This window comes from Methylobacterium sp. J-059 (assembly GCF_022829485.1).
Taxonomy (GTDB): Bacteria; Pseudomonadota; Alphaproteobacteria; order Rhizobiales; family Beijerinckiaceae; genus Methylobacterium.
Map to the genome: position 1 here is coordinate 53681 of NZ_JAKSYA010000135.1, position 40769 is coordinate 94449.

The 40769-nt window shown below is 71.9% G+C and carries 45 protein-coding genes (1 of these 45 cut by a window edge); 28 read left to right on the forward strand and 17 right to left on the reverse strand.

Features of this window, described 5'->3' with window-relative positions:
• From MKK55_RS19910 to MKK55_RS19920, 3 genes are all read right to left on the reverse strand, one after another.
• On the reverse strand, positions 1–1010 hold the 5' portion of the coding sequence (locus MKK55_RS19910) for a phage portal protein (protein WP_243937292.1). It extends 163 nt beyond the left edge of the window; only the first 1010 of its 1173 coding nucleotides appear in the window; the start codon lies at positions 1008–1010; its stop codon lies off the left edge, out of view.
• A gap of 98 nt (positions 1011–1108) precedes the next feature.
• Entirely contained in the window at positions 1109–2386 is a 1278-nt protein-coding gene (locus tag MKK55_RS19915; RefSeq protein ID WP_243937293.1) for a DNA-packaging protein, read from the reverse strand.
• Complete coding sequence (locus MKK55_RS19920) at positions 2331–2912, reverse strand: hypothetical protein (protein WP_243936899.1); 582 nt, start codon at positions 2910–2912, stop codon at positions 2331–2333. The genes MKK55_RS19915 and MKK55_RS19920 overlap by 56 nt, the downstream gene beginning before the upstream one ends.
• Positions 2913–3097: 185 nt before the next feature.
• Between MKK55_RS19920 and MKK55_RS19925 the strand changes: the two genes are divergently transcribed.
• Both MKK55_RS19925 and MKK55_RS19930 read left to right on the forward strand, forming a co-directional pair.
• Entirely contained in the window at positions 3098–4408 is a 1311-nt protein-coding gene (locus MKK55_RS19925) for a leucine-rich repeat-containing protein kinase family protein (RefSeq protein ID WP_243937295.1), read from the forward strand.
• Between the two features lie 320 nt (positions 4409–4728).
• Positions 4729–5118 carry a hypothetical protein gene (locus tag MKK55_RS19930; protein ID WP_147729391.1) on the forward strand — a complete coding sequence of 130 codons (390 nt, stop codon included), beginning with the start codon at positions 4729–4731 and terminating at the stop codon, positions 5116–5118.
• 33 nt (positions 5119–5151) lie between these two features.
• Here the strand turns inward: MKK55_RS19930 and MKK55_RS19935 are convergent, their stop codons facing one another.
• The 3 genes from MKK55_RS19935 to MKK55_RS19945 all read right to left on the reverse strand — a co-directional run bounded on the left by MKK55_RS19935 (position 5152) and on the right by MKK55_RS19945 (position 8991).
• Positions 5152–5511, reverse strand: coding sequence for an STAS/SEC14 domain-containing protein (locus tag MKK55_RS19935; RefSeq protein WP_147729390.1), 360 nt, complete (start codon positions 5509–5511; stop codon positions 5152–5154).
• An 80-nt stretch (positions 5512–5591) separates the two neighbouring features.
• Entirely contained in the window at positions 5592–7760 is a 2169-nt protein-coding gene (locus tag MKK55_RS19940; RefSeq protein ID WP_243937297.1) for a primosomal protein N', read from the reverse strand.
• A gap of 64 nt (positions 7761–7824) precedes the next feature.
• On the reverse strand, positions 7825–8991 hold the full coding sequence (locus tag MKK55_RS19945) for an MFS transporter (protein WP_243937299.1): 1167 nt from the start codon (positions 8989–8991) through the stop codon (positions 7825–7827).
• A gap of 209 nt (positions 8992–9200) precedes the next feature.
• Between MKK55_RS19945 and MKK55_RS19950 the strand changes: the two genes are divergently transcribed.
• Entirely contained in the window at positions 9201–9599 is a 399-nt protein-coding gene (locus MKK55_RS19950) for a DUF3775 domain-containing protein (protein ID WP_243937301.1), read from the forward strand.
• Positions 9600–9691: 92 nt separating this feature from the next.
• Here MKK55_RS19950 and rlmN read toward each other — a convergent pair whose 3' ends face one another.
• Positions 9692–11011 (reverse strand): 23S rRNA (adenine(2503)-C(2))-methyltransferase RlmN, encoded by a 1320-nt coding sequence (gene rlmN / locus MKK55_RS19955; RefSeq protein WP_147725622.1) that lies wholly within the window; start codon positions 11009–11011, stop codon positions 9692–9694.
• 270 nt (positions 11012–11281) lie between these two features.
• Between rlmN and MKK55_RS19960 the strand changes: the two genes are divergently transcribed.
• A complete protein-coding gene (locus tag MKK55_RS19960; RefSeq protein WP_243937303.1) occupies positions 11282–12373 on the forward strand; it encodes an alkene reductase in 1092 nt (363 codons plus the stop codon).
• Here MKK55_RS19960 and MKK55_RS19965 read toward each other — a convergent pair.
• Positions 12340–12825, reverse strand: a complete 486-nt coding sequence (locus tag MKK55_RS19965; protein WP_243937305.1) for a hypothetical protein — start codon at positions 12823–12825, stop codon at positions 12340–12342. The genes MKK55_RS19960 and MKK55_RS19965 overlap by 34 nt on opposite strands.
• 138 nt (positions 12826–12963) lie before the next feature.
• Here MKK55_RS19965 and MKK55_RS19970 point away from each other — a divergent pair, with 138 nt between their 5' ends.
• Both MKK55_RS19970 and MKK55_RS19975 read left to right on the forward strand, forming a co-directional pair.
• Positions 12964–14460 (forward strand): sensor histidine kinase, encoded by a 1497-nt coding sequence (locus tag MKK55_RS19970; protein WP_243937307.1) that lies wholly within the window; start codon positions 12964–12966, stop codon positions 14458–14460.
• On the forward strand, positions 14457–15113 hold the full coding sequence (locus tag MKK55_RS19975; RefSeq protein WP_243937323.1) for an HAD hydrolase-like protein: 657 nt from the start codon (positions 14457–14459) through the stop codon (positions 15111–15113). Before MKK55_RS19970 ends, MKK55_RS19975 begins: the two co-directional genes overlap by 4 nt.
• A 74-nt stretch (positions 15114–15187) precedes the next feature.
• Here MKK55_RS19975 and MKK55_RS19980 read toward each other — a convergent pair whose 3' ends face one another.
• Positions 15188–15685: an outer membrane protein assembly factor BamE gene (locus tag MKK55_RS19980; RefSeq protein WP_147842188.1), complete on the reverse strand. Its 498-nt coding sequence runs from the start codon at positions 15683–15685 to the stop codon at positions 15188–15190.
• A gap of 225 nt (positions 15686–15910) precedes the next feature.
• On the opposite strand from MKK55_RS19980, the gene MKK55_RS19985 reads away from it, so the two are divergent.
• From MKK55_RS19985 to MKK55_RS20035, 11 genes are all read left to right on the forward strand, one after another.
• The gene (locus MKK55_RS19985) at positions 15911–16471 is read left to right on the forward strand and encodes a ubiquinol-cytochrome C chaperone family protein (protein ID WP_147842189.1); all 561 of its coding nucleotides are present in this window, start codon (positions 15911–15913) and stop codon (positions 16469–16471) included.
• Positions 16468–16971: a YceD family protein gene (locus MKK55_RS19990; protein ID WP_243937309.1), complete on the forward strand. Its 504-nt coding sequence runs from the start codon at positions 16468–16470 to the stop codon at positions 16969–16971. Before MKK55_RS19985 ends, MKK55_RS19990 begins: the two co-directional genes overlap by 4 nt.
• A 156-nt stretch (positions 16972–17127) precedes the next feature.
• Positions 17128–18162 carry a phosphate acyltransferase PlsX gene (gene plsX / locus MKK55_RS19995; protein ID WP_147725628.1) on the forward strand — a complete coding sequence of 345 codons (1035 nt, stop codon included), beginning with the start codon at positions 17128–17130 and terminating at the stop codon, positions 18160–18162.
• Positions 18163–18343: 181 nt separating this feature from the next.
• Entirely contained in the window at positions 18344–19321 is a 978-nt protein-coding gene (locus tag MKK55_RS20000) for a beta-ketoacyl-ACP synthase III (RefSeq protein WP_243937311.1), read from the forward strand.
• A gap of 122 nt (positions 19322–19443) precedes the next feature.
• Positions 19444–19761 carry an integration host factor subunit alpha gene (locus tag MKK55_RS20005; protein ID WP_147725630.1) on the forward strand — a complete coding sequence of 106 codons (318 nt, stop codon included), beginning with the start codon at positions 19444–19446 and terminating at the stop codon, positions 19759–19761.
• Positions 19762–19799: 38 nt separating this feature from the next.
• Positions 19800–20321, forward strand: a complete 522-nt coding sequence (locus MKK55_RS20010) for a MerR family transcriptional regulator (protein WP_243937312.1) — start codon at positions 19800–19802, stop codon at positions 20319–20321.
• A gap of 85 nt (positions 20322–20406) precedes the next feature.
• On the forward strand, positions 20407–20826 hold the full coding sequence (locus MKK55_RS20015) for a hypothetical protein (protein WP_187274748.1): 420 nt from the start codon (positions 20407–20409) through the stop codon (positions 20824–20826).
• A gap of 128 nt (positions 20827–20954) precedes the next feature.
• Positions 20955–21410, forward strand: a complete 456-nt coding sequence (locus MKK55_RS20020) for an Ig-like domain-containing protein (RefSeq protein WP_409566094.1) — start codon at positions 20955–20957, stop codon at positions 21408–21410.
• A 229-nt stretch (positions 21411–21639) separates the two neighbouring features.
• Positions 21640–23592 (forward strand): PrkA family serine protein kinase, encoded by a 1953-nt coding sequence (locus tag MKK55_RS20025; RefSeq protein WP_147842192.1) that lies wholly within the window; start codon positions 21640–21642, stop codon positions 23590–23592.
• A 101-nt stretch (positions 23593–23693) separates the two neighbouring features.
• Positions 23694–24995, forward strand: coding sequence for a YeaH/YhbH family protein (locus MKK55_RS20030; RefSeq protein ID WP_243937313.1), 1302 nt, complete (start codon positions 23694–23696; stop codon positions 24993–24995).
• A 163-nt stretch (positions 24996–25158) separates the two neighbouring features.
• Entirely contained in the window at positions 25159–26718 is a 1560-nt protein-coding gene (locus tag MKK55_RS20035; RefSeq protein ID WP_147725634.1) for a SpoVR family protein, read from the forward strand.
• 117 nt (positions 26719–26835) lie between these two features.
• Here the strand turns inward: MKK55_RS20035 and MKK55_RS20040 are convergent, their stop codons facing one another.
• The 7 genes from MKK55_RS20040 to MKK55_RS20070 form a co-directional block, all read right to left on the reverse strand.
• Entirely contained in the window at positions 26836–26991 is a 156-nt protein-coding gene (locus MKK55_RS20040) for a hypothetical protein (RefSeq protein ID WP_187274747.1), read from the reverse strand.
• Positions 26992–27060: 69 nt separating this feature from the next.
• Positions 27061–27336 (reverse strand): adenylosuccinate synthase, encoded by a 276-nt coding sequence (locus MKK55_RS20045; RefSeq protein WP_147725635.1) that lies wholly within the window; start codon positions 27334–27336, stop codon positions 27061–27063.
• Between the two features lie 20 nt (positions 27337–27356).
• Positions 27357–27560, reverse strand: coding sequence for a Trm112 family protein (locus MKK55_RS20050; protein ID WP_147725643.1), 204 nt, complete (start codon positions 27558–27560; stop codon positions 27357–27359).
• Between the two features lie 93 nt (positions 27561–27653).
• A complete protein-coding gene (locus MKK55_RS20055; protein ID WP_147725636.1) occupies positions 27654–28322 on the reverse strand; it encodes an LON peptidase substrate-binding domain-containing protein in 669 nt (222 codons plus the stop codon).
• Between the two features lie 55 nt (positions 28323–28377).
• Positions 28378–29292, reverse strand: a complete 915-nt coding sequence (locus MKK55_RS20060) for a thioredoxin family protein (RefSeq protein ID WP_243937314.1) — start codon at positions 29290–29292, stop codon at positions 28378–28380.
• A 238-nt stretch (positions 29293–29530) separates the two neighbouring features.
• Positions 29531–30019 carry a hypothetical protein gene (locus tag MKK55_RS20065; RefSeq protein WP_147842195.1) on the reverse strand — a complete coding sequence of 163 codons (489 nt, stop codon included), beginning with the start codon at positions 30017–30019 and terminating at the stop codon, positions 29531–29533.
• A gap of 53 nt (positions 30020–30072) precedes the next feature.
• Positions 30073–31050 (reverse strand): glutathione S-transferase family protein, encoded by a 978-nt coding sequence (locus MKK55_RS20070; RefSeq protein WP_147842196.1) that lies wholly within the window; start codon positions 31048–31050, stop codon positions 30073–30075.
• A gap of 286 nt (positions 31051–31336) precedes the next feature.
• Here MKK55_RS20070 and MKK55_RS20075 point away from each other — a divergent pair, with 286 nt between their 5' ends.
• Complete coding sequence (locus MKK55_RS20075) at positions 31337–31564, forward strand: hypothetical protein (protein ID WP_243936939.1); 228 nt, start codon at positions 31337–31339, stop codon at positions 31562–31564.
• Positions 31565–31619: 55 nt separating this feature from the next.
• Here the strand turns inward: MKK55_RS20075 and MKK55_RS20080 are convergent, their stop codons facing one another.
• On the reverse strand, positions 31620–32549 hold the full coding sequence (locus MKK55_RS20080) for an alginate O-acetyltransferase AlgX-related protein (protein ID WP_243937315.1): 930 nt from the start codon (positions 32547–32549) through the stop codon (positions 31620–31622).
• 53 nt (positions 32550–32602) lie between these two features.
• On the opposite strand from MKK55_RS20080, the gene MKK55_RS20085 reads away from it, so the two are divergent.
• From MKK55_RS20085 to purQ, 10 genes are all read left to right on the forward strand, one after another.
• A complete protein-coding gene (locus tag MKK55_RS20085) occupies positions 32603–33772 on the forward strand; it encodes an SPL family radical SAM protein (protein WP_243937316.1) in 1170 nt (389 codons plus the stop codon).
• Between the two features lie 44 nt (positions 33773–33816).
• Positions 33817–34386 (forward strand): 2'-5' RNA ligase family protein, encoded by a 570-nt coding sequence (locus MKK55_RS20090; protein ID WP_243937317.1) that lies wholly within the window; start codon positions 33817–33819, stop codon positions 34384–34386.
• A 52-nt stretch (positions 34387–34438) separates the two neighbouring features.
• Complete coding sequence (locus tag MKK55_RS20095) at positions 34439–35197, forward strand: phosphatase PAP2 family protein (RefSeq protein WP_147858874.1); 759 nt, start codon at positions 34439–34441, stop codon at positions 35195–35197.
• Positions 35198–35312: 115 nt separating this feature from the next.
• The gene (locus MKK55_RS20100; protein ID WP_243936948.1) at positions 35313–35672 is read left to right on the forward strand and encodes a PilZ domain-containing protein; all 360 of its coding nucleotides are present in this window, start codon (positions 35313–35315) and stop codon (positions 35670–35672) included.
• Between the two features lie 75 nt (positions 35673–35747).
• Positions 35748–37052: a Gfo/Idh/MocA family protein gene (locus MKK55_RS20105; RefSeq protein ID WP_147858872.1), complete on the forward strand. Its 1305-nt coding sequence runs from the start codon at positions 35748–35750 to the stop codon at positions 37050–37052.
• Between the two features lie 67 nt (positions 37053–37119).
• Positions 37120–38514, forward strand: a complete 1395-nt coding sequence (locus MKK55_RS20110; RefSeq protein ID WP_147728651.1) for an ActS/PrrB/RegB family redox-sensitive histidine kinase — start codon at positions 37120–37122, stop codon at positions 38512–38514.
• A 39-nt stretch (positions 38515–38553) separates the two neighbouring features.
• Positions 38554–39153, forward strand: a complete 600-nt coding sequence (locus MKK55_RS20115; protein ID WP_147728650.1) for an ActR/PrrA/RegA family redox response regulator transcription factor — start codon at positions 38554–38556, stop codon at positions 39151–39153.
• A 112-nt stretch (positions 39154–39265) separates the two neighbouring features.
• A complete protein-coding gene (locus MKK55_RS20120) occupies positions 39266–39505 on the forward strand; it encodes a hypothetical protein (protein ID WP_147843713.1) in 240 nt (79 codons plus the stop codon).
• A gap of 103 nt (positions 39506–39608) precedes the next feature.
• The gene (gene purS / locus MKK55_RS20125) at positions 39609–39848 is read left to right on the forward strand and encodes a phosphoribosylformylglycinamidine synthase subunit PurS (protein ID WP_147728648.1); all 240 of its coding nucleotides are present in this window, start codon (positions 39609–39611) and stop codon (positions 39846–39848) included.
• Positions 39848–40528, forward strand: coding sequence for a phosphoribosylformylglycinamidine synthase subunit PurQ (purQ, locus tag MKK55_RS20130; protein ID WP_147843714.1), 681 nt, complete (start codon positions 39848–39850; stop codon positions 40526–40528). Before purS ends, purQ begins: the two co-directional genes overlap by 1 nt.
• Positions 40529–40769 lie beyond the last annotated feature (241 nt).

Sequence of the window (40769 nt, forward strand, 5' to 3'; positions counted from 1 at the left end):
GCCGGCGCGAGCCAGTGCGCGAGCGCCTCCGCCGTGCGGCGGGCGAGCGGCACCAGGGTCTGGCGGTAGAAGGCGCGGTTGGCCTCGGCGTAGTTGGCATGGGTGTTGTCGCCCGGAAGCCCGAGGAGCAGCGGCGGCACGCCGAAGGCCAGGGCGATCTCGCGCGCGGCCGCGGCCTTCGCCTCGACGAAGTCCATCTCCTTGGGCGACAGCGCCAGCGGCTTCCAGTCGAGCCCGCCTTCGAGCAGCAGCGGCCGCCCGGCATTGCCGGCGCCCTGGTAGTTCGACTCCAGCTCGGCCTTCAGCCGCACGAACTGCGCCTCGCTCAAGCTCGCCCCGGCACCGGCGAAGACCAGCGCGCCGGAGGGGCGCGCCGCGTTGTCGAGCAGCGCCTTGTTCCAGGCCCCGGCCGCGTTGTGGATGTCGAGGGAGATCGCGGCCGCCTCCATCGGCGACAGGCCGTAATGGTCGTCGGTGGGGTGGAACAGGGCGAGATGCAGGATCGGCGGCACGGCGCCGGCCTCGTCGTAGGCGACGCGGCGGCCGCCGACCTCGTAGACGTAGCCGGCCGGCCAGCCGTCGGGCCCCGGCACCACCCGCATCCGGTCGGGGCGCAGCGCGAACAGGGCGCGCGGGATCCCGTCGAGCGACACCGCCTCGAGATAGGCGTTCCCGGACACCATCAGGTGCCCGTACAGGGTCTCCAGCAGGCGGGTGCCGCCCTCGCGCGGGTTCGGCCGCGCCAGCAGCGCGGCGATCGGGTGGTCGGCCGCCTCCGCGCCGGTGACGACCAGCGGAATCGACGCGGCGCCTTCGGCGATGAGGCGCACGGCGCGGTGGACCACGGCGTTGCGCTGGTAGCCCTCGCGGGCGAGCGCGGTGCCGTCGCGCGCGGTCCAGACGGCGCGGGCGTCGCCGTAGAGGGCGACGCTCGGCCCGGAGAGCGGGGCCGCCTTCACGGCCGGCACGTAGCCGGCGGCCCGCGCCAGCCTCGTCAGCAGGGTCGGCATCGGGCGCCTCCTCGAGATGCGTGTTTTCCGACGCCTCATGGGTCGAAACCCATGAGGCCCGGCGGATGGCCGCCGCCCCGCAGTCGCGCGGGCCGGCATCAGAAGCTGCGGATGCGCGGCTCGGCGCGGGGCGCGAGCAGCAGGTGCGTCACCGCCCAGACCAGGGCGTCGAGGCGGTCGGGCGAGGCGCCGGACGAGAGCCCGTCCGGCCCGAAATCGCACAGCTCGTCCTCGAGCGCCGGCAGCGCCCCGACGTGGCGGACGCGCGCTTGCGCGTAGAGCAGCGAGACCGGCTCGGCCCGCAGGTATTTTCCCCGTGTGGCGCGCACCGGGGTCACCGGCACCGCCGGATCGCACTGGGCGAGCACGGCGGTGACCATCTCGCCGCCCTGGTTGACCTCGACCACGAGCCCGTCGGCGCCGAGTCGGTGGTAGAGCGCGAGCGCGGCGTTGGCCCAGGCCTGCGGGCTGGCGCGCGCCACCGTCGCGTCGGCGAGCACGTAGGCGGTCTCGCCCAACGCCCCGACCGCGACGATCCCGCAGGCATCGGCCGAGCGGCCCGAGCTCGCCGGCGGGTCGACCGCGACGACGATGCGGGGCAGATCGGGTGCCGCGGCGACGCGGGCCGCCTCGATCGTCTCGCGCGTCCACAGGGCGTCGGCCCGGTCGTCGATCAGCTCGCCGTCGAGTTCCTGCCGCCCGAGGCGGGTGCCGGCGTAGCGCCCGACCACCGCCTCCAGGAAGGCGGGGGCGAGGTTTTGGGCGTTGTCGGCGGTGCGGGCCTTCGTGACCACGCAGCGCGGGTCGGCGATCAGCCGGCGGATCAGCGGGATCGGCCGCGGGGTGGTGGTGACGAGGTTGCGCGGGCGGGCGCCCAGCCGCAGCCCGAATTGCAGCATGTCGAAGGCAGCGTCCGGCCGGCGCCACTTGGCGATCTCGTCCGACCACGCCGCGCCGAATTGCGGGCCGCGCAGGGAATCCGGCTCCTCGGCCGAGAACGCTGACGCCACCGCCCCGTTCGCCCACTCGACCCGGCGCCGGCTCGGCGACCAGCGCGGGCGGCTGCCGCGCTCGGGCAGCCCGAGCAGGCCCGACGGGCCCTCGATCATCACGTCGCGCACGTCGGCGAAGGTCTCGCCGACGAGCGCGATCCGGCCGATCGCCCTGTCGGTGAAGGCCGGGTCGCCGCGGGCGAGCGCGTCGACCCACTCCGCCCCCGTCCGCGTCTTGCCGCAGCCGCGGCCGCCGATCACCGCCCAGGTGGTCCAGTCGTCCTCCCAGGGCGGCGGAAGCTGGTCGGGCCGCGCCTGATGCAGCCAGTCAAGCGCCAGCGCCCGGAGGAGCGGCGGCGGCAGGCTCGCCAGGAAGGCGGCCATCCGGCCGGTCGCCGCGGCATCCTCCATAGCGGCGCGCGATCTCCGCGCGGAGGCCCGGAAGGTCGAGGGCGGAAGGGGTTCGGCCGTCGCCATCGCCCTCCCCTTCGCTGGCGGGATCGTCGGCGGCGAGGTCGTCGAGCAGGCGCTTGAGGCCCCCGAGATCGCGCAGGGTCCGCGCGGAATCGATCACCGCCGCCCCCTCGCCGCGCAGAGCCGCATCGAACGTCGCGATCTGCCGGCCGATATGCGCACGCAGCCGCCGCCGCAGCACCGGGAGGTCGGCGGGCGCGCGCACCGGATCGCCGCACCGTTCGAGGGCGGCGAGATCGGCCAGGATGTCGTCGGTCCCGCGCGGGCGGACCGGGCGCGTCCGCGCCCATCCACGATCGCGCATCCAGCCCGTCACGGTCGTCTGCGGGAGCCCGGCGGCGGCGGCGATCCGCGCGAGGCTGGCCTCGCCGTGCCGCACCAGCCGTTCCACGGCGGCGACGACCTCCGGCGGGACGGCCCCGGCTGCGCTGCCCATCCGCCGCCTCCCGAGACCGTCTCGTCACACTTCTGGAGCGTGCGGTTCTTATGCCGGAGGAGCGTGCCGATGTCAAGCCCATAATCCTGAGAACGATATTTTTTCCTTTTTTAAGGGGTTTGCTGCAGGATCCCGGTTCGTGCGACGAGGCCGGCTTCCCAGGCGGGCCGGAGCGCCGACCGACGATGCAGGACGCGACGCACGACACCCTCGACGCCCTCCGCCGGGGCGACCTTGCCGGGGCGCGCACCTTGCGCCTGCCGGCCGCCGGCCTGACCGTGCTCCCGCCCGAGATCTTCGGGCTGGCCGACACGCTGGAAGTGCTCGACCTCTCGGGCAACGCGCTCACCGCCCTCCCCGACGATCTCGGCCGCCTGACGCGGCTGCAGGTGCTGTTCTGCTCGGGCAACCCGTTCGCGACGTTGCCGCCGGTCCTGGGGGATTGCAGAGCGCTGAGCCAGGTCGGGTTTCGCGGCTGCGGCCTCGCGGAGGTGCCGGGCGAGGCGCTGCCGCCGCGCCTGCGCTGGCTGACGCTCACCGACAACCGGATCGCGCACCTGCCCGACGCGCTCGGGCACCGGCCGCGGCTGCGGAAGCTGATGCTCTCGGGCAATCGCCTGCGCAGCCTTCCGGACAGCCTGGCGGGCTGCGACGACCTCGAGCTGATCCGTCTCGCGGCCAACCGCCTCGACGCGCTGCCCGCCTGGCTTCCGGCCCTCCCCGCCCTCGCCTGGACCTCCTGGGCCGGCAACGCGTTCGAGGGCGATGCGCCGCGAGCCTCGGCCGCCCTGGTCCCGTTCGCCGACCTCGACGCGGGCGCGCTCCTCGGCGAGGGCACGTCGGGCCGGGTCCACCGCGCGCTGTGGCGCCCCGGCGGCACCGCGCCGCCGCGGCCGGTCGCGCTCAAGCTGTTCAAGGGGACGATGACCAGCGACGGCCTGCCCGAGCGGGAGATGGAGGCCTGCCTCGCGGCCGGGGCGCACCCGAACCTCACCGGCGCGCTCGGGCGGATCACCGGCCACCCGGACGGGACCGACGGGATGCTGATGCCGCTCCTGCCGCCGGACCGGCGCGTGCTCGCCGGGCCGCCGAGCCTCGCGAGCTGCAGCCGCGACGTCTACGACCCGGCCCTGCGCCTCGCCCCGGCGGCGTTGCTGCGCCTCGTCCGCGGCCTCGCCGCGGGCCTCGCCCATCTCCACGCGCGCGGCCTGCTGCACGGCGACGTCTACGGCCACAACATCCTGTGGGACGCCGCCACCGGCGAGGCGGTGCTCAGCGATTTCGGCGCGGCCTCGGTGCTGCCCGACGGGCCGCCCGGCGCCGCCCTGCAGCGGGTCGAGGTCCGCGCCTTCGGGCTGCTGATCGGCGAGGTGCTGGACCGTGCGCCCGCCGATTTCCCGGAGGCGGCGGCCCTGCGCGATCTCGAGCGCGCCTGCGTGCAGGCGGAGGTCGGCGCGCGCCCGGCGATGGCGGATGTGGTGCGCGCCGTCGGGTGATGACCGTGCGGCGCGCGACCGCGCGGTCGGCCACGCTCTCGATCACGCGGAAGAGCGTCTCAAGAGCGGTCCAGCGCAGGCCATCCCGTTCAGCGAACCGGCTTGCGAAAGCGTGGCAAGGATCCGACGGGGCGCGTCCAGTCATCGCCGGCTTGCGTCAACGGTCCAGCTTGTATCCGGCGCTCGCGCGCGTCGTCATACTCTTGCCGTTTCCGTCGTTCATCTGCGCGTCACCGCACAAGATGTAGAGTCGAGGTTTGATTCCCCGGCACCCCGACGGTCCGTCCGCCGGCCGCTCCCGCTCAACAGCAAGGTCCTGAATGTCGAAGCTCACCCCGATCGCCCTCGTCGGCCTCCTCTCGGGCGCGATCCTCACGCCGGCCGCCGCCGGCGAGCCGGGGGCCTTCAACGGGACCTGGGCCGTCGATCTCGTGACCGAGAGCGGCCTGTGCGACGCGCGCTACAGCACCTCGGTCGCGATCCGCGACGGGCAGGTGCGCGCCGCGTCGGCGGCGACGGCCGCCCGGGTCAGCGGGCAGGTCGGGGCTGACGGGACGGTGGGCCTGAGCGTCTCGAACGGCGCCGCGAGCGGCGCGGCCTCGGGTCGGCTGCAGGCGCAGGGCGGGGCCGGGACCTGGAAGGTCTCGGCTTTGTGCTCCGGCCGCTGGACGGCGCGACGCAACACCACGCGCACCGCCCAGGCCGAGTAGGCGGCAGGCCGCCTCAGGACGGTTTCTCGCCGCTCAGGCGGCGGCGAGCCAGGTGCGGGCCTCGTCGAGGCGGGCGCGCTCGAACACCTTGATCTGGGCCGGCGAGACGAAGCCGAAGGTCTCGGCGACGACCTTGAGCCACTGCGCGTCGGTGACGAGCGCCACGTGGCTGATGCCCTTCATCATCGACAGGCCGAAGCGCGGGTCCTTGAAGAAGGCGGCCGGCTCCATGCCCTCGAAGGCGCGGATGTCCTCCAGCAGCTTGAGCTTGCCGCCCTTGTCGAGGTCGGCCTTCATCGCGGTCATCACCGCGTTCATCTCCTCGTCCGTGATCTTCCCGTCGACCACGATCTCGGCGACGCTGGACTCGGGCTTCTTGGTGTAGCTCAGCACGATGCGCGCTCCTGAAATGGACGCCGCCGGTCGGGACTTCGGCGGCGCCGCACCTTCCTACAAAACGCGATCCCGGTCGCCTACAAAAAGCTCTGCGGGTCGACGTCGATCGCGACGCGCACGTTGCCGCGCACCTTCGGCCCGCGCGCCAGCCAGTCGCGCAGGTAGCTCTGCAGGTCGATGTTGCGCTCGGTCTTGACCAGGAGGCGGAAGCGGTAGCGCCCACGCACCAGCGCCAGCGGCGCCTCGGCGGGCCCGAGCACCATCACGCCGTCCGGCGGCTCGGCGGCCCGGGCCAGCGCCTGCCCGTGGGCCTCGGCCGCCGCGCGGTCGTTGGCGGAGACGATCAGCGCCGCGAGCCGCCCGAACGGCGGCAGGCCGGCCGCCTCGCGGGCAGCGATCTCCTCCTCGTAGAAGCGCTCCGAATCGCCCGACAGCAGGGCCGCGATCACGGGGTGCTCGGGCTGGTAGGTCTGCACCAGCGCGCGGCCCGGCCGTTCGCCGCGGCCGGCGCGGCCGGTCACCTGCTGCAGCAGCTGGAAGGTGCGTTCGGCCGCCCGCGGATCGCCCGAGGTCAGGCCGATATCGGCGTCGAGCACGCCGACGAGCGTCAGGTGCGGAAAGTTGTGGCCCTTGGCCACGAGCTGGGTGCCGATGACGATGTCGCATTCGCCCGCCGCCACCGCCTCGAGCTCCATCCGAAGCCGCTCGGCGCCGCCGGGAAAGTCGCTCGACAGCACGATGATCCGGCGATCCGGGAAAAGCTCGGCGGCCTCCTCCGCGATGCGCTCGACCCCGGGGCCGCAGGGGGTGAGGTTGTCGAAGGTGCCGCATTCCGTGCAGGCGTCCGGCCGGCGCTCGCTGTAGCCGCACTGGTGGCAGACCAGGGCCTTGCGGAAGCGGTGCTCGACCAGCCAGGTCGAGCAGTTCCGGCACTGGTAGCGGTGGCCGCAGGCGCGGCACAGCGTCAACGGCGCGTAGCCGCGGCGGTTGAGGAACAGCAGCGCCTGCTCGCCGGCGGCGAGGTTGGCCTTCACCGCGTTGATCATCGGCGGCGACAGGAAGCGCCCGCGCTCCGGCTTGTCGAGGCGCATGTCGATCGCCTGGATGTCGGGGAGGCGGCGGCCGCCGAAGCGCTCGGGCAGCCGCACGCGCCGGTAGCGCCCGCGCTCGACGTTGACCCGCGTCTCGATCGAGGGCGTCGCCGAGGCCAGCACCACCGGGCAGCCCTCGAGCTTGGCCCGCACCACGGCCATGTCGCGGGCGTGGTAGTGCACGCCGTCCTCCTGCTTGTAGGCGCTCTCGTGCTCCTCATCGACCACGATCAGGCCGAGCTTCCGGAACGGCAGGAACAGGGCCGAGCGGGCGCCGACCACCACCCGGACCTCGCCGGCCGCGACCCCGGCGCGCAGCCGCTCGCGCCGCCGCCCGCCGATGCCGGAATGCCAGGCCGCCGGACGCACGCCGAAGCGCTGGGCGAAGCGGTCGAGAAACTGCGCCGTCAGCGCGATCTCGGGCATCAGGATCAGCGCCTGCCCGCCTGAGCGGACGCACTCCGCCACCGCCTCGAAGTAGACCTCGGTCTTGCCCGAGCCGGTGACGCCCTCGAGCAGGACGGCGCCGCTCCCGCCCGCCTCCGCGGGGGCGGCGACCAGGTCCGCGACCGCCGCGGCTTGCGCCTCCGACAACGGCACCCGCGGGAACTCCGGATCGGGGGGGAGCGCCACCGGCTCGGGCGCGAGCGCCACCGTCTCCAGCGCGCCGTCGTCGATCAGCCCGTCGACCACCGAGAGCGAGACCTCGGCCGTCTTGGCGAGCACGCTCTTGCCCCGGATCTCGCCGTCGGCGGCGACCGCCAGAACCTTGTCCCGGGCCTTGGTCGGGCGGGCCGGGAGCTTGCCGGTGGTGCGGACGCCGACGCGGACCACCTCGGCGGCGGCCGCCTCGTCGGGCAGGCGCAGCACCATGGCGAGGGCCGAGCCCTTCGGGGCCAGGGTGTAGCGCGCGATCCAGTCCACCAGCCTGCGCAGCGGCTCGGAGAGCGGAGCCACGCCGAGATGGCCTGTGACCGGCCGCAGGTTCGAGCCGCCCGCCGTCTCCGCCACGCCCCAGACCACGCCGACCGTCTCGCGCGGCCCGAGCGGCACCTGCACCACGTCGCCCGCCGCCAGCGCCAGGCCCGCGGGCACCGCGTAGCTGTAGGCGGTGTCGATCGCGAGCGGGATCAGGATCTCGGCGACGTGCGGCATGGACCTGGGCGTTGGGTTGCGGGGACCGACGGCATGTTCCGGTTTTGTACCATGAAACGCGCCGTCACGCAGAGGTCGTGCCTTCCGACGGCGGGCGCAAGCGCGGAACGAGCGGCAGCGCGGCAAGGCTCAGCACCGCCATCGCCCAGAAGCCGCGGCCGTGGAAGGCCGAATATAGCGGGCCGGACGCGAGCGTCGCCGCCGCGCCGGCGAGCCCGAGGCCGACGGTGCCGTAGAGCGTCAGCGCCGTGGCGCGGGCGGCCGGCGGCACGGTCCGCTCGATCAGCCCGAGGCAGGCGAGATGCAGGAGCGCGAAGCTCAGGCCGTGCAGGGACTGGATCGCGGCGAGCCAGGGCAGCGCCACCGTCTCGGCCTGCACCGCCCAGCGCAGCGCGCCGGCGCCGGCGGCGACCGCGAGGCCGCCCGGCAACCCGATCCGCGCCAGCAGCGGCGGGCCGGCGATCAGGAACACGAACACCTCCGCCGCCACCGCCTCGGCCCAGAGCAGGCCGGCGGCGCCCGCCCCGATGCCGGCCTCGCGCCACAGGATCATCGCGAAGGCGTCGTGCATCGCGTGCGCGCCGATCACCAGGGCGGCGACCAGCACCGTGCGGCGGAAGGCGGGAAGGCGGAGGACGTCGGCGAAGCCGATCCCGGGCGCGGCGACGGGCCCGTCGCGCGCGACGTCGGCGTCCCGCCCGGCGAGCGCCGCCGCGCCGGCGGCCGCGAACAGCACCGCTCCGGCGACGAGGCCGGCCGCGAGCCCGAACCCCTGCACCAGCCAGCCGGCGGCACCGACGCCGGCGATGAAGGCGGCCGAGCCGGCGCCCCGCACCCAGCCGTAGGGAAACGCGGCGCCGCCCCGTGCCGCGGCGAGCCCGAGCACGTCGGCGAGCGGGGCCAGCGGGGCGGTCGTCACCGCGTAGGCGAGGCCGACCGCGAGGAACGGCCAGAACCCGCGCGCGGGGAGATGCCCGAGGACCGCGAGCGCGGTGAGGCCGCAGGCTGCGGCGAGGATCGGGCGGGTCGCCGCGTGCCGGTCGGCGGAGCGCCCGGCGAGCGGGCCCGCCACGAGCCGCACCAGGGTCGCGGCGGCGAGCAGGATCGCGATCCGCTCCGGGGGCAGGCCGCCCGCGGCGAGCACGTTCGGCAGGATCGGCGAGATGCAGCCGTAGGCGCCGTAGAGCGCGGCGTAGAACGCGAGGCAGCCGACGAGCCCGTCCCGCTTCATCCCCCGCCTCCGCGCGTGCCCGCCCCGGCGACAGCGTAGCACCGCGTGGCGCCGCGACGTGCGCGCATCTTCACGGGCGCCGCGGAGCGAACGGGCGGCGAAATCCGACCGCGCGGGCGCACGACGGCGCCGGGCCGGGCGAACCGGCATCGCTCTCGCCAGTTGTCGCAGCTTCAGGCCCCCGACGGGACCGCCAACCGGAGCTCGACATGGACATCGCCCCCGATACGGTCACCGAGATCATCCTGCGCCTGCGCGCGGTCGAGGTGAAGGAGGGCGCGACCGATCCGGATTCCGGCTCCAACGCCATCGACGACCGCGCCACCGACGTGCTCACCTCCGGCACCGACGACGCCACCGAATCGGAGCTGCGCGGCATGATTGCCGGCCTCAACGACGACGAGCGCGCCGACCTGCTGGCGCTGCTCTATGTCGGCCGCGGCGACATGGAGCCGGAGGAATGGGCCGACGCGGTCCGCTTCGCCCGCGAGCGCGAAGGCGCCGGCGACGGCGCGGTGAAGACGCTGCTCGGCACGCCGGATGCCGGCGACCTCCTGGAGGAGGGCATGGACGCCCTCGGCATCACGCCGGACCTGCCGCAGGGCTGAGCGAGGCCGGCTCCCCCTCCCCCCCTCTGCGGGGGAGGGAAGAGACGGTTACCTCTGCCAGAAGGCCCACACCGGAGGGGTGCCGGGCCCCCTCATTCCTCGCCGTCGTGAAGGGCGTAGAAGCCCTGGGCCGAGACCGCGCCGGCCGCGTCGCCGCCCGCGTCGAGCAGCATGCGCTCGCGGGCGCGCAGCTTTTCGGTCTCGCTCTTGAGCTGGCCGCAGGCGGCGAGGATGTCGCGGCCGCGCGGGGTCCGCACCGGCGAGGCGTAGCCGGCGTCGAACACGATCTCGGAGAAGCGCTCGATCCGCTCCCAGTCCGAGCATTCGTACCGGCTGCCGGGCCAGGGGTTGAACGGGATCAGGTTGATCTTGGCCGGGATGCCCTTGAGCAGCCGCACCAGCTCGCGCGCGTCGCCGTCGGTGTCGTTGACGCCCTTCAGCATCACGTACTCGAAGGTGATGCGGCGGGCGTTGTTGAGGCCGGGATATTCGCGGCAGGCGCGCATCAGCTCGGCGATCGGGTATTTGCGGTTCAGCGGCACCAGCTCGTCGCGGAGCTCGTCGCGCACGGCGTGGAGCGAGATCGCCAGCATCGCGTGCGCCTCCTCGCCGAGCCGCCGGATCTGCGGCACGACGCCGGAGGTCGACACCGTGATGCGCCGGCGCGACAGCGCGAGCCCCTCCGGGTCCGACATCGTCGCCACCGCGTCGACGACGTTCTCCAGATTGTAGAGCGGCTCGCCCATGCCCATGAACACGATGTTGGTGACGAGCCGCCCGACCTCGCCGCTGCCCGAGGCGTCGCGCGACGGGATCAGGCCGGGCCAGTCGCCGAGCGCGTCGCGGGCGACGACGAGCTGGGCGGTGATCTCGGCCGCCGACAGGTTGCGCACCAGGCGCTGCGTGCCGGTGTGGCAGAACGAGCAGGTCAGCGTGCAGCCGACCTGGGACGAGACGCAGAGCGTGCCGCGGTCGGGCCCCGGAATGTAGACGCACTCGATCTCGGCGCCGCGGTTGTGGTCGTGCCGGCCGGTCGGGGCCATGCGCAGCAGCCACTTGCGGGTGCCGTCGCGCGAGACCTGCTGGCTGACCACCTCGGGCCGGTCGAGGGTGTAGGCGGCGGCGAGCTGCGCCCGCAGCGCCTTGCCGACGTTGGTCATCTGGTCGAAGTCCTGCGCGCCGCGGACGTTGAGCCAGTTCCAGAGCTGGCCCGAGCGCATCTTGCTCTCGCGCTCGCCGACGCCGACGGCGAGCAGGCGCTCCTTCAGCGCCGCCCGCGGCAGGCCGACGAGCGAGCTGCGCTGCCCGGGCACCGCCGCGGGTGCCGGCTCGGGCCGGAACTCGGGCGCCTTCTCGATGCCGGAGAAATCGCTGCCCGCGCGCCGGGCGGTGTCGAACGACGCCGTCGCCATGTTCTTGCAAAGACCTTGGAAATGAGGCGTCGAGCTATACGCGATCCGCGGCGCGAACGCGAATGCGCGCCCGTCATGCCCGCTCCCTGCATGCCCGAATCCTGTGATCCGGGGAGTGGAGGGAAGGCCGCCCGCGACACCATGTGCGCCCGCGCACCCCGGCAGGGTCGCCCATGCGTCCAGTGCCTTGCGGGCGGCATCGTTCCCGCCACCTATGCGTCACACGGGGTGCGGCGTGCCGCCCCCACCCCATCCAAACACGGGAAGCCCATGCCTTCACTGCTCGATCCGATCCGCGTCGGTGCCATCGACGCGAAGAACCGCATCTGGATGGCGCCGCTGACGCGGGGACGCGCCACCCGCGAGCACGTGCCCACCCCCTTGATGATCGAATACTACGCCCAGCGCGCGAGCGCCGGCGTGATCCTCACCGAGGCGACCGGCATCAGCCAGGAGGGGCTCGGCTGGCCCTACGCCCCGGGGATCTGGAACGCGGCGCAGGTCGAGGCCTGGAAGCCGATCGTCAAGGCGGTGCACGACAAGGGCGGCCGCATCGTCTGCCAGATCTGGCACATGGGCCGCCTCGTCCACCCGGACTTCCTCGACGGCGCCGCGCCGATCTCGTCCTCCGCCACGACCGCGCCCGACGACGCGCACACCTACGCCGGCAAGAAGCCCTATGCCGAGGCGCGCGCCCTGCCGGTCGAGGAGATCCCGCGGCTGCTCGAGGATTACCGCAACGCCACCCGCAACGCGCTGGCCGCCGGCTTCGACGGCGTGCAGATCCACGCCGCCAACGGCTACCTGATCGACGAATTCCTGCGCGACGGCACCAACCACCGCACCGACGCCTACGGCGGCTCGATCGAGAACCGCGTGCGCCTGCTGCGCGAGGTGACGCAGGCCGTGGCCGAGGTCGCCGGCAAGGACCGCACCGGCGTGCGCCTGTCGCCCAACGGCGCGATCCAGGGCGCCAACGATTCCGATCCCGAGCCGCTGTTCGTGGCCGCGGCGAAGGCCCTGTCGGAACTCGGCATCGCCTTCCTGGAGATGCGCGAGCCCGGCCCGAACGGCACCTTCGGCAAGGCCGACCATCCGCCGATCGCCCCGGCGATGAAGCGGGTGTTCGGCGGCGCGCTGATCCTCAACGCCGACTACGACGGCCGCAGCGGCCAGGCGGCGCTCCATGCCGGCGAGGCCGACGCGATCGCCTACGGCCGGACGTTCATCGCCAACCCGGACCTGCCCGCGCGCATCGCCGCCGACGCCCCGCTCCAGAAGGACGTGGCCGCGACCTGGTACAGCCAGGGCCCGGAGGGCTACGTGGACTACCCGACGCTCGACGCCGCGAAGGCGGCCTGAGGCGACTCCCGCGGCCCGCTCCCGTCCCTCGTCGGGGTGCGGGCCGCGAACGCGCCCACGAACGGGCGCTCGCGACCCGCTTCGAACGAAACCGGCGCTTCGTCCGTTCCCGAACCTAGGCGCGGCGGCGCAAGCCGCCTATCTCTGGCTCGGGAATTCGGGAGCTGCCGATTACGATCGCGAGCCAGACGCGTGCGACCGAACGAGAGCGCTGGAACGAGGCCGAGCGGCTCGCGGAGCTTCGCGCGCTGCGGATCCTCGATACCGAGCCGGACCCGGCCTATGACGACCTCGCGCGGATCGCCGCCCTGGTCTGCGCCGTTCCGGTCTCGCTGATCGGCTTCGTCGATGCGCATCGGCAGTGGTTCAAGGCCGAGATCGGCTACGGCGAGCGCGAGACCGGCATCGACCGCTCGGTCTGCGTCCACGCCCTCCAGGCCGACGATTCGCACGCCGACGGGCTGTTCGTCATCACCGACCTGACCGTCGATCCCCGCACCCGCGACAACCCGGCGATCCGGGCCGAGAACGGGTTCCGCTTCTACGCCGCGGCGGTGATCCGCAGCCGGATCGGCGCCCCGATCGGCACGATGTGCGTCCTCGACCGCACCGCGCGGCCCGAGGGGCTCACCAGGGCCCAGGGCGACACCCTGGCCGCGCTCGCCCGCCAGATCTCGACCCTGGTCGAGCATCGCCGCACCCTCGCCGACGTCGATGCACGGGAGCGCGAGCTGGCCGCGAGCGAGCGCCGCTTCCGGGTGATGACCTCTGCGATGCCGCAGATGGTCTGGACCACGCAGCCCGACGGCTTCCACGACTTCTACAACGACCGCTGGTACGAATTCACCGGCGTGCCCTACGGCTCCACCGACGGCGCCGGCTGGACCGACATGTTCCATCCCGACGACCAGGCGGAGGCCTGGAGCCGCTGGCGCCACAGCCTCGCGACCGGTGCGCCCTACGAGGTCGAGTACCGCCTGCGCCACCACAGCGGCGCCTATCGCTGGACCCTCGGGCGCGCGATGCCGATCCGCGGCGCCGACGGGCGGATCGAGCGCTGGTTCGGGACCTGCACCGACATCCACGACCTGAGGCAAGCGGTCGCCGACGCGCGCAAGCTCGCCGCCGTCGTCGAGACCTCGAAGGACTTCATCGGGCTGGCCACCGAGGACGGGCGGATCGCGCACCTGAACGAGGCCGCGCTGGCGCTGGTCGGGCTGCCCGACCTCGACGCCGCGCTGCGGACCACGATCGCTGACTACGTGACCCCCGAGAGCCGCGAAGCCCTCGAGGGCGTGGCAATGCCGGCGCTCGAGCGCGACGGCTGGTGGGAGGGCGAGCTCGCGTTCCGGCACTTCGCCACCGGCGAGGCCATCGCCGTGCTGTTCACGGTGTTCGCCGTGCGGGATGCGGCCGGCCGCCATGCCGGCTACGGCACGGTCACCCGCGACCTGCGCGAGCGCAAGCGCGCCGAGGAGGCGCGCGACCTGCTGATCAAGGAGCTGTCGCACCGGATCAAGAACATCTTCGCCGTGGTCGGCGGCATCGCCGCGCTCAGCGCCCGCAGCGATCCCGGCGCGCGCCCGTTCGCGAAGGCGTTCCGCGAGCGGCTCGGGGCGCTGGCCCAGGCCCACGAATACGTCCGCCCGCATTCCGCCGGCAGCGCGCCGCGGGTCGGCGGCCAGACCGTCCTCGGGCTGATGCGCCTGATCCTGTCGGCCTACGCCGAGGACGGGCGCTGCCGCATCGCCGTCGACGGCGACGATGCGGTCGTCGGCGAGCGCGCGGCGACCGCGCTGGCGCTGATCATGCACGAGCAGGCGACGAACGCGGTGAAGTACGGCGCGCTCTCCAACGAGGCCGGCACCGTCACGCTGACCGGGCGGCGGACCGATTCGCGCTACCGCCTGACCTGGGCCGAGCGCGGCGGGCCGCCCGTTCCCTCGGCCCCCACGCGCAAGGGCTTCGGCACGGAACTCGCCGAGCGCAGCGTCACGGGCCAGCTCGACGGCATCCTGGAGCACGATTGGGCGCCGAGCGGCCTCGTGCTGCGCCTCGACGTCCCGGCGGAGACCCTGCGGTTCTGATCCGTCCCGCCCCGGCTCGCGGATATCGCCTCGTCGTCCTCGATTTCGACGGGACGCTCGCCGACACCTTTCCCTGGTTCTGCGGCGTGCTCGACGCGGTGGCCGACCGCTACCGCTTCCGCCGGGTCGCGGCGCACGAGACCGACGAGCTCCGCAGGCTCTCGGCGCGGGCGATCATGGCGCGCCTCGGCGTGCCGCGCTGGAAGCTGCCGGTGATCGCCCGCCACATGCACGGGCTCGCCGCGCGCGACGCCGCGCTGCTGCATCCGTTTCCCGGAACTTCGGAGATGCTGGCGGGGCTCGGCGAAGCGGGCGTCGCGACGGCCGTGCTCAGCTCGAACACCGAGGCGAACGTCCGGCGCGTGCTCGGGCCGGACGCCGTCCGGATCGGCCGCTACGCCTGCGGCGCGTCGGTGTTCGGCAAGGCACGGCGTCTCGCAAGCCTGCTGCGCCATGCGCGGATCGAGCCGCGTGCGGTGCTCTGCGTCGGCGACGAGCTGCGCGATCTCGACGCGGCGCGCGCGGTGGGCTGCGCCTTCGGCGCCGTCGCGTGGGGCTACACCGACGGGGCGACCCTGTCGGCGGCCCGTCCCGACCTGATGTTCGCCGAACCCGCGCAGATCGTGGAGGCCGTCCTGTCAGCACGACGATGAGCCCTCGCGGGGCCGCCTCCCTCCCCCCGCAGAGGGGGGAAGGACGGTTCGGGGTCGGGCCTTCGCCCGACGCCTCACATGCCGCGCTGGGCGCCCGGGACCACGCTGGCGCCGTTGCCGCTGCCGAAGGGCTCGTACTTGGTCAGGCCCTTGAACAGCTGGCTCAGGAAGGCGCGGTCGGCGCCGCTGGTCGGCGTGGTGCGCTCGATGAAGTCGAACACCTTGCCGTCCTGCAGGCCGTACAGGGCGACGCGCTCCACCTTGAAGGCGGGGGTGAAGTACACCGCCGTGACCTTCTGGTCCTCGACCTGCTCGCCGAGGAACAGGACCGTGCGCGAGGTGTTCTGGGAGATGTAGTACCAGGACTTGTTGCCGACGGTGGAGACCGTGGACGGGGTGCCCAGCGTCTGCAGCACCTGCTCCGGGCTCATGCCGGGCTTGACGGTGGCGAGCGCCGCCTGGTCGATCTGGTAGCCGTGGCGAAGCTCCTCGCCGATGCAGCCCGACAGGCCGAGGCCGAGCAGGCCGACGAGGCCGAGGCGCGCGAGAGACGGAACGAGACGGCGCGACATCGGCCACCCTATGTTGCTGATGGGACGGGACGCCGCTAGGCACGCCGGAGCGCGACACCAGGGGCGGTCTGATGAATGCTTGCACCTTGACCGTGGGTTGCCGTACCGCGGGGTTATGGCTTTGACAAGGCAAGCTCGGCCACAGGCCACAACGCTGCGCGACCGGGCATGGCCGTTCCGCCGGGCACGGTCCGGGCGCCGGCCTCCGGGCCGAGGGCGGACCCCATGATCACCCGGTTCTTCCGGCGCAACGATGCGCGGCGGCGGTCCATCGAGACCCTGCACATGCGCCTCAACGCGGCCTCGCGGCAGCCGGGCCTCTACACCGCGCTCGGCGTGCCCGACGGCGTGGAGGGCCGCTTTGAATCGCTCATTCTCCACGTCATCCTGGCTTTGCGCCGCCTGAACCGCCTGCCGGCGCCGGCGGCGGACGTGGCGCAGGACCTCGTGAACTCGGTCTTCCTCCAGCTCGACGCGTCCCTGCGCGAGCTCGGCGTCGGCGATTTCGGCGTGCCCAAGCGCATGAAGAAGCTCGGCGCCGCGTTCTACGGCCGCGCCGCCAACTACGACGCGGCGCTCGACGCGGGCGATGCCGCCGCGCTCCGCATTGCGCTCGCCCGCAACGTGCTCGGCAGCGAGGATCCCGAAGCCGCCGCCGGCCTCGCCGACTACGTCCTCGCCGCCGACCGCGCGCTGGCCGAGGCCGACCTCGACGGCCTGCTCGGCGCCGGCCCGTCCTTCCCGCATGCGGGCGATGCCCCGACACTCGACCTGGAAGCCCGATGAGCGTGAGCGAGACCCCCCTGTCCCGATGGGCGAGCGTGGCGCGGCTGCCGCAGGGCCGCGGCGCCGTCACCGTCGAGGCGACGCCGGCCGAGTGCACGGCGCTCGCCGCCGACTTCAAGATTCCGGCGATCCGCGACCTCGCCGGGCAGTTCTCGGTGTCCGGCCCGACGAGCCGCCTCGTCGTCACCGGCACCGTCGAGGGCACCGTGACGCTGGTCTGCACCGTCAGCCTGGAGCCGTTCGAGACCAGGGTCTCCGAGCCGGTGGAGGTGGTCTTCACCGACACCGACCGCCTCGCCGGCACCGACGCGGAGGATGCCGACATCCCCGACCCGATCGTCGGCGGGCGGATCGACTTCGGCCTTCTGACCGCCGAGTTCCTGGCGCTCGGGATCGACCCCTATCCGCGCAAGCCCGGGGTGGTGTTCGAGGCGGTCCAGCTCAGCGAGGACGTGAAACCCTTCGACGTCCTGCGGACGCTCCGCCCCGAGGAGCCGTAGCGGGCTCCCGGGTCCGCGGGCCGCCAAATCGGGCCGCACCCTGCCCCTGCGCGAGAATTCGTTTGCCCGCCGGGGCTGGATCGCTATTTTCCGCCGCGCCGATCCCGGCCGTCGCCCCCGCGACGGCGTTCCGTCAAAGGCCGCGACAACCCCTTCATGTCCCAACGCGTGTGCATCTCGCTCGACGCCATGGGCGGCGACCATGGCCCCTCGACCGTCGTGCCCGGTGCCGCGCTCGCGCGCGAGCGCCATCCCGAGACGACCTTCCTGATCTTCGGCGACGAGGCGGTGGTCGCCCCCCTCGTGGCGGCCGAGCCGCGCCTCAAGGGCGGCGTCGAGATCCGCCACACCACCTACGCCGTCGCCATGGACGACAAGCCGAGCCAGGCGGTGCGCCAGGGCCGCGGCAAGTCGTCGATGTGGAAGGCGATCCAGGCGGTGAAGGACGGCGAGGCCGATGCCGCGGTCTCCGCCGGCAACACCGGCGCGCTGATGGCGATGTCGAAGATCTGTCTGAAGACTATGGCCGGCATCGAGCGCCCGGCCATCGCCTGCCTGTGGCCGACGGTGCGCGGCGAGAGCGTGGTGCTCGACGTCGGCGCCACCATCGGCACCGATGCCGAGCACCTGATCGAGATGGCGGTGATGGGCTCCGCCATGGCCCGCATCGTGTTCGACCTCGAGCGCCCGACGGTGGGGCTGCTCAACGTCGGCACCGAGGAGATGAAGGGCAACGAGGCGGTGAAGGAGGCGGCGCGCCTGCTGCGCGAGATCGACCTGCCGAATTTCGCCTATCACGGCTTCGTCGAGGGCAACGACCTCGGCCGCGGCACCGTCGACGTGGTCGTCACCGAAGGTTTCACGGGAAACATCGCGCTGAAGACCGCGGAAGGCACCGCCAAGCAGATCGGCACGTACCTGCGCTCCGCGATGACGCGGACGCTGTCCGCCAAGATCGGCGCGCTGTTCGCCCGCCAGGCGTTCCGCGCGCTGCGCGAGAAGATGAACCCGAGCCGGGCCAACGGCGGCGTGTTCCTTGGGCTCGAGGGCATCGTCATCAAGAGCCACGGCTCGGAGAACGCGCAAGGCTTCGCGGCCGCCGTCGACCTTGCCCACGACATGGCCCGCCACGACCTGATGCGCACGATCCGCGAGATGCTCGACCAGACGCCGACGCTCGCGCCGGCCTGACTTCGCCCCGGCCCGGATGGGTGCCCGGCCGGACCTTCGCCGGCGCGGGACGCCCGCACCGGCACGAGACGCCTGCACCGGCCCGGGATCGGGGTCGGTGAACGAATGCGATGGAGATCGGAGCGATGCAGGTCTAACAACCGATGGTTGTTGCGCCGGCGTCGCGACGGGAAGGAATCCGATGACAACCCTGCGTTCCGTCGTCGTCGGCACCGGCTCAGGGCTTCCTGCGCGGGTGGTGACCAACGCCGAGCTCGCCGAGCGGGTCGACACCTCGGACGAATGGATCGTCCAGCGCACCGGCATCCGGCAGCGCTACCTCGCGGACGCCACCGAGACCACGTCGGTGCTCGGCATCCGCGCGGCCCGCGCTGCGCTCGACGATGCCGGCCTCACCGGCGAGGACATCGACCTCGTGATCTGCGCCACCTCGACGCCCGACCACACCTTTCCCTCGACCGCGACGCAGATCCAGGCGGCGCTCGGCATCACGGCGGGTGCCGCCTTCGACCTGCAGGCGGTCTGCGCCGGCTTCGTCTTCGCCGTCTCCACCGCCGACAAGTTCCTGTCGACCGGCGCGGCCCGGCGCGCGCTCGTCGTCGGCGCCGAGACCTTCTCGCGCATCGTCGACTGGGAGGACCGCACCACCTGCGTGCTGTTCGGCGACGGGGCCGGCGCGATCGTGCTGGAGGCGCAGGAGGCCGCGGGGGCGAGCGGCGACCGGGGCGTGATCAGCGCGAGCCTGCGCTCGGACGGGCGCCACCGCGAGAAGCTCTACGTCGACGGCGGCCCGGGCTCGACCGGCACCACCGGCCATCTCCGGATGGAGGGGAAGGACGTGTTCCGCTTCGCCGTCGGCTCGGTGATGGACGTGATCGTCGACGCGCTCGAGAAGGGCGGCGCGACGGCGGCCGAACTCGACTGGTTCGTGCCGCACCAGGCCAACCGCCGCATCATCGAGGCGTCCGCCGACAAGCTCGGCATCCCGCGCGACAAGGTGGTGCTGACGGTCGACCGCCACGGCAACACCTCGGCCGCATCGATCCCGCTGGCTCTGGACGTGGCCCGCCGGGACGGCCGCATCCGCCGCGGCGACCTCGTGATGATCGAGGCGATCGGCGGCGGCTTCAGCTGGGGCGCGGCGCTGATCCGCTGGTAGCCGAAAACAATTTCCGGAGCCGCCCCGGTTGACCCGGGCCCGACCGGGGATTAGCGTGGCAGATCATAGGGATACGTCGGAAACGACCGCTCCCGGCAAGAAGAACCGCGAGGGGTCGAGGCATGACAGGCAAGACGGTGACGCGCGCCGATTTGAGCGAGGCCGTCTACCAGCAGGTCGGCCTCTCCCGCACCGAATCCGCCGCCCTCGTCGAGACGGTCCTGTCCGAGATCTGCGCCTGCCTCTCCGAGGGCGAGACCGTGAAGCTGTCCTCGTTCGGCTCCTTCGTCGTGCGGTCGAAGGGCAAGCGCGTCGGCCGCAACCCGAAGACCGGCGTCGAGGTGGCGATCGAGCCGCGCCAGGTGATGGTGTTCAAGCCCTCGAACGTGCTCAAGGCCCGGATCAACGGCCTGAACGGCGCCGCCCACGCCGACGACTGACCGCTCGCCCATCGCCGCCCTCGTAGCCGGATCGATCCATGGCGCTCGCTGCCCTCACCGAGGCGTCCGGACCCGTCGACAAGGATCCGGGCGCGTTCCGCACGATCACCGAGGTGGCCGAAGCCCTCGACGTGCCGCAGCACGTCCTGCGGTTCTGGGAAACCCGGTTCGGCCAGATCCGGCCGGTGAAGCGGGCCGGCGGGCGGCGCTACTACCGTCCCGGCGACGTCGCGCTCGTCGCGGGCATCCGCCACCTGCTCCACGTCCAGCGCTACACGATCGAGGGGGCGCAGCGCGTCCTCAAGGAGAACGGCGTCCGCTTCGTCCAGGCGGTCGGCCGCGGCGAGGCGGTGGCGGCCGCGCCGGTGATGCAGGAGACGAGCGGCCCGGCCACGTCGTCCCCCGACGGCGCCGAGCCCGAGACCCTGGATCGCGAGGGGTCGAATCGCGAAACCTCGGATCATGAGGCCCTGGACCGCGAGGCGCTGGCCGGCGCGCTGCAGGACCTCTACGCCTGCCGCGAGGTGCTGGCGGCCTTCCGCGCCCCGCCCGAGGCCTGAGCGGCGCCCAGGCTGCGTCGCGACGACGCCGCGCGATGCGTCACGGCGCGGCGAACTTTGCGAGCCGATCCGCGTTGATCGCCGCATGAGCGCACCCCGCCGTTCGATGACGCCGACGCAGGAACTCATCAGCCGCGTGATGCGGATCGTGCGCGCGTGCCCCGACGCGGCCTCCGAGGTCCTGGAGCTGATGTTCCTCGTCAGCCAGATCGAGGCCGCGACTCACGTCGACCGAGATTATCGCGACGCGCGGCGCGTCGTCAGCCGCCTGCGCAACCCGCTCTGGGAGATGGGGCCGACCGATCGCGGCGCGCTGCTGGCCGCAGCCGAGACGATCCGCCGGGTCTGCGGCCTCGACGAGACTGATATCCCCGTCACCCCGACTTCGGATGCGGGCGAGCGCGCACGGGTCGAGCGCAGCCTCGCGGCGGCCCTGGAAGGCGAGCTCGACGCCGCGCAGATCGCCCGCGTCACCGGCGTGGTCGCGGCCGCGCTTCAGCAATAATCGCGGTCCCAGCTGCCGGCACGGGCCTGCGGCCTCGACGCGCGTCGTGGGCATCCCCACATCGGCTCGGCCGGCACGTGGCCCCATGGCTCCGGATGCCGCGCCAAGAGATGTTCGGAGACACGCCCGTGAGCGCCACCCTGTCCGCCCTTCGCCCCGTCCGCGCGCTCGCCGCCGGCGCTCTCCTGCTGGCCGCGCCCGCCTTCGCGCAGACGACGATCACCAAGAGCGAGACCGTCGCCTCCGGCAAGACGGTTCGGATCGCCATCGTCCCGAACCTGAAGAAGGATTGCTCGCCCGGCCCGATGCCGGAGTTCAAGGTCTCGGGCGCGCCGAAGAACGGCGCGCTGATCACCAAGGTCGGCAAGCAGAAGACGCCCGCTTCCTATCGCTGCCCGAACAAGGACACCGCGGTCCAGGGTCTCTTCTACCAGCCGAAGGCCGGCTACACCGGCGTCGACGAGGTGACGTTCGAAATCAAGAACGCGGACGGTCAAGTCCAGACGCAGAATATCAAAATCACCGTCGAGGCTGCGTCGGCCAAGAAGGACACCGATGCCAAGAAAGACAGCAGCGATCTCTGATCGGAGGCAACCGAAAGCTCGAAGTGCACGTTTTTTCGGCCGGATCGTTCTTTCGATCCGGCCGGACGACCATGGGGAAGCTTGACGGATGCCGCATTTCAGCCCGACGGGTGTTGCATCCAGCACACGCAGCGTCACCGTGTTCGCCGCACTGCGACAAATGCGGGCCTGTCGGTTGCGTTCGCGGCAGGACAGGATGAAGCTGTTGACGGTCTGAGAGGGTTATCGAATGCCGATGCATGCGACCAACGACCTTTTCCAGAGCTTCGCCCGCGGGTACGAAGCGCGCCGCGACACGGAGATGACGCTCTCCGAATTCCTCGAGGCGTGCCGCGACGAGCCGCTGATGTACGCGAGCGCCGCCGAGCGCATCCTCGACGCGATCGGCAAGCCGGAATTCGTCGACACCTCGAAGGACGCCCGCCTCGGCCGCGTCTTCATGAACCGGACGATCCGGACCTACCCGGCCTTCCACGAGTTCTTCGGCATGGAGGAGACGATCGAGCGGATCGTCTCGTTCTTCCGCCATGCGGCGCAGGGCCTGGAGGAGCGCAAGCAGATCCTCTACCTGCTCGGGCCCGTCGGCGGCGGCAAGTCCTCCCTGGCCGAGCGTCTCAAGGCCCTGATGGAGGTCCATCCGGTCTACGTGCTCAAGGCCGGCAACGAGGTCTCGCCGGTCTTCGAGAGCCCGCTCGGGCTGTTCGACCCCGAGACCATGGGCGCCGAGATCCAGAGCCGCTACGGCATCCCGCGCCGGCGCCTGACCGGCCTGATGAGCCCGTGGGCGCTGAAGCGTCTCGACGAGTTCGAGGGCGACATCTCGCAGTTCAAGGTGATCAAGGTCCGGCCCTCGCGCCTGCGCCAGATCGCCATCGCCAAGACCGAGCCCGGCGACGAGAACAACCAGGACATCTCCTCGCTGGTCGGCAAGGTCGACATCCGCCGGCTGGAGACGCTGTCGCAGGCGGACCCGGACGCGTACTCGTACTCGGGCGGCCTGAACCGCGCCAACCAGGGCGTCCTCGAGTTCGTCGAGATGTTCAAGGCGCCGATCAAGATGCTGCACCCGCTGCTCACGGCGACGCAGGAGGGCAACTACGTCGGCACCGAGAACATCGGCGCGATCCCCTTCACCGGCATCATCCTGGCGCACTCGAACGAGTCCGAGTGGCAGACCTTCAAGACCAACAAGAACAACGAAGCCTTCATCGACCGCATCTACGTGATCAAGGTGCCCTACTGCCTGCGCGTGCAGGAGGAGCAGCACATCTACGAGAAGCTGATCTCGGGCTCCGAGCTCTCGGATGCGGCCTGCGCGCCGGGCACCCTGGAGATGCTGTCGCGGTTCTCGGTGCTGTCGCGCCTGCGCGAGCACGCCAACTCCAACGCGTTCTCGAAGATGCGCGTCTACGACGGCGAGTCCCTGCGCGAGGTCGACCCCCGCGCCCGCTCGATGCAGGAGTACAAGGATTCGGCCGGCGTCGACGAGGGCATGGACGGGATCTCGACCCGCTTCGCCTTCAAGGTGCTGGCCGCGACCTTCAACCACGACACCACCGAGGTCTCGGCCGACCCGGTGCACCTGATGTACGTGCTCGAGCAGTCGCTGCGCCGCGAGCAGCTCCCGCCCGAGACCGAGAAGCGCTACCTCGAGTTCATCAAGGGCGAGCTGGCGCCGCGCTACGCCGAGTTCATCGGCCACGAGATCCAGAAGGCCTACCTCGAATCCTACCACGATTACGGCCAGAACCTGTTCGACCGCTACATCGACTACGCCGACGCCTGGATCGAGGACCAGGACTTCAAGGATTCCGAGACCGGGCAATTGCTCAACCGCGAGCTTCTCAACCAGGAGCTGACGAAGATCGAGAAGCCGGCCGGGATCGCCAACCCGAAGGACTTCCGCAACGAGGTGGTGAAGTTCGCCCTGCGCTCGCGGGCCCAGCACGGCGGCCGCAACCCCTCGTGGACGTCCTACGAGAAGCTGCGCGAGGTCATCGAGCGGCGGATGTTCAGCCAGGTTGAGGAATTGCTGCCGGTGATCTCGTTCGGCTCGAAGAAGGACGGCGAGACCGAGAAGAAGCACGGCGAGTTCGTCGACCGGATGGTCTCGCGCGGCTACACCGAGCGGCAGGTGCGCCGCCTGGTCGAGTGGTACATGCGGGTGAAGCAGGCGGGATGATTCGGTCCCCTCGGGGACCTGATCGAGATCCGCCATGATTTCGGACGACCGGCCGGCGCGTTATCCCGGTCGGATCTTGCGGGCGGGGATTTGATCACCGAATGCACATCGTCGACCGTCGATTGAATCCAGGAGGCAAGAGCCTCGCCAACCGGCAGCGCTTCCTTAGGCGGGTCAAGGACGTGGCCCAGCGGGCCGTGCGCGAGTCGGCCCGCGAGAAGGACATCAGGGACCTCGGCAAGGACGGCCGCGTCACGGTGCCGGCCGACGGGGTGCGCGAGCCGCGTTTCTCCCGCCAGCCGGGCACCGGCCTCCAGGACCACATCCTGCCCGGCAACAAGACCTACGTGGAAGGCGACCGCATCGAGCGGCCGCAGGGCGGCGGGGGCGGCCGCGGCTCCGGCGAGGGCGGGGACGGCGGCGAGAACAACGAGGACGCGTTCCGCTTCGTCCTGACCCGGGAGGAGTTCCTCGAGCTGTTCCTCGAGGACCTAGAGCTGCCCGACCTCGCCAAGCGCCGCCTGGCGGTGGTGGAGACGGAGGGGCTGCGCCGGGCCGGCTACACCGTGACCGGCTCGCCGGCCAACCTCGCCCTCACCCGGACGCTGCGCAACTCGATGTCGCGGCGCATCGCCCTGAAGCGGCCGAAGCCCGAGGAGGTGGCGGCGCTCGAAGCCCGCATCGCCGGCCTGGACGAGGGCGACCCGGCGCTGCCAGACCTCGCCGAGGCGCTGGCGGGCTTGCGCGAGCGGACGCGGCGCATCCCCTACGTCGACCCGATCGACCTGCGCTACCGCCGCTTCGAGCCGTATCCGCGCCCGATCGCGCAGGCGGTGATGTTCTGCCTGATGGACGTGTCCGGCTCGATGACCGAGCACATGAAGGACCTCGCCAAGCGGTTCTACATCCTGCTGCACATCTTCCTCACGCGCCGCTACCGACACGTGGAGATCGTGTTCATCCGCCACACCGACCGGGCGACCGAGGTCGACGAGGAGACCTTCTTCGGCTCCCGCGAGACCGGCGGCACGCTGGTCTCCTCGGCGCTGGTGGAGATGAAGCGCATCATCGCCGAGCGCTACGACCCCAACGACTGGAACATCTACGCGGCGCAGGCGTCGGACGGCGACAACGTCTCCTCCGACGGCCCGACCTCGACCGAGCTGCTGCGCGCCCACATCCTGCCGGCCTGCCAGCACTTCGCCTATCTCGAGGTCGGCGACGAGAACGGCCCGCGCGCCGGCTTCGTCGAGCACCGCACCACCCTGTGGCGGACCTACGAGGCTATCGCCAAGGCCGGCGGCCCGATCGCCATGCGCAAGGTCAACCACCGCCGCGAGATCTACGCCGTCTTCCGCGACCTGTTCGGGCGCAAGGACGCGCGGGCGGAGGCGGAGTCTTGAGCTTCGCAGGTCGTCATGTCGGGGCGCGGGTCCTCTCTCCCGGTTGGGAGAGGGACAGGGTGAGGGGGGCGACCTCTCCGGACGGACCTGCTCCCTCACCCCAACCCTCTCCCGCACGGGAGAGGGGGTACGTCGCGCTTCGGCCGGCCGATCGGGAGGCGATATGACTGCTCTCAAGACACGCGCGACGTCCGGCGCCCCAAAACCGCTGTTCACCGGCAACGACTGGGACTTCGACACCATCCGGCGCATCCACGACGCCTGCGAGGTCGAGGCGCGGGCGCTCGGGCTGTCGTGGTATCCGAACCAGATCGAGATCATCACCGCCGAGCAGATGCTCGACGCCTACGCGTCGATCGGCATGCCGCTGTTCTACAAGCACTGGTCGTTCGGCAAGCACTTCGCCCAGCACGAATCCGGCTATCGCCGCGGCATGATGGGGCTCGCCTACGAGATCGTCATCAACTCCGACCCATGCATCTCCTACATCATGGAGGAGAACACGGCGACGATGCAGACGCTGGTGATCGCCCACGCCGCGTTCGGCCACAACCACTTCTTCAAGAACAACTACCTGTTCCGGCAGTGGACCGACGCCGAGGGCATCCTCGACTATCTCGACTTCGCCAAGACCTACATCTCCCGCTGCGAGGAGCGCTACGGCCATCAGGCCGTCGAGCAGGTGCTCGACGCCGCCCACGCGCTGATGAGCCAGGGCGTGCACCGCTACCCGCGCAAGAAGCGGCCGGACCTCGCCTCCGAGCAGCGGCGCGAGCGCGAGCGCGTCGAGCACGGCGAGCAGATCTACAACGACCTGTGGCGCACCCTGCCGGCGAAGGCGGGGGCGACGCGCGCCGACCAGGCGATCGAGCGGCGCAAGGCGCTGCTCGAGCTGCCGCAGGAGAACATCCTCTACTTCCTGGAGAAGGTCGCCCCGCGCCTGCAGCGCTGGCAGCGCGAGATCCTGCGCATCGTCCGGCTGGTGGCGCAGTACTTCTACCCGCAGCGCCAGACCAAGGTGATGAACGAGGGCTGCGCCACCTACTGCCACTACCGGATCATGAACGCGCTCTCCGAGAAGGGCCTGATCGGCGAGGCGGCCTATCTCGAGTTCCTGCAGTCGCACACCAACGTCATCCGCCAGCCGAACTACGACGACCGCAGCTACAGCGGCCACAACCCCTACGCGATCGGCTTCGCGATGATGCAGGACATCGCCCGCATCGTCGAGCAGCCGACGGCGGAGGACCGGCAGTGGTTCCCCGACATCGCCGGCACCGGCGACGGCATGGCGGTGCTGCGCGATTGCTGGGAGAACTACCGCGACGAGAGCTTCATCGCCCAGTTCCTGTCGCCGAAGCTGATGCGCGACATGCGGCTGTTCCACGTCGCCGACGATCCGGAGCAGCCCGAGCTGCACGTCGCCGCGATCCACGACGAGCGCGGCTACCGCAAGATGCGCCGCTCGTTCGGCCGCCAGTACGACGTGGCCTGGCTCGATCCCGACATCGAGGTGGTGGACGTCGACCTCGAGGGCGACCGCCGCCTGATCCTGCACCACAAGGCGCTGAACAAGATCACCCTGCAGAAGGACGACGCCCGGCGCGTGCTGCAGCACCTCGCCGACCTCTGGGGCTACGACGTGGTGCTCAAGGAGATCGAGCCCGCCACCGGCACCGTGCTCGGCGAGCACCACGCGAGCGCGCGGCCGATCTTCTTCTGAGGCGTTTCGCGACGGTGCCGCATCGTGCAGGCCTCCCCGCCCGCGGCGGCGAGGGAGGCCCCGCGGCTCGTCCGAGGCCCGTGCGGAAATGGCCGGCGAAGGCCGCTCGGCCGGGGCTCACGCCGTCGGCGCGGTCCCCGGGCAGGGCATCGGTGCGCAGGACAGGCTCGCGGCCGGCGGCTTGGACGGCGGGGCGCGCAGGACGATGATGGCGCTGCCGAGCACGGCCAGCGCCACGGCGGCGACGAAGGTGAGGAAAAGCCAGCGGGGCATCGCCTCCCCTACCACGGGCGGGCGATGGCCGGTACCGCGGCACGTTCGACGCCCCGGCCGGGTCCCGTGTCAGGCGGGGTCGATCTCGAACTCCATGCCGCGGCCGGGGCCCTGGTCGGCATAGCCGACGAGGGTGTAGCCGCGCTCGGCGAGGGCGGCGTCGAGGTGGTCGCGATGCTTGCGGTAGAGCTGGCCGATCGCCAGCGGCGTCAGCCGCGGGTTGCCCTGGCGCAGCCGGTCGACGCCGATCTGCAGCGGCGCGCCGTCCCGGTCGGCGATGCGCACGATCGCGGATGCGAGCTCGGCCGCCTTCGTCTCGGAGGCGGATTTCGCCTTGAACGCCATGCCCTCGTCCTCGCCCCGGCTCAGTCCGTCAGCTGGCGCGCCTCTTCCGGCAGCATGATCGGGATGCCGTCGCGGATCGGGTAGGCGAGCTTGGCCGAGCGGCTGATCAGCTCCTGGCGGCCGGCATCGTAATCGAGGGTGCCCTTGGTCAGCGGGCAGACCAGCAGCTCGAGGAGCTTCGGGTCGACGCGGGTCGCCTCGACGGCGGTGCTCTGCGTGGTCATGTCCTGCGTCATGCTCTGGTTCTCCATGGGAAGCCGTGCCGGTCGGTCGCGAAGGCGCAGGCGCTCGTCGCCGCCGGGCCGTCCTTCGAGCCGTCACTGCATCGTCGGCTCGGGCCCGGTGCTGCGCACCATCTCCATCTCGGTGACCGCGACTAGGATCTCGGCGCGGGTCTTCAGGTCGGCGGCCTCGAGCATCGCCTGCTTCTCGCGGACGCCGAACGGGCTCATCATGCACAGCGCGTTGACCAGGGCCTCGTTCGGCGCCTCCTCGATCCCGGCCCAGTCGACCTTGAGGTCGTTGGAATCGACGAAGTCGCGCAGCGCCCGCAGCACGCCTTCGCGGTCCACCGCGTCCTCGCCGGCACGCGCGGTGAAATCGATGGCGAAGTCGTCGTAGCTGACCTGGCAGCGGCGATAGGCGCCGGTGGTGGCCAGCTCGCTCATCACCCGGAAGCGGCCGATGCCGGTCAGCGAGAGCAGGTAGCGCCCGTCGCCGGTCTCGGCGAACTGGGTGATCCGCCCGGCGCAGCCGACGCGGTACAGCTTCGGGTTCAACGGCGAGGCGCCGCCCTCGGCGTCGGGCTGGATCATGCCGATGACCCGGTCGGTCCGCAGGGCGTCGTCCACCATCGCGAGGTAGCGCGGCTCGAAGATGTTGAGCGGCATCTGCCCGCGCGGCAGCAGCAGGGCGCCGGGCAGGGGGAAGACCGGGATGACGGGCGGGCAATCGCCCGGCCCCTTGTAGCCCGCATGCGTGCTCATGATGCCTCCAGCAAGACAGAACCTTCGGCTTCCCTCTGCACCCGCAGATCCGCCCTCACGCGAACAGCAGCGTCGAGAGCTTGCGCCGTCCGCGAATCGCGGCCGGATCCATCGGGCCCCAGGCCTCGAAGAACTGGAGCAGCTGCTTGCGCGCGCCGTCCTCGTTCCAGGTCCGGTCGCGGCGGATGATCTCGATCAGGTGATCGACCGCCTTCTCGCGCTCGTTCCCGGCATTGAGGCCGAGGGCGAGGTCGAACCGGGCCTGGTGCGCGTCCGGGTTCGCGGCGACCTCCGCCTCCAGGCCGGCGAGGTCGCCGAGCGCCGCGGCCTGCTCGGCCAGGACGATCGCGGCGCGGATGCCGGCGAGCCCCGGGTCGGCGGCCTTGGCCTCCGGCACCATCGCCAGCACCTGCTTGGCGTTCTCCAGCTCGCCGGCGTCGAGCTGGATCTTGGCCAGGCCGGCCAGGGCCGCGACGTTGTCGGGCTGCTGCCCGAGCACCGCCGCGTAGAGCTCGGAGGCGCCGGCGAGGTCGCCCTCCGCCAGCGCCTGCGCGGCTTCCGCCATCACCTGATCGATCTCGCTCGGGCCGGCGAGACGGTCGAAGAAGGTCTTGATCTGCGCTTCCGGCAGGGCGCCCTCGAACATGTCGACCGGGCGGCCCTGGTCGATGGCGACCACGGCGGGCACGCCCTGCAGGCCGAGCTGCTGGCCGATCTGGTCCCAGACCGCCGGATGCTCGTCGACGTTCATCTTGACCAGCACGACCTTGCTCGCGGCGGCGCGGACGAGCTTCTCCAGCACGGCGAGCAGCGTCTTGCTCGACGGTGCGCGCGGCGACCAGAACGCGACCAGCACGGGACGGTTCGCCGATTCGGCGATGACGTCCTGCCGGAAACCGGCCGTGGTGGTCTCCCGGACCAGGTCGGACGCACCCGGGTGCGCGTCCGTCGCGAGCGTGTCGTTCAGCATGCGGTGTCGGGCCTTGGAACCAAATGTCGCCAGACCGGGTACATGGGACTCGGGCACGCGGCTGACCAGTGCGGTGCGCGCGCTCTCGCGCGGCGGAATCGGGCAAATCCGCGGGTTTCGTCGCGTTTTCGCCGGCCCCCGAGGGCCGTCCCGCGCGCGGTGCCGGGCCGAGACCGGATCGCTGCATCCCAGGGTGGAGCGCGTCGCGCGGTGCGCCCCGACCCTCGAAACGCCGGGCCTACTGCGCGGGGGCGCCGGCGGCGGCCTTGGCCTGCGTCACGAAGGTCCCGGCGAAGGTGCGGCCGTCCGGCGCCGAGGCCTCGCAGGCGATGGTGGTCTTGCCCGGTGCCGGCGTCGAGAAGGTGCAGGCGCCGACCGCCGGGGTCGGGTTGCGCACGATGCCCTTGTCGCTCGACGTGCCGGTGGTGACGAGGTTGATCGGCTGCAGCGGGTCGGTCTCCTCGGTACGCTCCTGCTGCGCGCCGGTGCCGCTGAAGCTGAGCGTGCGCCCGTCCGTGGTGGTGAAGTCGAAGGTCGTGCGCCGACGCTCGGCGCTGTTCCCGAGAGTCGGCCTGCAGGCCGAGGTGGCGTCCTTCCCTTCGATCGTCAGTTTCTCGCAGGTGCCGTCGAGCTGCACCGCGGCCTGGGACCGGGCGGGGCCCGACAGCGCCAAGGGCGCGGCGAGCAGGGCGAGGGCGAGGCGGCGAGAGGTCTGTGCGAGCGTCATGCCGTCCGATCTAACGCGCCGCGCGCATCCGTCGAGCCCGGCGCGCGTTCGCCTCACCCGCCGAAGCGCAGGGCCCGGTCGTTGGGCGCGGCGAAGTCCAGCGCCGGCCCCACCGGGACGATGCCCGTCGGGTTGATGGTCGGATGGCTCTCGTAATAGTGCCGCTTGATGTGGACGAGGTCCACCGTCCCGGCGACGCCCGGCAGGGCGTAGAGGTCGCGCAGGTAGTTCGACAGGTTCGGGTAGTCGGCGATGCGCTGCCGGTTGCACTTGAAGTGCCCGACATAGACCGCGTCGAACCGCACCAGCGTCGTGAACAGCCGGATGTCGGCCTCGGTGAGCCGTGCGCCGCACAGGTAGCGCGACCGGTCGAGGCGGGCGTCCAGCGCGTCGAGCTCGGCGAACAGCGCGGCGAAGGCCTCCGCGTAGACGGATTGCGCGGTGGCGAAGCCGGCCTTGTAGACGCCGTTGTTGACCCGGTCGTAGACCCGGGCGTTCACCGCATCGATTTCCCCGCGCAGGTCGTCCGGGCAGAGGTCCGGCCCGCCGCCGTGGAAGGCCCCGTCGAGCATGCGGATGATCTCGGCCGATTCGTTCGAGACGATCGTCTTCCGCTCGCGGTCCCACAGCACCGGCACGGTGACGCGGCCGGTATAGCGCGGGTCGGCGGCGCGGTAGACCTCGTAGAGCCGCGTCGCATGGTGGATCGGATCGGGGGTGGCGCCGGGGCTGTCGCCGAACACCCAGCCCTCGGCGCCCATGTGTGGGTCGACGACGGAGACGGAGATCGCGTCCTCGAGGCCCTTCAGCGCCCGCACGATCAGGGTGCGGTGCGCCCACGGGCAGGCGAGCGAGACGTAGAGGTGGTAGCGCCCGGGCTCGGCCTTGAACCCGCCCTCGCCCGAGGGGCCGGGCGACCCGTCGGCGGTGACCCAGCTGCGGAAGGCGGAGGCCTTGCGCTCGAAGCGGCCGCCGGTCGACGCCGTGTCGTACCACTGATCCTGCCAGACGCCGTCGACGAGCAATCCCATGGGTGCGATCCGTTGTTTCGCGCGTCGCGCCGTCCGTCGGGAGGGCGACGCGGCGAGGGGGAAAGGTTGTGGCAGGCTTGGTGCCTCTCACAAAACCCCCGTCGTGGCGTCGCCGACATAGTGAACGGCCGCGGAGGTCGGGGGTTTGGTGAGGTGCACTTAGCCCATTTCCTGCTTGGATGTCTTCCTCGGTCGTCGCCCCGCGCAGGCCTCGGCATCTCGCATTCGATGCCGGACCGTGAGACGGGTGGCACGATCCCGCCGAAACGTCCGGAGAGAAGGCCCGATGTCGCTTGCCCTCGCGATCCCCGCCGCCGAGGCGGCCGTGTTCACCGCCGGATGCGCCGCGATCCACGCGCTGCGGCGGCAGGCCGACGGGGTGACGCTGGGCCTGGCCGGCCTCCTCGCGATCGTCGTCCTTCTCCTCGGCATCGCGTGGACGCCGGACCTCTACCTCGCGGCCCAGACCGACGACGTCCTCGTCGAAACCACCCTGAGCCAGCCGATCCCCTGACGCGATCTTGCAACGGGAGAGCATTCCACGTGATCCGGGGATCGCGGAGAATGCTCTAGCCGGCCGCGCCGGCCCGGCGCCCGGCGGCCACGTCGAAGTCGTCGGCGGGCAGGCGGGCGAGGAAGCGCTCGGCGAGCTCGAACAGCAGGATGTCGGGGCGCACCCGCTCGACGTAAGCCCAGTCGAAGCTCGACGACCACACGAAGTGCACCTCGGCGAAGCTCTCGGCCAGCAGCCCGGTGAGCAGCATCGGCGCGAAATGCGCGTAGGAATCGCCGAACAGCACCACGCGCCGCGGGTCGGCGGCGGGGTTGGCGTTGCGGTAGACCACGTGCGCGCCGACATGCAGGTCGACCTCGGTTCCCGCTTCCTCGGAGGCCGCGAGCAGCGCCCCGGTCTCGACGCGCACCGCGTCGCGGTGGATCTGCGGGCGCACCAGGCGCTCGGCCGGCCGGCCCGGCAGCTTTGCGCCGAGATCCATCACCCGCTCCGTCACGAGGACGGGCCGGGTGCCGATGTCGGCCGGCGGGACCGCGGCGAGCGCCCGCATCAATTCGCGATAGGCGAGCAGGCATCCCTCGGCCGACCAGTGCGTGTCGGTCTTGAGGTAGAGCGGCACCGGCCCGTCGCGGGCCGCGCGAAACGGGCCGAGCAGGTCGAGATAGGTGGCCTGCCCCGCGAGCTTGCGGGCGAGGCGACGGGTCGAGGCCCGGGCCGGGTCGTAGCGCAGGTCGATGGTCTTGTGATCGTAGACCGAGAGCTTTTCCGGCACGATGAGCTGGACGCAGCGGATGCCGAGCCCGGCCGCGCGGGCGGCGCGCGCCGTGATCAGCCGGGTCCAGCCGCGCAGGGTCCACCACTGCCGCAGGGTCCCGCGGTAGCGCTGCATGACGTCGTTGCTGCCGCCGATGAGGAACAGCCAGCCGTCGCGCCCCTCGTGGATGGTTTCCCGGACGGGGGGGACGGGCGAACGCTTCGGGGCCATGGCCGGTGCTTTAGCCGCAGGCCGCGCCCGGCGGAAGTGAGGAGCCGGCACGGGTGCCGGGGCGTTCGGCCCTCATGGAGCCCGCCCAGACCCTCGCGCCACCGGTGCTTTCGCCGCCCGTCCTTTCGCCGCCGCCCGCGCCGGCCGTCTCGTCGACGGCGCGGCCGGCACGCTTGTGGCGTCCGCGGCGCGTCCTGGCGACGCCGGCCGCCCTGGAGCACGCGCACGGCCGGGCGATGCTCGCCCGCGCGGAAGCGCTCGGGCTCCCGGTCGAGCGCCTGACGGCCAACCGCCTCACCGGCCTGCGCCAGGCCGACCCGCGCCGGGCCTACATCGAGGCGAAGGCGACGCTCGCCCTCGTCGTGGCACCGCCGACCAAGCTCCGGCTCCAGCCGATCCCGCCCTCGGCCGACTGGCGCTTCGACCTCGCCGAGGGCTGCCCGGCCCATTGCCAGTACTGCTACCTCGCCGGCTCCCTGTCGGGGCCGCCGGTGACGCGGGCCTACGCCAACCTCGACGCGATCCTGGCCAATCTCGGCGCCTATCTCGGCCAGGGCGCGGTGACCTCGGCGCAGGCCGAGCGGGCGCAGGAAGGGACCACCTTCGAGGCCTCGTGCTACACCGATCCGCTGGGCATCGAGCACCTCACCGGCTCGCTCTCGGCGGCGATCCGGCATTTCGGTGCCTGGGAGGCGCCGGTGCAGCTGCGCTTCACCACCAAGTTCGCCGCGGTCGAGCCGCTGCTCGACCTGCCGCACAACCGCCGCACCCGCATCCGGTTCTCGGTCAACGCCCGCACCGCGACGCGCTACGAGGGCGGCACCGCGAGCCTCGACGCGCGGCTCCAGGCGATGCGGGCCGTGGCGCTGGCGGGCTATCCCGTCGGGCTCACGATCGCGCCGATCCTGCCGGTGCCGGATTGGGAGGCCGGCTATGCCGGGCTGATCCGTGAGGCCGCCGCGGCGCTCGCCGACGTGCCCGACCTCGACCTCACCGCCGAGCTGATCACCCACCGCTTCACCCCGGGCTCGAAGCAGGTGCTCCAGGGCTGGTACCCGGGCTCCGACCTGCCGCTCGACGAGGCCGAGCGCGCGAAGAAGCTCACCAAGTTCGGCTCGGTGAAGTACGTCTTCCCCAAGGAGCTGATGCGGTCGATGCGCGACACGCTGTTTGCCGCGCTCGCCCGCGACCTGCCCGCGGCGCGGATCCTCTACTGGACCTGATCGCGCGCCGCGCCATCTCCGTCCGGCCGCGACAGGAAGCCCGCATGCCAGAGACGCCGACGCAAGATGCGCTGAAGCAAGAGGAGCCGGGACAGGACGCCCGGCAGGCGCCCCTGATCCTGACGCTCGAGTTCGACGCGGACACGTTCGCGCGGTTCGACGGCCTGCGGCGGCGGCACTTCCCGAAGGCGCTCAACCGCATCCCGGCCCACGCCACGCTGTTCCACAACCTGCCCGGCGCCGCCGAGGCGGGCGTGCGCGAGACGATCGCGCTGCTCGCGCGCACCGTGCCGGCGCCCGAGGTCGCGGTGACGGGGCTGCGCTTCACCGGCCGCGGCGTGGCCTACGTCCTCGATTCCGAGCCGCTCTCGGCCTTCCGCGCGCGCCTCGCCAAGACCTTCGACGCCCACCTCACCGCCCAGGACAAGCAGGGCTGGCGCCCGCACGTCACCGTGCAGAACAAGGTCGACCCCGACACCGCCCGCGCGCTCCACGCCGCCCTCGCCGACGACTTCGCGCCGTTCCGCTTCACCGCGCCGGCCACCCGCCTGTGGCGCTACCTCGGCGGTCCCTGGGCCGAGCGGGCGCGCTTCGCCTTCGGCGAGAACGCGTGATGGTCTCGATGAATCCTCCCCACGGCGCTCGCGATCGATCGGGCACGGCGCGATGAGCCCCCCCGCCCCGCTGCGGCGCATCCCGTTCCTGTCCCACGCCACCTCCGTCTGGCTCCGGCTGCGCCTCAACGAGGTCGGGCCGTTGCTGGCGCTGATCTGCGTCAGCGGGCTCGGCTACGCCTTCTTCGCCCTGGCGCACGAGGTCGGCGAGGGCTCGACCGAGGCTCTCGACCGCAAGATCCTGCTCGCCCTGCGCAACCCGGCCGACCTGTCCGATCCGATCGGGCCGCGCTGGCTCGAGGAGACGATGCGCGACATCACCGGGCTCGGCAGCGTCTTCACCATCGTGTTCCTGACGGCGTCGGTCGCGGCCTACCTCGCCCTGTCCGGCAAGCGCCGGGTCGGTCTGTTCGTGATCGGCGCGGTCGGCGGCGGCGAGCTGGTCTCGACGGTGCTGAAGCTGTTCTACCATCGCCCGCGGCCGGACCTGGTGCCGCACGGCATGGACGTGTTCACGGCGAGCTTCCCGAGCGGCCACGCGATGATGTCGGCGATCGCTTACCTGACCCTGGCGACGCTGCTCGCGCGGATCGACCGCTACCGCCGCGTCAAGGCGCTGGTGCTGGCGCTCGGCGTCACCATGACCCTCCTCGTCGGGATCAGCCGGATCTACCTCGGCGTCCACTGGCCGAGCGACGTGCTGGCCGGCTGGTGCATCGGCGCCGCCTGGGCGGCCCTGTGCTGGTTCGTCGCGCTCCAGCTCCAGCGCAGCGGCGGCGTCGAGGCGCCGGACCCGCCGCCGGCCCGGTGACGGCCGCATGCCTGCCCGGCGCCGTTAGGGTTAACCATCACTTATACCTGACGAGACGAAGCTTTTCGTGCTCCTTTGCATTGATGAAATGCCAACAAGAGCCGGGATGACTTTCGTGACCTTGACGACGCCCAAGATCGAGCGCCGCCACAGCGACCGCCGCCGGGCCTGCCTCGGCGGCACCCTGCGCCTCGCGGCGTTCCTGCCGGAGGCTCCGTGCCGCCTGCGGGACCATTCGCTGACCGGCGCCCGCATCGTCGTCGCGGAGGACGTGGTCCTGCCGCGCGTCGTCGACCTCACGGTGACCGGCCGCAACGTGACCGGCCGCAACGAGACCCGCCGCGCCGAGGTCGTCTGGCGCGACGGCACCCAGGCCGGCCTCGCCTTCCTCGATCAACCGGCGCGCGAGGACGGCGCGGCGGCCGAGGCCCGGGCCGCCTGGAATGCGGCCGCCCCGCCCGACCGGCTGCACTGAGCGCGCCGGCGCCCGGCGGAACCCTGCGATCAGGCCCCGGGTTTCCCCGCCTCTCACCGACCGAGACGGGGATGCATGGCAGACGATCACGGGCTCTCGCGACGGACCCTGCTGCGGGCCGGCGGCGTCACCCTCACCGGCGCGGCGCTCGCGGCTGCGGACGCGGCCCGCGCCGCGACGACGCCCGGCCCGACGGTGCCGGCCGACACCGGCGCGGTTCAGGGCGGCCGCGTGCAGTTCCCGAACTGGCGCGGCCAGGGGGACCGGCCTCCGGCGCCGACGCCCGCGCCGCAGCCGCCGGGCCAGCGGGTCGGCTACTGCGTCGTCGGCCTCGGGCGCCTCAGCCTCGACGAGATTCTCCCGGCGCTCGGAGAGGCCAAGCGCTCGCGGCTCGTGGCGCTCATGTCGGGCACGCCGGACAAGGCCAAGCTCGTGGCCAAGCAGTACGGCGTCGCCGAGAGCGCGGTCTACGGCTACGGCGACTGGGACAAGCTCAAGGCCAATCCCGAGATCCAGGCGGTCTACATCGTCACCCCGAACGCGGTGCACCGCGACGACGTCGTCGCCGCGGCGGGGGCCGGCAAGCACGTGCTGTGCGAGAAGCCGATGGCGGCCTCCTCCGCGGAAGCCCGCGCGATGATCGCGGCGTGCGAGCAGGCCAAGGTCAAGCTGATGATCGCCTATCGCTGCCAGTACGAGCCCTACAACCGCGAGGTCGTGCGCCTCGTCCGCTCGGGCGAGTTCGGCAAGCCGCGGATGATCCAGGCCTTCAACGGCCAGACCTCGGGCCTGCCGGAGCAGTGGCGCCTGAAGAAGGCGCTGTCCGGCGGCGGGGCGTTGCCGGATATCGGGCTCTACTGCCTCAACGGCGTGCGGGCGCTGCTGGGCGAGGAGCCCGACCTGATCCAGGCGCACACCTATTCGCCGCCCGACGACCCGAAGTTCCGCGAGGTCGAGGAGAGCGTGAGCTTCACCCTGCGCTTCCCCTCCGGCGTGCTGGCGCAGTGCATGACCAGCTACGGCGTCCACGAATCGCGCCGCCTGACGGTGCATACCGGCGGCGCCGACATCGATCTGCAGAACGCCTTCGCCTATGTCGGCCAGCGCCTCGTCATCACCCATCGCGACGGCAAGGCGGTGTCGCAGGACACCAAGGTGCTCGGCGCGAAGAACCAGTTCGCCCTGGAGATGGATCACTTCTCGCGCTGCATCCAGGAGAACCGCCGGCCGCGCACCCCCGGCGAGGAGGGCCTGCAGGACCAGGTGCTGATGGAGGCGATCTACGAGGCGGCCCGCACCGGCGCGCCGGTGCCGATCGCGCCGATCCCGGGCGCCGGCCTCGACGCCACCCGCGGCCCCGAGCTGGACGAGGCGGGTTGACGCGGCGGCCGCCGGAGCGTCGCGGGCCCTGGATGGGAGGGGCCGCGGCCCTATCGTAGAACACATCATGCTCGACACCGATCCGAGCGGCTTCGTCCGCGACGCGCGCCACCTGCGGCTCGACACGTTCGTGCGCCTGCGCTGGCTCGCGATCACCGGGCAGAGCGCCGCCGTGGTCGGGGCGCAGTTCGGGCTCGGGCTCGGGCTGCCGTTCGGCTGGTGCTTCCTGGCGATCGCCGCCTCGTCGTGGCTCAACCTCGGCCTGCGCATCCGCTTCCCGGCGAGCTACCGGCTGAGCGCCGATTCGGCGGCGCTGCTGCTGGCCTTCGACATCGTGCAGCTCGCCGTGCTGCTGTTCCTCACCGGCGGGTTGCAGAACCCGTTCTCGCTGCTGTTCCTCGCCCCGGTGCTGATCTCGGCGACCGCGCTGCCGCCGGAGCGGACGCTGGCGCTCGGCCTGCTGGCGATCGGGCTGGCGACGCTGCTGGCCCTCGTCCACCGCCCGCTGCCGTGGTTCGCCGACGGCCGGATCGAGCTGCCGTTCCTCTACGTCTCCGGGGTGTGGACGGCGATCCTGCTCGGCACGGCCTTCACCGGCGTCTACGCCTGGCGGGTCTCGGAGGAGACGCGACAGCTCGCCCAGGCGCTGGCCGCGACGGAGCTGGTGCTCGCCCGCGAGCAGCACCTGTCTCAGCTCGACGGGCTGGCGGCGGCGGCGGCGCACGAGCTCGGCACGCCGCTCGGCACGATCATGGTGGTGACCAAGGAGCTGGTGCGCCAGCTCGGCCCCGACGCGCCGCCGGCCGTCGCCGAGGACCTGCAATTGCTGCGCGAGCAGGTCGACCGCTGCCGCGGCATCCTCTCGAAGCTCACCTCGCTCGACGGCGACGGGGCCGGCTTCCTCGAGACCTTGAGCTTCAGCCATCTCATCGAGGAGCTGGTGGCGCCGCACCGCGCGATGGGCATCGCCCTCGACATATCGAGCGCGGGCGACGCCCCGGAGCCGGATTGCCGCCGCAACGCCGGCGTGATGTTCGGGCTCGGCAACATCCTCGACAACGCGGTCGACTTCGCCGACGCCCGGGTGGTGATCGAGGGGCGCTGGACCCTGGACCGGGTCACCCTGGAGATCCGCGACGACGGCCCCGGCTTCTCCGCCGAGGTGCTGCTGCGGGCGGGCGAACCCTACGTCACCACCCGCAGCCCGGACCGCACGGCGGGCCAGAACCAGGGCGGCACGGTCGGCGCCGGCCTCGGCCTCGGGCTTTTCATCGCCAAGACGCTGATCGAGCGCTCGGGCGCGCAGATCACCCTGGCCAACGCCTCGAAGCCGGGAACGCACGGGGCGCAGGTCCGGATCTCCTGGGCGCGCCACATCTTCGAGCGGGGTGCGGCGCTCCGTCATGCCCCCGAATTCGGTACCCGGCCACCCCTGCCCGCGGGCGATGTCGCGCCTATATAAACTTTCAACGAATACAACGAAATGTTTGAGGAGCTTCTCATGCTGACGCAATCGAGCTCGTCGGGCGCCCCGGATGCTGTGGCGCTCAACGACGCCGACCCGCTCGCCGCGTTTTCCGACCGCAGCCTTCTGATCGTCGACGACGACAAGCCGTTCTCGACCCGCCTCGCCCGCGCGATGGAAGCGCGCGGCTATCACGTCCAGGTCGCCGAGAGCGTGGCCGAGGGCGTCTCCGTGGTCGAGGCGCGGGCCCCCGCCTTCGCGGTGATCGACATGCGGCTCGGCGACGGCAACGGGCTCGACGTGATCGCCCGCCTGAAGGAGCGCCGGCCCGAGGCCCGCGGCGTGATCCTCACCGGCTACGGCAACATCGCCACCGCCGTCACCGCCGTGAAGCTCGGCGCGTTCGACTACCTCGCCAAGCCGGCCGATGCCGACGAGATCCACGGGACGCTGATGGCGCAGCCCGGCGAGCGGGCCGACCCGCCCGAGAACCCGATGTCGGCCGACCGGGTGCGCTGGGAGCACATCCAGCGGGTCTACGAGCTGTGCGGACGGAACGTCAGCGAGACCGCGCGGCGGCTGAACATGCACCGCCGCACCCTCCAGCGCATCCTCGCCAAGCGGGCGCCGCGCTGAGGCGGGGGGCCTCCCGGCCCTCCGCTTATCGGTTGCACAGGATGCGACAATCGGGGTACTGCCGCCTTCGCAAGCGGGACGCACATCCGTGCCGCCGGAGGAAGGGGTCCTCGTGAACACCCGCAACCTGATCACGATCCTCAGCATGATGGTGCTGGTGGGAACGGAAGTCTTCGCGGTGGCGATCGCCGCGGGCTGGGCGATCGCCGGCCTGTTCGAGCTCGGCGATACCGTCGGCCACGTGCTGATGGGGCTGTTCAGCGTGGTCGCGGCTTGGATCATGCTCCAGCTCTGGCAGCGCGCGACCAGCATCGAGCCCCTGCGCACGGCACCTCGGGCCGCGCGCCGGTGATGCCCGGTCTCGGCACGTCCCGTGTCGATCCCCGCGCCCGGCTCGGCCGCCCCGACGTTCGTCACCGCCTTCTTCCGATCCAGACCCTGCTGAGTGGCCCATCATGAAAGCCCGCATCGTCGTCACCCTGAAGACCGGCGTCCTCGATCCGCAGGGCAAGGCGATCGAGGCCGCGCTCAAGTCCTTCGGCATCGCGTCGATCGAGGGCGTGCGCCAGGGCAAGGTGTTCGACATCGAGGTCGCGGCCGCGGACCGGGCCGGCGCCGAGGCGACGCTGAAGACCGCCTGCGAGAAGCTCCTAGCCAACACCGTGGTCGAGAACTACGCGATCGAGATCGCGTGATGCGCGCCGCGATCGTCGTCTTCCCCGGCTCGAACCGCGACGCCGACGTCGCCCGCGCGCTCCGGCTTGCCGGGGCCGAGGTCACGACGATGTGGCACGCCGACACCGCGCTTCCCGCCGGCACCGACCTCGCCGTCCTGCCCGGCGGCTTCTCCTACGGCGACTACCTGCGCTGCGGCGCCATCGCCGGCCGCGCCGCCGCGATGGATGCGGTCCGCGCGCACGCCGCCCGCGGCGGGCTGGTGCTCGGCATCTGCAACGGCTTCCAGATCCTGTGCGAATCCGGCCTGCTGCCGGGCGTGCTGATGCGCAACGTCGACCGCCGCTTCATCTGCCACCGGCAGACGCTGCGCGTCGAGCGCACCGACACGCGCTTCGCCGGCGCCTACGCGAAGGGCGAGGTCATCGACGTCTGCGTCGCGCACGGCGAGGGCAACTACTTCGCCGACCCCGAGACGCTGGCCCGGATCGAGGGCGAAGGCCGGGTCGCGTTCCGGTACTGCGACGCCGACGGGCAGGTGACGATCGCCGCCAACCGCAACGGCTCGCTCAACGCCATCGCCGGGATCTACTCGGAGGGCGGCAACGTCCTCGGGATGATGCCGCACCCGGAGAACTTCGTCGAAGGCCTGGTCGGCGGCACCGACGGGCGTGGTCTCTTCACCAGCCTCGCCGCCTGAGCGGCCACCGATACTGATGTCGGCCCGGTCGAACCGAGCGATGATTTGAGGAACGCCGGATCCTTAACCGTGCGTTAACTTTTTCGATTGAATGTCGGGGCATTCCAGATGTCTGGATGTCGAGTGAGACCTCCGTCCCGCTCTGTTTGATGCCTCCCTGAGACTTCAAAGCCGCCCGTCAGGGGCGGCTTTTTTTGTTCCGCATCGGAACTACGTCCCTCTCCCCTGGAGCGGGGGAGGG

What these genes read in the sequence shown, in the direction of transcription:
- MKK55_RS19915 (WP_243937293.1), bottom strand. Translation starts at nt 2,386, where the DNA reads ATGGCCGCCTTCCTGGCGAGCCTGCCGCCGCCGCTCCTCCGGGCGCTG.
- MKK55_RS19920 (WP_243936899.1), bottom strand. Translation starts at nt 2,912, where the DNA reads ATGGGCAGCGCAGCCGGGGCCGTCCCGCCGGAGGTCGTCGCCGCCGTG.
- MKK55_RS19925 (WP_243937295.1), top strand. Translation starts at nt 3,098, where the DNA reads ATGCAGGACGCGACGCACGACACCCTCGACGCCCTCCGCCGGGGCGAC.
- MKK55_RS19930 (WP_147729391.1), top strand. Translation starts at nt 4,729, where the DNA reads ATGTCGAAGCTCACCCCGATCGCCCTCGTCGGCCTCCTCTCGGGCGCG.
- MKK55_RS19940 (WP_243937297.1), bottom strand. Translation starts at nt 7,760, where the DNA reads ATGCCGCACGTCGCCGAGATCCTGATCCCGCTCGCGATCGACACCGCC.
- MKK55_RS19945 (WP_243937299.1), bottom strand. Translation starts at nt 8,991, where the DNA reads ATGAAGCGGGACGGGCTCGTCGGCTGCCTCGCGTTCTACGCCGCGCTC.
- MKK55_RS19950 (WP_243937301.1), top strand. Translation starts at nt 9,201, where the DNA reads ATGGACATCGCCCCCGATACGGTCACCGAGATCATCCTGCGCCTGCGC.
- rlmN (WP_147725622.1), bottom strand. Translation starts at nt 11,011, where the DNA reads ATGGCGACGGCGTCGTTCGACACCGCCCGGCGCGCGGGCAGCGATTTC.
- MKK55_RS19960 (WP_243937303.1), top strand. Translation starts at nt 11,282, where the DNA reads ATGCCTTCACTGCTCGATCCGATCCGCGTCGGTGCCATCGACGCGAAG.
- MKK55_RS19970 (WP_243937307.1), top strand. Translation starts at nt 12,964, where the DNA reads ATGTGCGTCCTCGACCGCACCGCGCGGCCCGAGGGGCTCACCAGGGCC.
- MKK55_RS19980 (WP_147842188.1), bottom strand. Translation starts at nt 15,685, where the DNA reads ATGTCGCGCCGTCTCGTTCCGTCTCTCGCGCGCCTCGGCCTCGTCGGC.
- MKK55_RS19985 (WP_147842189.1), top strand. Translation starts at nt 15,911, where the DNA reads ATGATCACCCGGTTCTTCCGGCGCAACGATGCGCGGCGGCGGTCCATC.
- MKK55_RS19990 (WP_243937309.1), top strand. Translation starts at nt 16,468, where the DNA reads ATGAGCGTGAGCGAGACCCCCCTGTCCCGATGGGCGAGCGTGGCGCGG.
- plsX (WP_147725628.1), top strand. Translation starts at nt 17,128, where the DNA reads ATGTCCCAACGCGTGTGCATCTCGCTCGACGCCATGGGCGGCGACCAT.
- MKK55_RS20000 (WP_243937311.1), top strand. Translation starts at nt 18,344, where the DNA reads ATGACAACCCTGCGTTCCGTCGTCGTCGGCACCGGCTCAGGGCTTCCT.
- MKK55_RS20005 (WP_147725630.1), top strand. Translation starts at nt 19,444, where the DNA reads ATGACAGGCAAGACGGTGACGCGCGCCGATTTGAGCGAGGCCGTCTAC.
- MKK55_RS20010 (WP_243937312.1), top strand. Translation starts at nt 19,800, where the DNA reads ATGGCGCTCGCTGCCCTCACCGAGGCGTCCGGACCCGTCGACAAGGAT.
- MKK55_RS20015 (WP_187274748.1), top strand. Translation starts at nt 20,407, where the DNA reads ATGAGCGCACCCCGCCGTTCGATGACGCCGACGCAGGAACTCATCAGC.
- MKK55_RS20025 (WP_147842192.1), top strand. Translation starts at nt 21,640, where the DNA reads ATGCCGATGCATGCGACCAACGACCTTTTCCAGAGCTTCGCCCGCGGG.
- MKK55_RS20030 (WP_243937313.1), top strand. Translation starts at nt 23,694, where the DNA reads ATGCACATCGTCGACCGTCGATTGAATCCAGGAGGCAAGAGCCTCGCC.
- MKK55_RS20035 (WP_147725634.1), top strand. Translation starts at nt 25,159, where the DNA reads ATGACTGCTCTCAAGACACGCGCGACGTCCGGCGCCCCAAAACCGCTG.
- MKK55_RS20040 (WP_187274747.1), bottom strand. Translation starts at nt 26,991, where the DNA reads ATGCCCCGCTGGCTTTTCCTCACCTTCGTCGCCGCCGTGGCGCTGGCC.
- MKK55_RS20045 (WP_147725635.1), bottom strand. Translation starts at nt 27,336, where the DNA reads ATGGCGTTCAAGGCGAAATCCGCCTCCGAGACGAAGGCGGCCGAGCTC.
- MKK55_RS20050 (WP_147725643.1), bottom strand. Translation starts at nt 27,560, where the DNA reads ATGACCACGCAGAGCACCGCCGTCGAGGCGACCCGCGTCGACCCGAAG.
- MKK55_RS20055 (WP_147725636.1), bottom strand. Translation starts at nt 28,322, where the DNA reads ATGAGCACGCATGCGGGCTACAAGGGGCCGGGCGATTGCCCGCCCGTC.
- MKK55_RS20060 (WP_243937314.1), bottom strand. Translation starts at nt 29,292, where the DNA reads ATGCTGAACGACACGCTCGCGACGGACGCGCACCCGGGTGCGTCCGAC.
- MKK55_RS20065 (WP_147842195.1), bottom strand. Translation starts at nt 30,019, where the DNA reads ATGACGCTCGCACAGACCTCTCGCCGCCTCGCCCTCGCCCTGCTCGCC.
- MKK55_RS20070 (WP_147842196.1), bottom strand. Translation starts at nt 31,050, where the DNA reads ATGGGATTGCTCGTCGACGGCGTCTGGCAGGATCAGTGGTACGACACG.
- MKK55_RS20075 (WP_243936939.1), top strand. Translation starts at nt 31,337, where the DNA reads ATGTCGCTTGCCCTCGCGATCCCCGCCGCCGAGGCGGCCGTGTTCACC.
- MKK55_RS20080 (WP_243937315.1), bottom strand. Translation starts at nt 32,549, where the DNA reads ATGGCCCCGAAGCGTTCGCCCGTCCCCCCCGTCCGGGAAACCATCCAC.
- MKK55_RS20090 (WP_243937317.1), top strand. Translation starts at nt 33,817, where the DNA reads ATGCCAGAGACGCCGACGCAAGATGCGCTGAAGCAAGAGGAGCCGGGA.
- MKK55_RS20095 (WP_147858874.1), top strand. Translation starts at nt 34,439, where the DNA reads ATGAGCCCCCCCGCCCCGCTGCGGCGCATCCCGTTCCTGTCCCACGCC.
- MKK55_RS20105 (WP_147858872.1), top strand. Translation starts at nt 35,748, where the DNA reads ATGGCAGACGATCACGGGCTCTCGCGACGGACCCTGCTGCGGGCCGGC.
- MKK55_RS20110 (WP_147728651.1), top strand. Translation starts at nt 37,120, where the DNA reads ATGCTCGACACCGATCCGAGCGGCTTCGTCCGCGACGCGCGCCACCTG.
- MKK55_RS20115 (WP_147728650.1), top strand. Translation starts at nt 38,554, where the DNA reads ATGCTGACGCAATCGAGCTCGTCGGGCGCCCCGGATGCTGTGGCGCTC.
- purS (WP_147728648.1), top strand. Translation starts at nt 39,609, where the DNA reads ATGAAAGCCCGCATCGTCGTCACCCTGAAGACCGGCGTCCTCGATCCG.
- purQ (WP_147843714.1), top strand. Translation starts at nt 39,848, where the DNA reads ATGCGCGCCGCGATCGTCGTCTTCCCCGGCTCGAACCGCGACGCCGAC.